Origin of the sequence: Anaerotruncus sp. AF02-27 (assembly GCF_003465835.1) — a bacterium.
In the GTDB taxonomy this organism is placed as follows: Bacteria; Bacillota; Clostridia; order Oscillospirales; family Ruminococcaceae; genus Anaerotruncus; species Anaerotruncus rubiinfantis.
In genome coordinates this window covers 119,867-161,928 of sequence record NZ_QSBX01000006.1, presented here as the reverse complement: position 1 = coordinate 161,928, position 42,062 = coordinate 119,867, and the positions used below count along the sequence as shown (strand labels likewise).

The 42,062-nt window shown below is 54.3% G+C and carries 37 protein-coding genes; 10 read left to right on the top strand and 27 right to left on the bottom strand.

Features of this window, described 5'->3' with window-relative positions; genetic code table 11:
• Positions 1–213: 213 nt before the first annotated feature.
• From hydF to DWV16_RS07360, 4 genes are all read left to right on the top strand, one after another.
• Entirely contained in the window at positions 214–1,407 is a 1,194-nt protein-coding gene (hydF, locus tag DWV16_RS07375) for a [FeFe] hydrogenase H-cluster maturation GTPase HydF (RefSeq protein ID WP_066459705.1), read from the top strand.
• A gap of 463 nt (positions 1,408–1,870) precedes the next feature.
• Positions 1,871–2,770 (top strand): transporter substrate-binding domain-containing protein, encoded by a 900-nt coding sequence (locus tag DWV16_RS07370; protein WP_066460498.1) that lies wholly within the window; start codon positions 1,871–1,873, stop codon positions 2,768–2,770.
• A gap of 28 nt (positions 2,771–2,798) precedes the next feature.
• Positions 2,799–3,554: an amino acid ABC transporter permease gene (locus tag DWV16_RS07365; RefSeq protein ID WP_066459707.1), complete on the top strand. Its 756-nt coding sequence runs from the start codon at positions 2,799–2,801 to the stop codon at positions 3,552–3,554.
• A 12-nt stretch (positions 3,555–3,566) separates the two neighbouring features.
• Positions 3,567–4,304, top strand: a complete 738-nt coding sequence (locus tag DWV16_RS07360; RefSeq protein ID WP_066459709.1) for an amino acid ABC transporter ATP-binding protein — start codon at positions 3,567–3,569, stop codon at positions 4,302–4,304.
• A gap of 41 nt (positions 4,305–4,345) precedes the next feature.
• Here the strand turns inward: DWV16_RS07360 and uidA are convergent, their stop codons facing one another.
• Both uidA and DWV16_RS07350 read right to left on the bottom strand, forming a co-directional pair.
• Entirely contained in the window at positions 4,346–6,160 is a 1,815-nt protein-coding gene (uidA, locus tag DWV16_RS07355; protein ID WP_118478497.1) for a beta-glucuronidase, read from the bottom strand.
• Positions 6,161–6,172: 12 nt separating this feature from the next.
• On the bottom strand, positions 6,173–7,546 hold the full coding sequence (locus DWV16_RS07350; RefSeq protein WP_066459712.1) for an MFS transporter: 1,374 nt from the start codon (positions 7,544–7,546) through the stop codon (positions 6,173–6,175).
• A 244-nt stretch (positions 7,547–7,790) separates the two neighbouring features.
• On the opposite strand from DWV16_RS07350, the gene DWV16_RS07345 reads away from it, so the two are divergent.
• Positions 7,791–8,171: a cell division protein SepF gene (locus DWV16_RS07345; protein ID WP_066459714.1), complete on the top strand. Its 381-nt coding sequence runs from the start codon at positions 7,791–7,793 to the stop codon at positions 8,169–8,171.
• A 127-nt stretch (positions 8,172–8,298) separates the two neighbouring features.
• Positions 8,299–8,658 (top strand): molecular chaperone Hsp90, encoded by a 360-nt coding sequence (locus DWV16_RS07340; RefSeq protein ID WP_066459716.1) that lies wholly within the window; start codon positions 8,299–8,301, stop codon positions 8,656–8,658.
• A gap of 139 nt (positions 8,659–8,797) precedes the next feature.
• On the opposite strand, the gene DWV16_RS07335 is transcribed toward DWV16_RS07340, so the two are convergent.
• From DWV16_RS07335 to DWV16_RS07285, 11 genes are all read right to left on the bottom strand, one after another.
• Entirely contained in the window at positions 8,798–9,574 is a 777-nt protein-coding gene (locus tag DWV16_RS07335) for an IclR family transcriptional regulator (protein WP_066459718.1), read from the bottom strand.
• A gap of 150 nt (positions 9,575–9,724) precedes the next feature.
• A complete protein-coding gene (gene hydA, locus DWV16_RS07330; RefSeq protein WP_118478495.1) occupies positions 9,725–11,158 on the bottom strand; it encodes a dihydropyrimidinase in 1,434 nt (477 codons plus the stop codon).
• 69 nt (positions 11,159–11,227) lie between these two features.
• Complete coding sequence (locus DWV16_RS07325; RefSeq protein ID WP_158572812.1) at positions 11,228–12,559, bottom strand: NCS1 family transporter; 1,332 nt, start codon at positions 12,557–12,559, stop codon at positions 11,228–11,230.
• An 80-nt stretch (positions 12,560–12,639) separates the two neighbouring features.
• Positions 12,640–13,833 carry a M20 family metallopeptidase gene (locus tag DWV16_RS07320; protein WP_118478491.1) on the bottom strand — a complete coding sequence of 398 codons (1,194 nt, stop codon included), beginning with the start codon at positions 13,831–13,833 and terminating at the stop codon, positions 12,640–12,642.
• Positions 13,834–13,882: 49 nt separating this feature from the next.
• Complete coding sequence (locus DWV16_RS07315) at positions 13,883–14,941, bottom strand: Glu/Leu/Phe/Val dehydrogenase dimerization domain-containing protein (protein ID WP_118478489.1); 1,059 nt, start codon at positions 14,939–14,941, stop codon at positions 13,883–13,885.
• A gap of 37 nt (positions 14,942–14,978) precedes the next feature.
• Entirely contained in the window at positions 14,979–17,090 is a 2,112-nt protein-coding gene (locus DWV16_RS07310) for an acetate--CoA ligase family protein (protein ID WP_118478487.1), read from the bottom strand.
• 12 nt (positions 17,091–17,102) lie between these two features.
• Positions 17,103–17,981, bottom strand: coding sequence for a thiamine pyrophosphate-dependent enzyme (locus DWV16_RS07305; RefSeq protein WP_066459728.1), 879 nt, complete (start codon positions 17,979–17,981; stop codon positions 17,103–17,105).
• Positions 17,981–19,195, bottom strand: coding sequence for a transketolase C-terminal domain-containing protein (locus tag DWV16_RS07300; protein WP_118478485.1), 1,215 nt, complete (start codon positions 19,193–19,195; stop codon positions 17,981–17,983). The genes DWV16_RS07305 and DWV16_RS07300 overlap by 1 nt, the downstream gene beginning before the upstream one ends.
• Before the next feature lie 2 nt (positions 19,196–19,197).
• Positions 19,198–19,503, bottom strand: coding sequence for a 4Fe-4S binding protein (locus DWV16_RS07295; protein ID WP_066459731.1), 306 nt, complete (start codon positions 19,501–19,503; stop codon positions 19,198–19,200).
• The gene (locus tag DWV16_RS07290; RefSeq protein WP_118478483.1) at positions 19,457–19,999 is read right to left on the bottom strand and encodes a 2-oxoacid:acceptor oxidoreductase family protein; all 543 of its coding nucleotides are present in this window, start codon (positions 19,997–19,999) and stop codon (positions 19,457–19,459) included. The genes DWV16_RS07295 and DWV16_RS07290 overlap by 47 nt, the downstream gene beginning before the upstream one ends.
• A 252-nt stretch (positions 20,000–20,251) precedes the next feature.
• On the bottom strand, positions 20,252–20,815 hold the full coding sequence (locus DWV16_RS07285; protein WP_158572811.1) for a TetR/AcrR family transcriptional regulator: 564 nt from the start codon (positions 20,813–20,815) through the stop codon (positions 20,252–20,254).
• A 227-nt stretch (positions 20,816–21,042) separates the two neighbouring features.
• Here DWV16_RS07285 and DWV16_RS07280 point away from each other — a divergent pair, with 227 nt between their 5' ends.
• Genes DWV16_RS07280 through DWV16_RS07270 form a run of 3 tightly spaced genes read left to right on the top strand, consistent with a single transcriptional unit; the run spans position 21,043 to position 24,585 of the window.
• On the top strand, positions 21,043–21,753 hold the full coding sequence (locus DWV16_RS07280) for an aspartate/glutamate racemase family protein (protein WP_118478481.1): 711 nt from the start codon (positions 21,043–21,045) through the stop codon (positions 21,751–21,753).
• 23 nt (positions 21,754–21,776) lie between these two features.
• Positions 21,777–23,153: a dihydropyrimidinase gene (gene hydA, locus DWV16_RS07275; RefSeq protein ID WP_079988306.1), complete on the top strand. Its 1,377-nt coding sequence runs from the start codon at positions 21,777–21,779 to the stop codon at positions 23,151–23,153.
• 46 nt (positions 23,154–23,199) lie between these two features.
• A complete protein-coding gene (locus DWV16_RS07270) occupies positions 23,200–24,585 on the top strand; it encodes a cytosine permease (RefSeq protein WP_079988307.1) in 1,386 nt (461 codons plus the stop codon).
• Positions 24,586–24,660: 75 nt separating this feature from the next.
• Here DWV16_RS07270 and DWV16_RS07265 read toward each other — a convergent pair whose 3' ends face one another.
• From DWV16_RS07265 to DWV16_RS07250, 4 genes are all read right to left on the bottom strand, one after another.
• Positions 24,661–25,254: a UbiX family flavin prenyltransferase gene (locus DWV16_RS07265; protein ID WP_118478479.1), complete on the bottom strand. Its 594-nt coding sequence runs from the start codon at positions 25,252–25,254 to the stop codon at positions 24,661–24,663.
• Between the two features lie 17 nt (positions 25,255–25,271).
• Positions 25,272–26,762: a UbiD family decarboxylase gene (locus tag DWV16_RS07260; RefSeq protein ID WP_066459741.1), complete on the bottom strand. Its 1,491-nt coding sequence runs from the start codon at positions 26,760–26,762 to the stop codon at positions 25,272–25,274.
• A 59-nt stretch (positions 26,763–26,821) separates the two neighbouring features.
• Entirely contained in the window at positions 26,822–27,661 is an 840-nt protein-coding gene (locus DWV16_RS07255) for a MerR family transcriptional regulator (protein WP_118478477.1), read from the bottom strand.
• 179 nt (positions 27,662–27,840) lie between these two features.
• Positions 27,841–28,389, bottom strand: a complete 549-nt coding sequence (locus DWV16_RS07250; RefSeq protein WP_066459745.1) for an NADH peroxidase — start codon at positions 28,387–28,389, stop codon at positions 27,841–27,843.
• 209 nt (positions 28,390–28,598) lie between these two features.
• Between DWV16_RS07250 and DWV16_RS07245 the strand changes: the two genes are divergently transcribed.
• On the top strand, positions 28,599–28,793 hold the full coding sequence (locus DWV16_RS07245; protein ID WP_066459746.1) for a hypothetical protein: 195 nt from the start codon (positions 28,599–28,601) through the stop codon (positions 28,791–28,793).
• Positions 28,794–28,867: 74 nt separating this feature from the next.
• Here the strand turns inward: DWV16_RS07245 and DWV16_RS07240 are convergent, their stop codons facing one another.
• From DWV16_RS07240 to DWV16_RS07195, 10 genes are all read right to left on the bottom strand, one after another.
• Positions 28,868–29,740, bottom strand: coding sequence for a YitT family protein (locus DWV16_RS07240; RefSeq protein ID WP_066459748.1), 873 nt, complete (start codon positions 29,738–29,740; stop codon positions 28,868–28,870).
• Between the two features lie 24 nt (positions 29,741–29,764).
• Positions 29,765–30,163: a Mini-ribonuclease 3 gene (locus DWV16_RS07235; protein ID WP_118478473.1), complete on the bottom strand. Its 399-nt coding sequence runs from the start codon at positions 30,161–30,163 to the stop codon at positions 29,765–29,767.
• An 11-nt stretch (positions 30,164–30,174) separates the two neighbouring features.
• Positions 30,175–31,446: a GTPase ObgE gene (gene obgE, locus DWV16_RS07230; protein WP_118478471.1), complete on the bottom strand. Its 1,272-nt coding sequence runs from the start codon at positions 31,444–31,446 to the stop codon at positions 30,175–30,177.
• 113 nt (positions 31,447–31,559) lie between these two features.
• On the bottom strand, positions 31,560–31,817 hold the full coding sequence (gene rpmA / locus DWV16_RS07225) for a 50S ribosomal protein L27 (protein ID WP_066459753.1): 258 nt from the start codon (positions 31,815–31,817) through the stop codon (positions 31,560–31,562).
• Between the two features lie 30 nt (positions 31,818–31,847).
• A complete protein-coding gene (gene rplU / locus DWV16_RS07220) occupies positions 31,848–32,144 on the bottom strand; it encodes a 50S ribosomal protein L21 (RefSeq protein WP_066459755.1) in 297 nt (98 codons plus the stop codon).
• A 149-nt stretch (positions 32,145–32,293) separates the two neighbouring features.
• Positions 32,294–33,136: a bifunctional methylenetetrahydrofolate dehydrogenase/methenyltetrahydrofolate cyclohydrolase FolD gene (gene folD, locus DWV16_RS07215; RefSeq protein ID WP_066459757.1), complete on the bottom strand. Its 843-nt coding sequence runs from the start codon at positions 33,134–33,136 to the stop codon at positions 32,294–32,296.
• Positions 33,117–34,196, bottom strand: coding sequence for a prolipoprotein diacylglyceryl transferase (lgt, locus tag DWV16_RS07210; RefSeq protein ID WP_066459759.1), 1,080 nt, complete (start codon positions 34,194–34,196; stop codon positions 33,117–33,119). Before lgt ends, folD begins: the two co-directional genes overlap by 20 nt.
• A gap of 40 nt (positions 34,197–34,236) precedes the next feature.
• Positions 34,237–35,523, bottom strand: coding sequence for an EF-P 5-aminopentanol modification-associated protein YfmH (gene yfmH / locus DWV16_RS07205; RefSeq protein ID WP_118478469.1), 1,287 nt, complete (start codon positions 35,521–35,523; stop codon positions 34,237–34,239).
• A 2-nt stretch (positions 35,524–35,525) separates the two neighbouring features.
• On the bottom strand, positions 35,526–36,809 hold the full coding sequence (gene yfmF / locus DWV16_RS07200; RefSeq protein ID WP_118478467.1) for an EF-P 5-aminopentanol modification-associated protein YfmF: 1,284 nt from the start codon (positions 36,807–36,809) through the stop codon (positions 35,526–35,528).
• Between the two features lie 94 nt (positions 36,810–36,903).
• The coding region (locus tag DWV16_RS07195; protein ID WP_305000070.1) for a GH36-type glycosyl hydrolase domain-containing protein at positions 36,904–42,062 on the bottom strand (5,159 nt) is incomplete at its 5' end.

Below are 42,062 nucleotides of genomic sequence, written 5' to 3'. Positions count from 1 at the left end.
ACATTTTCTTTCGTCAAGCCCGCTTTGGAGCTTGACTTTTTATTTGCAGGCTTTATTAAATGATGCTGTTATTATATCCGCAACCACTTTTTTTTGCAAGCCGGGCAGGTTTTTCTAAAACTTTTTATATTGCGAAATACAAGCGGATATGCTATAGTTAATGCTTGCAAAACGTGATTTTGCGTTTTGCATGACATGAAGGATGTGATCTGTTTGAGCTTAACCAATACGCCCAGTGCGAACCGGCTTCATATCGGCATCTACGGCAAACGAAACAGCGGGAAGTCCTCGCTGATCAATGCGATCACCAATCAGCACACCGCGGTCATCTCGGATATTCCCGGCACCACCACCGACCCGGTCTACAAAGCGATGGAAATCAATGGGATCGGCCCCTGCATGCTGATCGACACCGCCGGCTTTGACGACGAGGGCGAGCTTGGCCGGCTGCGCGTCGAGCGCACCCAGGACGCGGTCAAAAAGACCGACGTTGCGATCGTCGTCTTCTGCGACACCGACATTGAACAGGAATCCGCCTGGATTTCGATGCTGCGGGAACACGGGATTCCCGTTATCGCGGTCGTCAACAAGTCGGACATCCTGACCAACGTTTCGGAGATTGCAAAGACGATACACGAGCATTTTTCTCTCTTCCCGGTTGTCGTTTCTGCCAAGGAGCACAGCGGGATCAAAAACGTTGTCGAAGCCGTCATCCGTCAGCTTCCGGAGGATTACGAACGCAAAAGCATCACCGGCGGGCTGGTCGGGCCGGGCGACCTTGTGCTGCTCGTGATGCCGCAGGACATTCAAGCGCCGAAAGGGCGCCTCATCCTGCCGCAGGTGCAGACCATCCGCGATCTGCTCGACAACCACTGCCTCATCATGAGCGTCGCCACCAGCGAGCTCGACGCGGGCCTCGCGGCGCTCGCAAAACCGCCAAAGCTGATTATCACCGACTCCCAGGCTTTTCAGACCGTGTACGAAAAAAAGCCCCCCGAAAGCCTGCTGACCTCCTTCTCGGTTCTGATGGCCGCGGTCAAAGGGGACATCCACGCCTTTGTGGACGGTTCGGCCGCGATCGATTCGCTCACGCCGGACTCCCGCGTGCTGATTGCAGAGGCCTGCACCCACGCGCCGCTCGCCGAAGATATCGGCCGGGTGAAAATTCCGCGGATGCTGCGCAAAAAAGTTGGCGAACAGCTGGGAGTCGACGTGGTGAGCGGCCCGGACTTTCCGGAGGACCTGTCCTGTTACAGTTTGATCATCCATTGCGGCGCCTGCATGTTCAACCGACGTTATGTCCTCTCGCGCATAGAAAAAGCCCGCGCTCAGGGCGTTCCGATCACCAATTACGGCGTGGCGCTCGCAAAGCTCACCGGTATCCTCGACAACATCTCCTATTTTTAATCATCCTGGCAGGCCGTTTGCAGCAAGCGGCCTGCTTTTATGCATTTTCAATAAAAAAGCCGCTTGCAGACGAAGTTCTTTTTCTGCGGACTGTTTTTCTGCGGCGGACAACCCAGCAGGAGAATTCTCCCGCGGCGTCCATCTTTCCAAATCGGTGCAAAGCCCCCAAAAACAGGGCATAAACAGCGCGGCCCTTTCCCGATACGCGGACAGCCTATTCCGCGCTGCACAGGCATTTTGAGCGTGTCACAGGATGCGGGAATGCAGGCATTCCTGCATGTTGAATTTTCGTATAAATTCACATAGAAATTATAAAGATTCCGTATAGAAACCGGGAAAAGCCCTTGACTTTACCGCTTCGACAACATAAACTGTAACACATAGACAAAGATGGAGTATTGTGCAGATTTTTCCGCTTTGTCCGAATTTGAAACTGAAAATTGTATTTGGGAGAGAATGTAAAATGAAAAAAGTCATTGCACTCACACTCGCTTTGATGATGACCCTGGCGCTTGCCGCCTGCGGTTCCTCCGACTCCGGCTCCAGCGCGCCCGCGCCGGCGGCCTCCGCCGCCCCGTCCGGCACAGCTTCTGAACCGGCGGATGCGGACGGCACTTTCACCACCGTTACTGAAGGCAAATTCACAGTCGGTATGGAGTGCGCCTACGCGCCTTTCAACTGGACCCAGCTTGAACAGACTGAAACTGCGGTCGACATCGGCAGCGCCTCCTTCGCGGATGGCTACGACGTTGTTGTCGGCAAATATATCGCGGACAAGCTCGGACTTGAACTGGTCGTCAAACCGATCGCGTGGGAAGGTCTTGAGCCGGCTGTCAACAATGGCGAAATCGACGCGATCATCGCCGGTATGACCGCCACTCCCGAACGGGCTGAAAACGTCGACTTCACCACCCCGTATTATGAGAGCAAGATGGTCATCATCGTGCGCGGGGACAGTGATCTTGTGAATGTCACCGACATTCAGGAGCTCTCCGGCAAAAAGGTGCAGGGCCAGACCAATACCCTCTATGACACGGTCATCGATCAGATTGAAGGCGTCGACCATGTCACTTCCCTGGCCACCTACCCGCTGATGGTCGCCGCGCTGCAGAACAAAGAAGTGGACGCGCTGACTGCGGAGCTTCCGGTCGCCGTGGGCGTTGTAACCAGCAACCCGGATCTCAAATATGTCGAATTTGAACCCGACAAGGGCTTCCAGGCTGACACTTCCGTTTCGATTGCCGTGAAGAAAGGCAATTCCGCACTGCTTGAAGCAGTCCAGGGCGCGCTTGATTCTGCCGACGAGGAAACCCGCCAGCAGTGGATGATCGACGCCACCAACCGTCAGCCTTCCCAGGAATAAGAACATAAAAAGATAGGATTGTTGTGATATGATCGCCTCGGCAATTAAAATCGCAGAAAAGTACTGGCCGATGTTCTGGGCCGGCATCGAAACGACCCTGCTCATCTCTCTGACCGGTACCATCATCGGTTTGGTGATCGGCCTGTTTGTTGGAAGCATCCGCTCGATCTCCGCAAAGATCGAACCGCGCGATACCTTTATGACACGCCTTTCCAAGCGGGTTATCTTTCTCATCACCAGCATCTATGTGGAATTTTTCCGCGGCACGCCGATGATGGTACAGGCTGTTTTCCTCTATTACGGCCTTAAACCGGTCTTCAACTGGAACCCCATCACCGCCGGTATCTGCATCATTTCGATCAACACCGGCGCATACATGGCGGAAATCCTGCGTGCCGGCATCCAGGCCGTCGATGTGGGACAGATCGAAGCCGCTCGCAGTATCGGCATGACCTCGGGACAGACGATGTTCCACGTGGTTTTGCCCCAGGCGATTAAAAACGCTTTCCCCGCCATCGGCAATGAATTCGTTGTCAACATCAAGGATTCGTCGGTACTTAACGCGATCTCGGTAACCGAGTTGTTTTTCCAGTCAAACAAGATCGCGGGCAGTATTTTCAAATATACCGACACATTCCTTGTCACCGCTCTGATCTATCTGGTGCTCACCTTTACCACCACCCGGATTCTACGCCTGATCGAAATCCGTATGAACCGTCCACCGGCCAGCTACCCCACCTCACAGACGGTTCCGGAAGCACGAATCAAGCATAAGCACGCTTAAGGAGGCGCCACGATGTCAGAACATTTGATGGAAATCAAAAACCTGAAAAAGCATTTCGGAAAGCTGGAAGTTTTAAATGACATCCAGTTTTGCATCGATAAGGGCGACGTCATCTGCCTGATCGGCGCGTCGGGCAGCGGGAAATCCACCCTGCTGCGCTGCATCAATGTGCTCGAAACGCCGGATGGCGGTCAGATCCTGCTGCATGGCAGGGATATCCTTACCGGTGAGATCGACGTCAATAAGCACCGCGTCAAAGTCGGTATGGTTTTTCAGTCGTTCAATCTCTTTAATAATATGAGCGTTCTGAAAAACTGCATGATCGGCCAGATGACCGTGCTCAAACGCTCCAAGGAAGAAAGCCAGAAGAAAGCGGAATTCTACCTCAATAAGGTTGGAATGAGCGATTTTGCCGGCGCTTCCCCAGCGCAGCTTTCAGGAGGACAGCGCCAGCGCGTCGCGATTGCGCGCGCACTCTGTATGGACCCTGAAATTCTGCTGTTCGACGAGCCGACTTCGGCGCTCGATCCGGAGATGGTCGGCGACGTGCTGGACGTCATGAAACAGCTTGCGCGTGAAGGGCTGACGATGATCGTCGTCACGCACGAGATGGGCTTTGCCAAGGATGTCGCTTCCCGCGTGGTCTTTATGGACAAAGGCGTAATCGTAGAGGAAGGCCCTCCCGAGCAGGTCTTCAAAAATCCGAAAAATGAACGTACCAGGGAGTTTCTTTCCCGGTACCTTTCGTAAAATTGAAAAAAGGCCCGCATCCATCGGGATGCGGGCCTTTTTTATGCTTTGTAGTTTCTGCTGTCGATCTTTTTCCAGCGCTCGCGCAGGAGATACGCCGCCGCCTTTGGCTGACGATCACGTGTAAAGGCGCCTTTCTTGTTTCCGTCAACCCGCATGATCCCCTCGGATGTCTGGAAATCGGCGAAGTTCCACATCTGCTCGCCAACCACGCTGTCGCATCTGTCGAATACCTCATGCTGCATTTTGAGGTATTCCTCCTGATACTCCTCCGACCACATAACGCTTGGAAGCTTATGGAGTCCAGGCATCGTGTCCGCGCCATATTCGGTGAGGATGATCGGTTTGCCGGTGGAGGACCACTGTTCGAGCTCCTTTTCAAAGTTTTCCCGGGCAATGTCAATGTCCGGGCCGCCATTCACATACCAGCCGTAATACCGATTGAGGCAGATCACATCAGAAAGGTGACTGACTTTACAGCTTCCATATGGTGCCACCATGATATTGGTAAAGGTCATCGGGCGCTTCTGTACGTCGAGCGTACGCGCATAGGAAAAAATCTTCTCAAAGTAATCCTCCGCCTGCGCAAGCGAGGAGTCCGGCTCATTCGCAAGGCACCACATCACCACGCTGGGATGGTTCTTATCCCGCAGAACAAGTTCCCGGATCGCATCTTTATGGTTTTCGATTGTCTCAGTGTGAACAATCTCCCGCTCGAAGAAACGGGATTGTTTGCCGGTGCCCGCGCCAAGAAAGTTCATCAGCTGGTCGAAAAGCCCCACAGCGGGCGTCTCATCGATAACGACCAGCCCTTCCCGGTCGCACAGGCGCATAAACTCCTCCGAATAGGGATAATGTGCTGTGCGGACCGAATTGGCATGAATCCACCGCAGCAACTCGAAATCGCGCAGCATGACCACCGGGTCATATCCCCGACCGTGCATCGCGCAGTCCTCATGCTTGCCGAATCCTTTAAAGTAGAATGGCTTTTTGTTGATAAAGAAACGGTTACCTTTTACTTCGACCGAACGGATACCAACCGGCAGGACATATTCGTCAAGCAGCTCCTCCCCTTCGGCCAGCGTGACCTTAAAATCGTAAAGATAAGCGTTGCCGGGTTCCCAGAGACGCACGTCCTTGATCGCGACTTCACCAGTTTTCCCATGTGCGCTGGCAACCTGATTTCCGGCTTCGTCGAACACTTCAACATTTACGCTGTGTTCGCCTGCAGCTGTGATATCATAACGGATCTTCCCTTCACCATCTGCAAAGTCGGTACTCACCGTGATATCATGGATATGCTCCTTCGGCAGCGCCAGCAGTTTGACCGGACGGTGCAGGCCCGCGTAATTGAAAAAATCAAAGAACGGGGACTGCACTTTTCGCCCGTTCGGCAGGGTTTTCTGCACACCAGTCGGGATGGTGGTGTAGCTCAATTCGTTGTTGACCACAACGACGATCCTGCATCTTTCTCCAAAAGTCACAACTTCATTGAGACGCGCCGAAAATGGCATATAGCCGCCCTGATGCTGCGCGACCTGCACGCCGTTCACCCAAACCACTGCGCTGTGAGTGGCTGAACCAAACCGTAGGACCACTTCGCGGTCCTTCCATTCTTTGGGGATGTAGGTTTCGGTCTGATACCAGACGTCTCCGACATGCTCCCGCAGCTCCTTCTGGGTGAAGATGTCGTTGTAGCTCGACGGCACCGCCATCGGGATGGTCCCGGCAAGCCCGTCCTTCCAGCCAGCCGCACGGCCCTCGTTATGCTTGTCAAGTTTGAATTTCCACAGACCGCAAAGGTCCTTTACCTGCCGCGTTTTGCTCTCAATTGGATATAAAAATGAATTTGTCATCGTTGAAACTCCTTATTCTTCATTGATTTTTTTCAAAATCTCATCCTGTTTTTCTGGTGTAAGATTCCAGATAAACTGATATGCCACAAATGCGATCAGCATACCGATCGCGGGAAATCCCAGCGTCAGGAATTTGATGCCCAGCAGCGTCCCAAAGGTCTGCTCCAGCAGCTTTGCATTGTAACCGACCAGTTCCAGCCCCACCCCCGCCAGAAAGCCCGCAAGTGCCTGACCCATCTTGCGCACAAAGCTGTAAGAACCGTATATCACACCCTCCTGCCGGTTGCCTGTCAGGTACTGGTTATAATCGATGCAGTCCGACACCATCCCCCAGACAAGAGAATTCGGTACATTCATAAAGATTGCCGACAGGAATGAAAGCACAATATAGATCCAGATATTGTCCGGCAGCAGAAACATTGCGCCGAATACGATCCCGGCAATCAAACTTCCCACCGAAGCGGTCTTCTGCAAGCCGAATTTACGCACCAGTTTTGAAAGGAACGGGGCGATGAGCAGCGAAGGCACCATGCTGATAATGGTGGTCACACCCATCAGTTCGAATGCGTTGAGGTTATTTTTGAAGTAAAAAATCAACATCGAGCCGTTGATCATGATGCCGAAGATCATTGAAATCGAAGCAACTGAAACCGCGATAAATGGTCGGTTATGCATAAGCACCTTCAGGTAGGCGAGCAAGTGGATGCCGTCCTCCTCCGGACGGTGCGCCGGAACAGCGGATTTGATGTTTTCGTCGACTGAAAAGTAAGCGATCAGATAGGATACGATCCCAATCGCGCCCATCACAACCATCGAAACCAGATAACCGCGCGCTTCGTCCGCGAAGGCGCTCAGGATGAGCGGCACAAGCATACGCGGCACCAGGTTTCCGACTGTGCCGCCGATCCCGCGCGCCACTGAAAGCGAGGCGCGTTCGGCAGTATCCTGGGTCATGACGGCCGCAAGCGAACCGTATGGGATGTTGACGAAGGTGTACGCCATTCCCCAGACAATATAGGTCGCATACGCCCATACGAGCCGCTGAACCGTAGAAAAACCGGACGGCATGAAAAACATCAGGATTGCCGCCGCCACGACAATCCAGGATCCATGCAGCAGGAACGGTTTAAATTTATCCACCTGTTTTCCTTTGTTTCTGCGCAGCCGGCGTGCAAACAGCTTGTCGGTAATCGCGCCCATGACCGGGTCATTTACCGCGTCCCAAAACCGCGCCACCAGAAAAAGCGTGCCGGCCGCTGCCGCGGAAATCCCCGCCACATCAGTGTAAAAGGACAGCAGGAAGGTCGCTGACATTGCAAATGTCATATTGTTGGCCACATCGCCAAGCATATAGCCAAGTTTATTGCGAAATGTTATTTTTTTCATAGTCCCAATCCTTTATTCGTTTTCAGCAGGATGGTACTATTATTGCGTAATCGGACGCGTTCTATTACAGGAGGATGTAAATTGCTTTCCATCCGCATACAGGTCTTTGGGGGGAAATCTTCCGTTTTAGGAACTTTTTGGATGGTCAATTTTGGTAAAACGCCGCTGTCACTTGAAATAGAGCGTATCTTGCGCTATAATATAGAAAGATTTTTGTACGCTGTTTTGATTGATGGAGGTTATTATGGGCCTTGCAAAAAAATGGAAATCATGGATCGGTTATCCGGAAGACGATTTTTATGAGGATGTTCCCAGCGAGCCAGCCGCGGAATCCGCATGCAAAACCACGGCAAGCGCGGATCCCTTTCAAACTGTCCTTATGAGGCCAACGACCTATCAGGAATCCCTCAAGGCCGCTGATCATCTGGGCGCCAACCGCGCGGTTGTCCTCAACCTTACGGACATGCCTGCGGAGGACACCCGACGCCTGCTCGATTTCCTCGCCGGAGCAGCATACGCGAAAAATGCAAAATTGGAGCGGATCGCCCGCACCACTTATCTGCTCCTCCCTTATTATGCAGATTTCCAGTGCAGTTTTACACAGGACCCCGAGTTTTTCTTTTGACCTTTTCTGAAACAAAGCGGCAAGGACCGGACACGGCCCTTGCCTTTTCTGTTCCAAACAAAATTTGCGAAAACGGAATAAATATGGTACTATATAGACAAATTCCAGGGAAAGAAGGAGCAGCAATATGGATAAAAGCGCATTGGATTTTGTGATTGAAAAGACGCACGAACTCATAAACGCCCCCACATGCAGCAGAGAAACCAAAGCTGCGGCGCAGGACTGGCTGGATGCCGTTGGAACCGAAAAGGAAGCGGCGGAAACGAAAAAATATATCGATGAGCTGGAAGCAGATATTATGCCCATTGACAATTTGATCGGTTTTGCAGAATCCGATGCCGGCTCCCGGTATTTTGGCGCGGACGCCGCAAAAAACATTGCCGCCCATGCAAAGGACATCAAGGCCGCCGGTGCAAATTTCTGCGATTGTCCGGCGTGTATCGCTGTGGCTGCGATTCTCGAAAAAAAGGAGCTCCTTCTCAAATAATTGCGGGAAGGAAAAAGGAATATCCAACTGAAGCAGTTCGTCTGCAAGGCAGTATTACAACTGCTAAAGAACCAAACCGCGGCTGGCAAAATGCCAGCCGCGGTTTCACTTTTAATAAAGGATCGGCGTCCTTTTATCTTCAGGGCTGCCGGTAGCCCAACTTCTGAGAGATTTCTGCCGCTGCCGCACGGATCTCCTCCAAGTAAACGCTCCAGTTGCGCTCCATGCGGGAAGACGCTCCCGAAATACTGATTGAACCCGCTGGGTTCCCATTGAAGTTGAAGATGGGAACCGCGAGGCACCGCAGTCCCTCCTCCGTTTCCTCAAGGTCCTCCGCATACCCGTTTATGCGGGCGTTCGCAATCGCTTCCCTGACCTGTTCCGGACGGGTCAGGGAATGCAGGGTATATTGTTCGAGTTTTACATGGAGCAGATAGTCCTCAATCTCCTCGTCGCTCTTATAGCTGAGCAGGACCTTTCCGCTCGCGGTCCCGTGCGCCGGGATCGTCACCCCGATAGAGGAACCCATATTGGCAATGCTGGTACCTTTCACCTTATCGGCAAACATGGCATTATATCCATTTAGCACCACAAGGTGTACGGTTTCCCCAATCTTGCCGGACAGCTTTACAAGGTACGGGTGCGCATCCCGGATAATGTTCATACGATTCATCACCAGTCTGCTCAGCTGCAGCAGCGCAGTCCCAAGGTAATATTTGGAATTCTCCGGATTTTGTTCCAAAAATCCCGCATACATCAAGGTGGAAACCAGCCGGAAAGCGGTCGACTTTCCAATTTGCATGCGTTTGCTGATCTCACTGATCCCCAGCTCCGGTTCGCTGTCGCTGTAAAGCTTCAATATATCGAGCGCATTTGCAACCGACTGCAAGACCGGTTTTTTTTCATGATCGATCATACTGCACATCCGATCTGCCCTGCGGGCGCAAATTCATTTTGCCGTGTCTTATTTTATCATATTTTCTGAAAAAAAGAAATGGGCGTGCGCGTACCACGTATGACGCGCACGCCCATTGGGCAGTATGTTGATGAAATGTGACGTGGGATATCAGTCTTTGTACCAGGAAGAAGTCTTGAGCACTTCCGGCTCGATCCTGCGTTTGACGAACTCGCCGTCGCCTTTGTCGCCGACCCACTCGTCATCCTTGACGATAATCTTGCCACGCAGGATGGTCATCTCCGGCCAGCCCTGGAAATGCAGGCCTTTGTACGGGGTGTGGTCGCAGTGCATATGCAGCACTTCCGGACCGGTGATGGTCTTTTCCTTGTTCGGGTCAACGATGACGATGTCCGCGTCCGCGCCCGGGGTAAGCTCGCCCTTTTTACCCATCATGCCGAAAATCTTTGCCGCGCCGTAGCTGTTTGCAAAGACCAGCTGCTCCCAGGTAATCTTCCCTTCGCTAACGCCGTTTATCAGGGTCGGCAGCTTGAGCTCGATGCCGGGCGCGCCGTTGCAAACCTTGGTAAAGTCATGGATAAACTTTCCATCAGGGCCTTTTTCAAGCCGCATAGATTTTTCCGCGATGGTAAAAGGCGCATGGTCGGAACCAGTACAGTAAATCGCCTTTTTGCTGAGCGCTTCCCACAGCTTGTTCTGGTCCTCTTTTTTGCGCAGCGGCGGGCTGAGCAGGTTGAGATATCCGTCGTCGCCCGTGAAGATCTCGTCTGTCAGGCGCAGATAATGCGCGCAGGTCTCAGCATAGACCGGGCGTCCCTCCGCCTGCGCGTCCATCAGCATCTGGGCGCCTTCCTTGGTGGACATGTGATAGATATACATTGCGGTGTCACAGCTGCGCGCCAGTGTGATTGCGCGCTGGATTGCCTCATATTCCACAAGATTCGGTTTTGTTGTGGCGTGCGCCATCCAGTCGACATCGCCCCGCTCGATCGCTTTTGCAACGTTATAGTCCGCGATCGCACAGTTTTCGGCATGGACGCCCACAAGGCCGCCATATTTTGTAGCTTCCTTGATGAGGTCGAGAAGCATACCGTCGTCCATCATCATCTTCTCTTTCGCGTAAACCATGTACACCTTAAACGACGCAAGGCCCAGATCGATCACATCTTTGACCTGCTCGAGGATCGCATCGCTCATCTCTTTGAGGCAGCAGTGGAAGCTGAAATCGATGACGATGCCGCGGTCAAGCGCTTTTTTGATGCGGCCCTGTGCAAACTCGTACGGCAGGCTGCCCGGGTCAGTGATCGAGAAGTCCATCATGGTAGTGGTTCCACCGCAAGCGGCCGCAATCGAACCGGTGTAGAAATCATCGCCGCCGCAGCAGCCCTGGAACGGATTTTCATGATGGGTGTGCGTGTCGATGCCGCCGGGAATCACAAATTTTCCCTTCGCGTCGATCTCCTTGTCGCCCTTCATATCGCCCAGATAACCGACCGCGAAAATTTTTCCGTCTTTAACGGCGACATCTGCAATCTGCCTGCCTTTGTGGGATACGACCGTGCCGTTTCTGATAATGAGATCCATGATTCATCCTCCCTTGTCCTTATTAATTAATGTGATGTCATCTTCCGATGGCAGCGCTACGAACCGAACTTACGCCTTAACCTTCGCGTCATGGCTTTTATAGATGATCGGATACAGGATCATGTAAACGACCAGACCGATCGGCATGGCAACCAGCCAGGAAAGGCTGTTAAAGATAATGCCGAAGATTCCGCCAATACCGACCGCGATAAGCGCCGCGAGATTCCAGCCGTTTGTAAAGCGGTATTTGGTGTTATTTTCTTTATAGAGCTCGTCGATATCGAGGGTCTGTTTACGGATGAAGAAATAATCCGCCAGCATGACGCCAAGCACCGGACCAAGGAATGCGGAATATGCGTTGATGAGCCCGAAGAACCCCTGGCTGTTGAAGAGCAGCCACGGACAGGTGACGACGCCAAGCACGCCGACGATCACACAGGAGGTTTTCCATCCGATCTTCGGGACAAAATCCATCAGCGTGAGCGCTGGAGGCAGAACATTCATCGTCAGGTTTGTGGTAATCTGCGCGAGCGCGATAAAGATCAGAATCAGCATCGCGGTAGCGGTATTCGGGGCGATCTTGACCAGGGCTTTGACCGGGTCCCACTCGCCAACCGCCGCGCCGGACATGATGCCCAAGCCAACGAGGAAAGCGTTTGAAATCGGAATACCTGCGAGATGGCCGATCCAGTTGACCTTCTGGCTGTTTTTGAGATAACGGGTCAGATCCGAGTTGTTTACCGAACTGGTGAACACCGCGCCGACCAGCGCGACAACCGAAGTGATGAACGGCATGCCCCAGCTTCCTGCCGAGGTCCAATTTGCGGTGAGCTGATCGCCGAAATTCTGGGAAATGCTGATCATCATATAGCCCATGATCAGAACGATGATAATCGCCATTGAGCTTTCGAACCATTTGATCGACTGAATACCGGAGGCCGCCAGAATTACCTGGAGAATCTGGAAAATAAAGAAGTAAACCATGGTGTTTCCAAATCCGAACATTGTCTGGGTGACCATTGCGATCGCATCCGCCCCAATCCAGGTGGCGATGCCGAACCAGAACAGAGCTGGAACTCCGCGCAGGAGGGTCGCGATCTTGCTCCCTTTGACGCCAAAGGATGAACGGGAATGGATCGCAAAGGGAATGCCGTATTTGAGCCCAGCCGAACCGTTCAGCGAGAAGAAAATTGCCAGGGTAAGGCTTGCGACAACCATCGCGGTCAGCGCCTGAAAGATATTCAGCCCGCCCACCGGCGGAAGCATGCTCTGTCCGAGCATGAATCCCTGGATGACAATGACCGACGACCACCACATCAGCATATAGCTGACGGTTCCAAATAACCGCCTGTCATCGGGGACTCTGGTTAGGTCTACCTTGTGTTCCGCCTGTTTGCTCATTCCAATGCCTCCTCTACATTTGTCAGTGCCTCTTTTCTGTTTGTCCGATCTGTTTTCCGGCATACGGCGCCGGGGTTGGGTCACTCCTTATATCCGAGCAGGCGCATCGCCAGCACAGCATAGATTTTTGCGCACTCAACCACTTCCCTGACATCAATGTTTTCATCCGGAGTGTGCCCCACCGAAGCGACGCCTGGGCCGATGAGTACAGTGGGAATGCCACGCACGGAAAAATACCGTCCGTCGCTCGACTGCTTATAGCCGACCGGCTGATCATTTCTACCGAATTCCGAGACCACCGCGAGTGATTTTTTCACCAGCTCCTCATCCGGGCTTGTGCGCAGGGACGGCGAATAGTTTACGCATTCAAAAGTGATGTCCGCTTCCGGGTCCTCCGCTTTGTATTCATCCAGCAATTTTTGCAGTTCATTCTCCACAAATTCCAGGCTCTCTTCCGCAAGCATCCTGCGGTCGAGCATCACTGTGCAGATGTCAGAAACGACGTTCACCTTGGGGCCGCCTTCAATCGTACCAATATTATAGGTGGCTGGCGGGGTCAGCGGATCGATATGCCGGGGGAGTTCTTCCTTATAATATTGTTCCACTTTATGGAGGAACCCCACCATTTTGCTGATGGCGTTCACGCCGTCCCAAGGGGTGCTGGCATGCGCGGTTTTGCCTTTCGAAGTGATCTTGAACCAAACCAGTCCCTTGTGTACGATCGCAACCTCGTTGGTTGTGATTTCCCCGACAACCACCATATCCGGCTTGAGATAGCCGTTTTCGAGCAGATACTTCGCGCCGTTCTCCCCGCCGGTCTCCTCGTCCGCCACCGGGTTCACGGTCATCCGCCCCTTCAGATCGATACCGCAGCGCCTAAGCGCGCACATCGCCATGACCATTGCAGCCACGCCGCCCTTGTCGTCCGCGCAGCCGCGGCCATACATGATGTTCCCATGCAGCGGCTCGTTGAAGGGGTCAGTCGTCCATTTTTGCAGGTCTCCAACCGGCACCGTGTCAATGTGCGCATTGAACAGCAGGTTCTGTTTGCCTTCACCGATGGTCGCAAGGAGACTTTTATGCACTTCGTTCGAAACGATCTCCTGACAGGGAATCCGGTACTCGCCCAGCTTATCAAGAATCACCTGCGCCGCGCCGCGGGTGTCTCCCGGCGGATTGACGCTCTCCTTTGAGACAAGGTCCTGCAGAAGCCGGATGATATCGTCCCGTTTTTCCTCCAGATAATCGCACACCTGTTTTTCTTTGCCGTTCATCTTGTCACCCCATTCTCAGATTCGATCCGCCGGTTACGGCTGCAGCCTTTTATTTCGCGGCTTTTTTGGCTGCCTTTGCCGCGCGGATGCGGCCCCAGGACATTTCGAGCGCCGCTTCGTTGGTTGTGATTCCCCTGGTGCGGGCGATCTGGTCGACCTCGTGGACATTGCTGGTAACGATCTCGATTTTTTTGAACGCCTCATCATAGGTCAGATGGAACATTTCCGCTGTTCCCATCGTAACGCCGCCACAGGAGACGATAAAGTCCGGGATGAAATAGATATCCCGTTTCGCAAGCAGCACCGCGTCGGAGTCCTTGAGCAGCTGGTTGTTGGCCGGGCCGACCACAAGCTTCGCCGTCAGGCGGGGGATGGTATTTTCATTGATCGAACCGCCGAAGGCCGCAGGCGTAAAGATGTCACAGTCGACGTCGTAGATGTCGTCCGGCGCAACCGCCTTGACGCCGTATTCCTTCACCGCGTTTTCAACACGGGCGGTGTTTACGTCGGTAACGGTGACATCCGCGCCCGCCTTGGTCAGAAGCCCGCACAGCTGGGTGCCGACGTTCCCAACGCCCTGTAGCGCAACCTTCACGCCAGAGAGGTCGGTAATGCCCATTTTGATCTCCGCGCCGGCCTTGATTCCCAAGAAAGCGCCGTAGGCGGTCGGCAGAGACGGGTCGCCGAGGCCATAGGGGTTTTCGGTCCCGCCCATGGCATATTTGGTGTGCCGGCAGATGAGGTTGAGGTCGTCTACCGACATGCCCACATCCTCCGCAGTCCAGTAGATGCCGCCGAGCGATTCGATTGCCTCCGCAAAAGCGATCAGCAGTTCCGGGGTTTTCTCCGTGAAGGGGTCGGCGATGATCACGCTTTTTCCGCCGCCCACACCGAGGTTCGCCGCCGCATTTTTCAGGCTCATGCCGCGGGACAGACGCATCACATCGAACAGTGCCTCCTCGTCGGTTGCGTATTTGCGCATCCGGCAGCCTCCTACCGCAGGACCCAGCGCGGTGCTGTGGACACCGATGATTGCACGCAGATTGACATCGGGCTCGTAGCAATACACAATTTTTTCATGGCCGTATTCGGCAATGGTATCAAACATAATTTCTTCCTCCGACTATATAAAAGTATTCTTTTTATCATCCGATGATGATGCGCGCATCCAATATATTGATCCCCTGCTCCTGCGCTTTGACCGGATTGAGATCGATCTCCTGGATCATCGGGTTCTCCGCGGCAAGCCGGCCGAGGCTCACCAGCAGGTTTACCATTGCGCCGATATCCTTCGGGCTATCCCCGCGCATACCGCAAAGCATCTTGTAGGCTTTGGTCTCGCGGATCATATCCTCCGCGTCCTGCTCCCGCAGCGGCGCGATGCGGAAGCTCACGTCCTTGAGCAGTTCAACCAGGATGCCGCCGCTGCCAAACATGATCGACGGGCCGAACTGCGGGTCCTTCACCATGCCCGCGATCACCTCCACGCCGCCATTCACCATTGGCGCAAGGATGACCCCTTTCATTTCAGCGTCCGGCTTAAGCGAGAGCACATGGGCAATCAGTTTATCGTATTCCTCCTCGACCTGCGTGCGGTTTTGCAGGTTGAGCTTCACCGCGCCGTAATCGCTCTTATGGATGATCTGTGGAGAAACAATCTTCATGACGAGCGGATATCCAATTTCATCGGCCAGTTTTCCAGCCTCCGCACGGCTCTTCGCCCATCCAAACTTTCCGACCGGAATCCCGTAATCCCGAAGCAGATTCATCGCTTCCGGCTCAAGCAGGTTGCGGCCCTCTTCATGCGCCTGTTTTACCAGCGGATGCGGATTTTCCGCTTCGCTGCCGCGGGTAAAACGCACCTCACCCAGATTTCGGGAAGCACGGATCAGGTCGCCCATCGCCTGTGCCGCCTGATTCGGCGTGTCAAACGTCGGAATGCCGTTCTCCTCCAGGTAAGCGCGGGCCTCAGCCATCGCTTCTCCCTTGAACAGGCAGAGGAACACTGGTTTTTGATACGCTTTGATGACTGGGACAAGCCCCTTGACCACTTCGAGGGCGGGCAGGAAGGTCGGCGGGAGCGAAATCATGATCACGCCGTCAGTCTGATCGTCCTCGAGCACGGCGCGCAGCGCCTCCTCGTGCTCCTTTTCCATCGCGGCGGCCGACATGTCGACATAGCCGTTGGGTTTGCAGACCATCGCCATCTCCGGCAGACACTCCACCAGCCGGTCGCGGGTCGCCTCGGACATCGGGGCCAGTTCGGCCACGCCGCCCGCAACCAGCGCGTCCATACAGATGATTCCCGGTCCCCCCGCTTCGGTCAGGACCGCCACACGGTTGCCCTTCATCTTCTTGCAGAAAGAGATCGCTTTCATCGCATTGGTAAGCTCCTCCACATCCTGCACACGCACGATACCGCACTGTTTAAAGGCGCTTTCGTAGATGGCATCCGACCCTGCCAGGCTGCCAGTATGCGACTGTGCCGCGCGAGAGCCGAGTTCGGTGCGGCCCACCTTGAGAACCAGGACCGGCTTTTTACAAGTGATCTGGGCGGCGGTTTCCATGAGCTCACGCCCATCCCGCACACTCTCCATATAACCTGCAATCGCATCGATCGCGTCGTCTGATCCGAAATACCGCAGCACTTCGATGTTGGTCACGTCGGACATATTGCCCATATGAGCCCATTTGTTAAAGCCCATCGGGACCGGCTGCTCGCCCGCAAAGACGACCAGCGTTCCGCCCAGCGCGCCCGACTGGGAAAAATAGGCGGCATTCCCAAGCCGCATTTTCACGCCTGGCGCAAACGAGGTGTTGATCCCGTTTTCCGCGTTCATAATGCCATTGCAGTTCGGCCCGAACAGACGAATGCCCTTCTCCCTGCAAATTTCCGCGATCTCCTTTTGCCATGCGACCCGTTCAGGGATCGCAGTTTCGGCAAAGCCGGCGGAAATGATAATCGCGCCTTTGATATCGTCCCGCTCCCGGGCCTGATAGAACACTTCGCGTACAAATTTAGCCCCAATGCCGATGACCAGAAGGTCGACCTTCTCGTGAATATCCTTCAGCGCCGGATAACATTTGAGGCCCTGAACTTCGCTCTCCTTGGGGTTTATCGGATAAATTCTGCCTTTGTACCCGTCTTTCAGCATGTTATGTATTACATGGTAGGACGCTTTGCTCGGATGGTTGGACGCGCCGACCACCGCGACTGAATCCGGGTAAAAGAGGCAATCCAAATCATGCGCTCTCATCCAATCCTCCTCTTACTGATAGAGTTTTTCCAGACGTTCCAGCTCGTCGCAATTTTTTGCGACCTGCTCTCCGAGATAACGGATGTCGTCATCCGACATGCCCCTGAACCTCTTTTGGATCTTCAGGTATTCCTCGATCGGCTTGCGGTTTGCGACATTCTTTGTGATATGAACCTTTCCGTCCTCAATTTCATAAAGGGCCCATGCGCCGGTATCAACTGCGAGCTTCGCGATCTTGACGGTATCCTCGGGTTTATAGCCCCATCCGGTCGGGCAGGGAGCGCAGACATGCAGATAAGCCATTCCTTTGACGTTCTTGGCCTTCTTCACCTTTCGTTTCAGGTCGTCCAGATAGCCGACCGACGCACTTGCCGCATATGGGATCTTATGCGCTTTCGCAATCATCATCATATCCTTGGGCATTCCTTTTTTACCCGCTGGGGTCGTGGTAGTCCATGCGTGATAGGAAGTGGACCCCGATCCCTGGATACCGGTATTCATGTACGCCTCGTTGTCATAACAGACATAGATAATATTTTCATTGCGTTCCATCGCGCCGGAAAGTGCCTGCAGCCCGATATCGACCGTGGCGCCGTCACCCGCGAAACCAAGCACATGGACATCCTCGATCCCCTGCACGCGCAAGCCGCGGCTGATGCCCGCCGCATAGGCCGCTGTGTTTTCCAGATTTCCCTGGAAACCTGGAATTTTGAGGGCCGTTTCATAGGAACATCCGGAAAAAACGGCGGAACATCCCGGCGGGATTACGATAATGGTGCGCGGGCCAAGCTCTTCAACCACCGTGCGGATAACAAATTCAAGGCCGCATCCATGACAGGTGCTGACGCCATGCGCTACCAGGCCCTTCGATACTGTCTCTATTTGATACATCAGTCATTTCCTCCAATCTTGCGGCGCAGCTCGTTGTAATCCGCCCGTACGTCGACCCATACCTGCTCATCCGCATCGGCTCTGCCTTCATGGACCGCATAAAGATGATCAAACGCCTTTTTGATCGTCGCGACCGAAATATCGCGGCCTCCGAGACCGCCAACCAGCGAAGTGATGCTTCCACCGCAATCCCCGGCCGCAGCCTTCACTTCCACATAGACCGGCGCGCCCTGCGCACCGAGACCCGCGCTCCTGTCGAGAACACCGATGGTGGGAACATTTTTCAACGCCTCCCGCACCATCTCATGCGGGAACGGTCGGAAAAATACCAACCGCAGCACGCCGACTTTTTTGCCTTCTTCGCGCAGCATATCAACCGTATGTTTAGCTGTTCCAGACATTGAGCCGATGGTCACCAGCGCCACATCCGCGTCATCGCAGCGGTAAGCTTCCACTATATGAAGCTTGCGGCCGAACGCCTGCTCAAATTCCTCCATGATCGCGGGAGCCACCGCCTTGGCCGCATCAAATCCATCCTTCTGCTGACGGCGCATCTCCCCGAACTCCGAGGAGGGAGTCAGATTGTTGATGAACATGGGATTGTTCACATCGAGATAGGTATTTTTGCTGATATAGGCGGGCAGGAAGGAATCCACCGTTTCCTGATCCGGGATCATTGCGATTTCCGCTGTATGCGAGAGGAAAAATCCGTCCTGGCATACCATTGCGGGAAGCAGGACATCCTCGTGTTCCGCAAGCTTGTAGGCGTAGATCATGTAATCGAAAACTTCCTGGACACTTTCCGCATAAATCTGAATCCAGCCCGAATCGCGTTCTGCCATCGCGTCCTGATGATCGCACCAGAGGCTCCACGGGGCGACCAGCGCACGATTGATGATACCCATGACAATCGGTACGCGGCAGCCCGCCGCAATGCCGAGGACTTCGTGCATCAGCGCCAGGCCGACCGATGAAGTCGCGGTGCATGCGCGCACACCGGTCAGCTGTGCGCCGATTGCGCAGGAAAGGGCCGTATGTTCCGATTCCACGCGGATGTATTCCGCTTTGAGGGAATCATCCGCGACATATTCGCTCAATTTTTCCGCGACCGGGCTCTGCGGCGTGATCGGATAGGCAGAAATCACACCGACCCTGGCGCGTTTCATGGCTTCCACCATCGCCATATTTCCATCGAGTAATTTACGTGCACCCATCCTTATTCCCCCCCTTTGCCAATCTCTGTCATTGCGATGCAGTCCTTCGGGCAGACCTGAGAACAGATCCCGCAGCCCTTGCAGAACCGCAGATCCACTGTGAACGGCGTTTCCCGGTCGACCTGGATGATCGCCAGAGGACAATGTTTCTGGCAGATGCCGCAGCGGATACATTTTTCATCATCTGCCACCGGTGTCAGGATTCTCCATGCCCCAGTGTCCACATCTGTGACATGGGTGGCAACCGGTCCAAAATAAATCTTACGCTTCACGGACTGCGTCGTGGCATTCTCTTGCTGCTTTAACATTTCTGCCGTCCTCCCCTTCCTTGAAGAATTCCTGAATGGATTTTTCCACAGCGCCGATCTCCACGATCCCCAGCGCGGCAAAGGCACCCGCCATCGCAGTATTGGGAATGTCACGCCCAATATTGCGAAGCGCGGCGTGTTCAGCGTCCACGATATAGGTTTTATTCGGGCGACCTTTCATGTAATCCGGGATCTCAGGCGCGTTAAAGACAAAGACGGTATCGTCGTCCACGCCCTCAAACAGATCCACATGCCGTTCCGGCAGCGAAACGTCGAACACCATGACATAGTCCGGATCATATACAAACGACTTTGTGGGGATTGCTTCATCGCTGAGGATCAAGCTGGTGTTCACCGGGGCGCCTCTGCGTTCATGTCCGTATGCGGGGATGGTCTGCGCGAACTTTCCCTGGTTGATCGCATAGGCATACGCCATGATCTTTCCGCAGGTCACAACACCCTGTCCTCCCAATCCATAAATTTTTACCTGAATCAATTTGCTTCCTCCTTTTGTTCTTTTATACGGAACATCATTCTTTTATATGGCATTTTGTGCTTTCATGTTATTCTTTCAGGCTGGCAAAGTCAATAGATTTTTTTTATTTTGCTAATTTTTTCCGTTATGACAGGTTTATTTTTGATAAATTTGTGCAATGCTACAAAAAGCGGCCCTGGCAGGAATTTTCCTGCCAGGGCCGCTTATATTCTGTTTTGTATGGCAAAAAGAGAAGGCTTCCGCCTTCCCCATTCACTCTGGCGCCGCAATGCTTTCCCAGAACATCGACCAGGCCATCTCCACCTTCTGCCGGTATTCGGTGACCGTATAGAACAGGCTTTTTGCCATCAGCCCGTCCAGTACATAGAAAAACATGTCTATGATGTTTTCCACCGGATAGCCGCGCAGCTCCCCATTCTGCTGCGCTTCCAGGATCGTCGCAGAAAGCATCTTTTTGACGTCGTTTTCAAAATCAAAAAAGATCGGCAGCGTTTCGCTCTTGAGCTCGCTTGGTGGAAACATCGTCGCCCGGAAGAAACCCAGCGACTCGCTTCTGCAGATGCACTTGAATATCTTTTTCATCTTCTCCGAGCATTTCAGCCGGTCGTCTTCGTAAGTCTCCCGAATCTGCGCGAGTGTGCGGTCATGCGTCTGTTGGTAGATCATTAAAAACAATTCCGCCTTACTCGCAAAATGCGCATAGACGGAAGCTTTGCGGATTCCGGTTTCCTCCGCAATCTGGGAAAGCGAAGTATAATCATAGCCATATTTTGCGAAAAGCTTCTCAGCCACCGCAATCAGTTTATCTCTTGTCATGAAAAATTTCCAAACCTTTTTGATCGAATAAACCATCTTGATTGTTTTTATTCTAAGCTTTCCCACTTCTTATGTCAAGCTTTTTAAATTTCACACCGGAAAATTATTTGTATATTTTTAATAATTTATATTGACATTGTTGAATTCTGATGATATCTTTAAGCTACCGACCGGTAGGTAGTTTACTCAAAACAACAATTTCCAGGAAAAATTGGAGGTTGTAACACATGAAAATTTTGGTTATCAACCCAAACACCTCAGAGGATATGACCAGGGACATCGGCGCTTCCGCCAGGGCTTCCGCCCGTCCGGACACCGAGATCGTCTGCACCAATCCGCTGCATGGGCCCGCGTGCGCCGAAGGCGCGCTCGACGAAGTGATGGTCTCCTACAACCTGGTAGAAGTGGTTCGCCAAGCGGAGGCCGAAGGCGGTTACGATGCCTATGTGGTTGCCTGTTTCGGGGATCCTGCGGTTGACGCGCTGCGTGAGATCACCGATAAGCCTGTTGTCGGCGTTGCGGAAGCCGCATTCCATCTCGCAACCTTCCTCTGTGGGAAGTTTGCAATCGTCAGCACCCTTCCGCGGGTACGCAAAAACATGGAGGACCGGTTGCGCCACCATGGTGTGATCGACCGTGTCGCCACCATCCGCACTCCGGATCTGCCGGTTCTCGCCTTCCACGATGATCTCGAAAACGCGCGGCGGACTCTGATCGAAGCGGCGCGCGAAGCTGTCGAGCAGGATCTTGCGGAGCTCATCATCCTCGGATGCGCCGGGATGAGCGGTTTTGCAGATATCGTCTCGAAGGAGATTGGCGTACCGGTTCTGGATACCGTGATGTGCGCGGTCAAGGTTGCTGAAAGCCTTGTTGATCTCGGTCTTAAGACAAGCAAATCTAACACCTATCAAACGCCAACCGAAAAGGTCTACAACTAAAAGTTCCGGGGGGAGGATTTCCTGTGCTTGACCTCATTATCAGCGGCGGTCACATTGTAAATGCAGACGGGTCGGTTGATGCGGATATCGGCATCAAAGACGGAAAAATCGCCTGCATCGGCAGAAAATCGGATTTCGGCCAGGCAGTTAAAACCATTGACGCCTCCGGAAAGCTTGTGATGCCGGGACTGATCGATTCCCATGTCCATATTGACGATGCGCAGGGAGAATTTTTCACCAAGGACCAGGTGGAAACCGGCACGATTGCCGCCGCCTATGGCGGAACCACTACAATGGTGCAGTTCGCCATACCCGTGGGGGATGAACGCCCGATACAGGCGCTTGAAAAACGGATGCATGCGGCAAAGGATGTGTCGGTCATCGATTATTCCTTCCATGGCGCGATCACACATCTGAATGATCAGTCGCTGGCGGATGTCCGGGACATCCTGACGGGTGGATTTCCCTCCATCAAGATGTTTACCGTCTACCGCGGGGAGGTCATGCTCGAACAGCTCGGCATCTATAAAGTTCTTCAGCTGATCGGAAAACATTGCGGCGTTGCTAAAATCCATGCGGAAAACGCTGATATGATCGAGGCAAACGTTGCGGAATATGTACGCCGCGGGCTTACCACCCCCTACTATCATCCGCTCACCCGCCCTCCGGTCACCGAAGTTACCGCAGTTGCGAACCTGCTTCCAATGATCGAAGAAACGGACGCGGCAACGGTGTTCGTACATATGACCACCTCGCAGGTCTGTGATTACATCCGCTGGGCAAAAAAACGAATGCCGGTATTCACCGAATTCTGCCCGCATTATCTGACGCTGACCGAGCAGGTCTACAGTCGTCCAGACGCGCAGAACTATATGTGCAATCCGCCGATGCGCGCCCAGGCAGATCAGGACGGCCTGTGGAAAATGGTTTCGGAAGGTCTCTGCGACGTCATCAACAGCGATCACAGCTGTTTTGATCTCGCGCAAAAAGCAAGCCACAAGGACGATTTCACCAAAGAACCGAACGGTCTGCCCGGTATTGAAACCCGCGCCGCGATCATCTTTTCAGAAGGTGTCGCAAAGGGACGCATCACCGAAAACGATTTTGTCCGGATGCTTTCGACAAACGACGCAAAGCTGATGGGCATGTTCCCGCAAAAAGGAATTCTGGCAGCCGGCTCGGATGCGGACATTGTTCTCTGGGACCCGAACGCCTCCTATGTCCTGCATGCCGGGGATCTGCATATGGGAACCGACTATACGCCATTCGAGGATTTCCATATCACCGGAAAGCTCACTCACACTTTGATTCGCGGCAATATCATCGTGGAGGATGGAAAATTTGTGGGCGACCGGTTCAAAGGCCGGATGGTGCGCCGCGGTGTGCCAATTCTCGGCTGAACAGAAATCATCCACCTCATAACTGTGTGTGAAAAGGAGGAGCATCATGAGCGACCAAATGGAGAAAAGCACCGCCGTGCAGGAGCTTGACAGCTCTACCACCCATGAAGACCTTATGCCAACCCCGCCTGAAAAACGGACCATCACTTCGGTAACCTTCTTCGTAATGTGCGTCGGCATGTACGTACAGCTGCTTTCATTTATCAACGGCGCACAGCTTTATCCCGGACTTTCTCCGAAAATGATCATCTTCGCCTGCCTTGCAGGAAACGGCCTCGTCTGGCTGCTGCTAACCCTCACCGGCGATATCGGTATCAAGCATGGCCTGCCTTACGCCATTTATCTGCGCGCCCCGTTCGGTTATAAAGGCTCCCAGGCGCCCGGGCTTGTGCGCGCTATCCCCGCGATGTTCTGGTTTGGGTTCCAGACCTATCTGGGGTCGATGGCAATCCACGAGATCGTCAAGCTCATTTTCGGAAAATCAAATCTCTGGATTATCGTTTTCCTGTTCGCTGCGGCACAAGTTGTCAACTGTGCGATGGGTGTCAACGCAATGGCAAAATTTGACTGGGTTGCCACTCCTATTCTGCTCGTTGTCGGTATCTATATCGAATACTTCCTGATCAAAAACTACAACATCACCTGGGATGTGATCAATGCGCCGGGAGACGGCAGCATGAGCGTGTTGATGGGCATTGCAATCATGGCTGGCCCGCAGACGACCATGGCGGTCAGCGTATGCGACCTGACCCGGTTTATCAAACGCAAGGAATCCGGCGGGTTTTTTGAACAGAATAAAGGCGCTATGTGCGCGCAGTTCTTCGGCATGGTTCCGGTCATCACCATGTTCGTGCTGATCGGCATGACCAGCGGAATCGCCACGGGCGAATATAATCCGATCACGGTTATGACCGTCGTATTTGCGGATAATCCCGTCATCCTCGTTCTTGCACTTTCGGCGTTCGTCGTCTTTGCACAGATCGCCACAAATACCGCTCAGAACCTGATGCCTCCGGGATACGTCCTCTCTAACCTCTTCCCGGGCAAACTGAAATACTCAACCGCCGTTGTGATCTGCGGATGTGTCGGCATGGCGATGATGCCCTGGCGGTTTGAAGCACATGTCAACATCATCCTGCTGGTCGTTGGCTGTCTGCTTGGACCGGTCGTCGGCATCATGATCGCAGACTATCACATGCTGCGTCACCGTCAGCTCAATATCAAAGCGCTCTATGACACCTCCGGCCAGTATAACTACGTCAACGGCTTTAACCCGGCGGCGTTCATCGTCTGGATTCCGGGCGCCCTCAGCGGCTTCCTCATTCCGGATTACGCATTCTTTGTCGGAATCATCGTCGGCGGAATCTGTTATTACCTGATGATGAAATTCTGGATTCTCAAAAAATATCCACAGTCTGAAATTACAGACTAACCACTTTAACTCCTCTTAAGAAAGAACAGGCTCTGCGAAAGCAGGGCCTGTTCTCTTCTGCGCTTTTTTATTATCTCAAGAGGTTCCGGGACGGTCCGTCCGTATGCCCCACCGGCTGTAAAAAGGTGCATCAATCCCAAACTGATCCAGAATCTTTCCCACGATCTGAAGGGTCATTCCGTCAAGGCTCTGGGGATTGTGGTAATAGGTCAGCACCGGTGGAAGCACCACCGCACCCGCCTCGGTCACGGTCAACATATTGCGCAGGTGAATTGCCGAAAGCGGCGTTTCGCGTGCGACGAGCACCAATTTGCGCCGTTCTTTGAGAGCTACATCTGCTGCGCGCAGCAAAAGGTTCTCCGAATAGCCGTTCGCGATGCCGGCGACCGTTTTCATGCTGCACGGCACAACCACCATGCCCGCGGTGCGAAAAGAACCGCTCGCAATCGGCGCGCCAAGCTCCGACGGGTCGTAAACCCGGTCCGCAAGCTCCTTTACCTGTGCCGCGGTCATACCGGTTTCCGCCTCGATCGTCAGTTCGCCTCCCCGCGTGATCACCAAATGTGTGCACCAGCTAGGACAGTCCCGCAGCGTCTGCAAAAGCGCGGCGGCGAGCGGAGCGCCGCTCGCGCCGCTCACGCCGATCACCAGATTCTTCCTTCCTTTCATCTTCGGCCTCCTTCGGTTCAATCCTCCGGGAAAAGCTCCGGAACAAAACGTTTGGGATCAAGCTCCATAAATTTAGCGCGTTGGAAGCGCTCCTTCTGCGCATAGGGAACCGTGCAGTCAAAGATCACCTTGCAGGAGATGCCGTTATCCCGGATTGACGGGCTGAAGTCCGGATTTTGGGAAGGGTCGAGCGGATGACAGCGCACACCGGGCAGGAAGACGGTATCAACGTCTCCCTGGTACCGGGTGTTGAGCGCCCAGAGAACGTCATTCGAATCGAACGGGTCAACATCCTCATCCACCAGAAAAACATGTTTGAGCTCTGAAAAGGCAGAAAAAGCCAGCAAAGCCGCCTGCCGCTGCCTGCCCTCGTCACTCGGCATCAGCTTTTTAAATTGGAGCACCGCCATATATTTGCCGCCGCCCGAAGAGTGGCAGTAAACATTTTGCAGCCTGCCCGGCATAGCGCGATCGACCATCTGTATGATGCTCGCTTCTGTCGGGATCCCCGCCATGTTCACATGCTCTTCGCTCGGACCGATGCAGGTCTGCATAATCGGATTTTTTCGGTGGGTAACCGCCTTTACCTTAATAAGGGGAATCGATGGGTTTGCAGGGCCAGTATAGCCCGGAAATTCCGGCATAGCCTTTCCCGTGTGGGAATTCTGATCCTCCGCTACCCGCACACCTGGTAGCAGTTCGCCTTCAATCACATATTCCGCGTTGGCGATCGCCTTTTCCGCAATCGTCACACATGGCGCAAGTTCCACCGCTCTGCCGCGGATGCCGCCTGCCACCGAAAGCTCGTTGAAGCCGAGCGGGGTCGTTGGAGGCTCGAAGCAGGCTGCAATCTCAATCGCAGGGTCCACGCCGATGCTGATCGAAATGGGCAGCGGCTTGCCTGCATCCTCCGCCTTTTTGCGAAAAACATCCAGATGCCGGGCACCCGGCACAAAATACATCGAAATTTCGTCCTTCCCCTGCAGGCAGAGGCGGTGGATCGTCACGTCTCCCTCCCCAGTCTCCGGATCGGTGGCGTAACACATCCCCATCGTGATATATGGCCCCGCATCCTCCTCGGTATTGGTCGGCGCGGGAACCAGCCTGCGCACATCAAAATCCGGATCCGACGCGTAATGCACCACTTCACGGCAGGACGCTTTTTCCGCGGATATTACAACCGGGTCAACCGGGTGATTCACCGCGCGGTTGAGCAGATAGCCAAGCTTTTCGGGCGCTTCGCCAAGCAAGAGTCCAACCCGTCTGCGGCTGGCCAGCACACCAATGGCAACACGCGCGTCCGGATGTCCTTTTACCCGATTAAAAATCATTGCCGGACCGATTTTTGTCGGACGCTTCACTGTTCCGCCAGCGCCGACATAACGATATACCCCGCATAGTTCCGCAAGCGGCTCCACCGGCTCGTCACATTCGGTGAGCTGGCCGGGAACGGTTTTCAGCAAATTCAGCGCACTGCGCAAATCGTTGACTTCATAAGCGCAAGACATAAAATACCTCCTGAGACATTTTTTGTGTCTTTATTCTAAGGTATATAGCGGCTATACAGTCAAGTGCTTCCTTTGGTTTTTTTGACCGGAATCTGAAGCTGGCAGAAATCAACATCCCGCTCCGCTTTATAAAATGTGGTATCCAAAAGGCAGGCGTCGACCGCATCCCCCACCGGTTCGTAACCGTTTTCTGAAATCCAGCAAAGCAAGCTGGTGAGGCCTTGTGTATCATAGGGCATGCCGTATTTGTTCATACAGGCATAATCCCCTGCCGCAAGCAGCCGGGTTTGTCCGGGCGCGTCAAATCCGGCAGGAATTTCCAGATAGCAACCCGCGCCCACAAGCGGATCAAGCGACCTGAACCCGTCTTTTTTCAGAATCGATCCGAACCGCTGGGATGGCGGGATATCATACGCCGCCAACACCCCCCACAGCTTCATCACCGAAAGATGCAGCGTCTTTCGGTCCGCCGAATTGTCAGGCCAGGGCATAAACACGATCCGCCGCTCCTCCAAATGCCGGATTGCCGGTATAAAGCGCTCGTCTGCTGCGCTGCAGACACTTTTATACTGGGCGATCCGTTCGCGGATCAAAACCCGCGTGCGGGACAGCGCCTCGATTTCCCGGGTAAGCGCCTTCTCCTGCCCTTCGAGGAGAGCGATCTCATCCGCCGGGTCACGATTTTTCATATGCCGTTTAATCTCCGCGAGCTTTACCCCGATCGATTTGAGAAAGCAGATTTCCCTCAGAAACGGGATCTGAGAAGCACTGTAGCAGCGGTACCCGTTTTCCCCGGTGCAGGCCGGTGAAAACAGACCGATGCGGTCGTAGTAGATCAGTGTCTGGCGCGAAATCTGATGCAGCGAAGCCATTTCCGTAATTGACAGATACTCCTTCATAAAGCGCTCCTTATTGCTGATATGCCCTTATCCGGCCAGTTTTGGCCGCCAGCCGCGGGGGAAAAGTTATGATTTTATTATACTATAAATCTCCCGTATCTTTAAGTCCATAAGGATGAAAAAGCACGAAACAGAAAGATTTCTGTTTCGTGCTAAAATAGGCAATTCAGATTTCAGTTTTATTTACCGAAATAACGGTTCAGCAACCCCTGGAACGCACAGCCATGGCGGGCCTCGTCTTTGCACATCTCGTGAACGGTATCATGGATTGCATCAAGCCCCAATTCTTTGGCTCGGGTCGCGATCTGCTTTTTACCCGCGGTCGCGCCGTTCTCTGCCGCAACACGCAGCTCGAGATTTTTCTTGGTGTCCGCAAAGACAACCTCGCCAAGCAGCTCGGCAAATTTCGCGGCATGCTCCGCCTCTTCATAAGCAGCCTTTTCGTAATAGAGGCCGATCTCCGGATAACCTTCACGATGTGCCTGACGCGCCATTGCAAGATACATACCCACTTCGGTGCACTCACCGGTGAAGTTCATGCGCAGTCCTTCGACGATCTCCGCATCGACACCAGCTGCAACACCGATTCTGTGCTCATCCGCCCAGGTCAGCCCACTGGAAGCCTGCTCTTCAAATTTGGAAGCAGGCGCTTTGCACTGCGGGCAAAACTCCGGCGGGGTATCTCCTTCATGAACATATCCACAAATTGTGCAAACAAACTTTTTCATCAGAATAGTCCTCCTTAAAATGTTTAATCACAAGCTGTCTCACTTGTTTACTACGGTTATAACTATACAACATTTGTATAGTTTAGTCAAGCCCTTTTTTCTAAAATTTACATCTTTTCTTTCAGTTTCAGAGGAAAAAGATACGAATATTTTTTGAACATGGTCAAATACTAGGATCACCGCTATATTTGAAAAGAGGTGAAACGGTAATGTCCAGAGAAACCAACAAAGCACAGAACCGCAAGAACCAGAACAGCCTGACCAACGAACAGAATTCCAACAATTTCAGCAGCCAGAATTCCAACAGCTTCAGCAATTCGGCTTCCAACAATGCCACCGATTGCCACAAGCAGAAGAATACCCAGGCAAAGAAGCAGAATAACGCGACCGACTGCGGCCGATAAATAATCGTTAACCCTGATCACGGACATCCGCGATCGAAAAAGAACCGCCGGCTCTGTCCGGCGGTTCTTTCTGCTTATTTTTCATTTAACTGCTTGAATCCGTGACCTATCACTTCGGTCGAATCGGTCACAATGATAAACGCGGCGGGATCGATCCGCTGTACAATCTTTTTCAGCTGGAAATACTGCTGGCGGCGCACCGCCACCAGGATGACCTGCGAATCGCTCTGGGTGAACGCGCCGGTTGATTTGAGCAGCGTGCAGCCCCGCTGCAGGTCCAGCATCACCCTGCCGGAGATCTCCCCTGCCTTTTTCGACATGATGTAAACCAGTTTCCCAGTATCACGGCCGTACAGTACCCCATCGATCACCCGCGAAGAGGTAAATACGGCTACCATTCCATAGAGCGCCGTTTCTATTCGCCCAAAAACTGCCGCCGAGATCAGGATTACCACAACATCGAGCCCCAGCAGCAGGCGCCCCAGCTGGATGTGCGGCATCTTCAGCTGCAGAAGCCGCGAGACAATGTCGCTTCCGCCGGTGGTTGCGCCGCGCATAAAGACAAGCGCCAACCCGAACCCCACGAGCGCACCGCCGAACAGTGCCGCGAGCAGCGCGTCCCCCTCATACTTTGGCACCAGTACCGCCACATAATCAAGCAGGAAAGAGGAGATCAGTACCGCGGCCAAAGTTTTGGCAGTGAAGGCGCGGCCGAGAAATTTCCAGCCAAGCAGGAGCAGCGGGATGTTCATGAGGAGCGAAAGTGCGCCGATCGGCGCTCCGCTCAGATAGTTGAACAGGATCGAAAGGCCGCTCACCCCGCCTAAAGCAATGTGGTTCGGCGCGATAAATGCCTGAATGCCTGACGCTACTGACGCGCAGCCCAGCGTCACAAATAAAAGGTCCAGCAATGTATCAAAAAACTGATCCGGCATCTTTGCAGCCATCCACACCCCTTCTTTCATCCCGATTTACCGCATCGTCTCCATGATCATCCGGAACAGCTCCTCAATCCGCTCCTGTTCCTCTTTCAGATAAAGATAGCCAAACAGCGCTTCCACTCCGGTTGCGCGCCGGTACTGTGCAATATCCGCATGTTTCGGCGTGCTTGACGCGCTCGCATTGCGTCCACGTTTAAAGATCGCAAGCTCCTCCTCGGTGAGCATCTTTTCAATCCGGCCGAAGGCATCCGACTGCGCGGCGGCATTTACAAGTGAAACCGCCTTCTGATGCAGCTGTCCTACCGGCATATTCGCCGCTTCCACGACCAGCCTGCGCACCAGCAGCTCGTACACCGCATCACCAAGAAAGGCCAGCGTGAGCGGGCTCAACAACTTCGGATTGCTTTGTGTCTCGATCGAAAGATCCATGCAATCCCTCCTTATCGGATGTATTCAAATTCAAAGTTCAGGATGCTGACCGTATCCCCCTCCTGAATTCCCATCTCATCGAGCCTGTCGATGATGCCGCTCTGCCGCAGGACGCGCTGAAAGTACTGCAGGCTTTCATAGTCATCCATATCGACCATGCCCAATGTAGGCATCAGCCAGTCGGCCTCCACAATATAGACGCCATCCTCCACCCGGATGTCGAAGACATTGCGCGCAAACCGCTCAGTTTCCGCGAGCGGGACATGTTCAATCTCATATTGCTTGATCGGCGGCAGCGTGTCGAGCCTTCGGGATACGGCATAGATCAGCTCCTTTGTCCCCTGCGCGATCGGCGCACAGATTTCATACATCTCGTAGCCCTGCGCCTCTACAAAAGCGCGGAAGCCCGCGAGCTGCTCCTCTGTCGCCATGTCACATTTGTTCGCCGCGACAATCTGCGGGCGGGATGCCAGATCCGCATTGAAATTTGCGAGTTCCTCGTTGATCTTTTTGAAGTCATCAATGGGATCGCGTCCTTCCGAGCCGGAGACGTCGACCACATGCACGATCAGGCGGCAGCGCTCAACGTGACGCAGGAACTCGTGCCCCAACCCGACGCCTTCGCTCGCGCCTTCGATGAGGCCTGGGATATCGGCCATGACAAAGGATTTCCCCTCCTCCACCGACACGACCCCCAATACCGGCGTCAGTGTGGTGAAATGGTAGTTCGCAATCTCCGGCTTTGCCGCGCTTACAACTGAAATCAGCGTGGATTTTCCCACGTTCGGGTAACCGACCAGTCCCACGTCAGCCAGCAGTTTCAATTCCAGCACAACCTCATACTCCTCGCCCGGAAGGCCGGGCTTCGAGAAGCGCGGAACCTGCCGGGTCGCGGTGGCAAAATGCATATTGCCCCAGCCGCCTTTGCCGCCCCGCGCAACCACAACCGGCTCATCGGTCGAAAGGTCTGCCATGACGCGGCCGCTTTCCGCGTGCCGCACAACCGTCCCCTTCGGCACTTTGATCACCAGGTCTGACGCGCTTTTTCCGCTGCTGCGCTTGTTGCTGCCCGGCTGGCCATTCTGTGCAAAATAACGTTTCTTATATTTAAAATCCACCAGCGTGGAAAGGTTGGTGTCTGCCACGAATACCACGTCTCCACCGCGGCCGCCGTCGCCGCCGTCCGGGCCGCCCGCCGCCACATATTTTTCCCGGTGGAAGCTGACCGCGCCGTTGCCGCCGTCGCCGGCTTTGATGCGGATTTTTACCTTGTCAACAAACATGCTGCTCTCCTTTATCATACGGGTTAAAAATAGTGTTCCTTCCCGTTTGGGCAATATGCCCGTAACGAACAAAAATCCCGAGTGGATACCACTCGGGATTTTACCTTTATGGGTTACTGAACCGGAACGATCGAGACCTTTTTGCGGTCGCGTCCCATGCGCTCAAAACGGACTTTGCCGTCAGCCAGCGCGAAGAGAGTATCGTCGGAACCAATACCAACATTGGTGCCCGGATGGATGTGTGTACCTCTCTGCCGGACGAGAATGTTGCCGGCGAGGACAAACTGGCCGTCCGCACGCTTCACGCCAAGGCGTTTCGCTTCGGAATCGCGGCCGTTCTTAGTGGAACCTACACCTTTCTTATGTGCCATGAATAAACACCTCTGCTTTCTTCGTTTGGATTAAGCCTGAATCGACTGGATTTCAACTTTTGTATAGGGCTGTCTGTGGCCCAGCTTGCGGGCGGAACCCTTTTTCGGGCGGTAGGTGAAAACGGTGACCTTTTTGCCCTTTCCGGTTTTGATCACCTTTCCGGTGACGGTGGCGGCACCGCCGATCTCAAATCCGTCGTCCTTGCCGACCGCAAGAACGTCAAAGTTGACGGTCGCGTCAGCTTCAGCATCGAGCTTCTCGACGTAGATGACGTCGCCTTCCGATACGCGGTACTGTTTTCCGCCGGTGCGAATGATTGCGTACATACTGTTTCCTCATTTCATCAGACTCGCTGTCAACAGGCGGCACCGACTGGGCGCACTTTTAGCCTGGAACATGCGGCATGAATTATTTTATCACAACGCAGAGGGCCTGTCAATATCTTCCCAAGACTTTTGTGTTTTTAGAGGCGGGTTTACCGCTTCGCGGCATTGATGGTGTTTTTCATCAGCATGGTGATGGTCATCGGGCCGACGCCGCCCGGCACCGGCGTGATCGCGCCAGCGACCTCACAGACCGAATCGAAGTCCACGTCGCCGCAGAGCTTGCCGTTCTCGTCACGGTTCATGCCCACGTCGATCACCGTCGCGCCTTCCTTCACCATGTCGGCTGTGACAAATTTCGCCTTGCCGATCGCCGCGACCAGAATATCCGCACGGCGGCAGACTTCCGCGAGATTCTTTGTACGGCTGTGACAGATGGTCACGGTGCCGTTTTCGTGCATCAGCAGCATTGCCATCGGTTTGCCCACGATGTTGCTGCGCCCGATCACAACACACTCCTTGCCTTCCACCACGATACCCGCGGAATGAATGAGCTCCATCACGCCCGCCGGTGTGCAGGGCAGGAACTTGTAGTCCCCGATCATGATTTTGCCGACGTTCGCCGCGTGGAACGCGTCCACATCCTTGTCCGGCGAAATCGCCGCAATCACCTGCTTTTCGTCCAAATGCTTCGGCAGCGGGAGCTGCACCAGAATACCGTCGATATCCGGTTTTTTATTGAGCTTGTCCACCAATGCGAGCAGCTCCTCCTGGGTTGTCTCCTCCTGCAGCGCGTATTCCTCCGAATACATCCCAAGTTCCTCGCAGGCCTTCTTTTTGTTTCGGACATAGACCTTTGACGCGGGATCCTCTCCCACGATCACCACCGCAAGTCCCGGCGTGATCCCGTCCTCCGCAAGAGCTGCCACTTCTGCCTTCAAATTCTCACGCAGCGCGGCGCTCACCGCCTTGCCGTCAATCAGTTTTGCTTTCATCCTTTGGTTCCTCCTCATCGGCCGTATCGGTGCCTTCCGCTATTTCGTTTTCCGGGCTCTGTGCTTTCTCCGCCTCAGAGACCGTCTCTCCTTCAAAGATGGTGCTCTCCTTCGGGCCGTCCTCATCCGGATGACGTTTGCGGTAAAACTGCCCGCTCAGAACAGCTTGTCCTTCTTCGGTGTGGACATAAAGTTTCAGATATTCCGGATCGTTCACAGTTTTAATCTTATTGCGAACGTATAGCAGCACGAGCAGTGACGCCAGCGTAAGGACAGCGGCCAGCGCCTGAGAGACGCGCACATTCCCAAGCATCAGGCTGTCGGTGCGCAGCCCCTCAATAAATGCGCGCCCAAGGCCGTACCACGCGCCATAGATGAGCACCAGCTCGCCGTCGAAGCGGCGGTGCTTGGTATAGAGCGCGAGGATGAGAAACCCGATCAGGCACCAGACCGACTCATAGAAAAAGGTGGGATGCACCGGCATCGACGGATCGACCGTCACGCCGACGGCGGCAAGAGCCGCCTGATGGTTGGTGAGGTAAGCGGTGATCGACGGACTCGCCATGCCCCATGGCATCGCTGTATTCGAACCGAACGCTTCCACATTGATAAAGTTGCCCCAGCGCCCGATCGCCTGTGCAAGGATGAGGCCGGTCATCGCAACGTCAGCCATTGGCAGAAGCTTTACCCGCCGCCAGCGGCACATCAGGATTCCCACAAGGAATCCGCCGATCACGCCGCCGTAGATGGCGATGCCGCCTTCGCGGATGTCAAAGATTTTGAGCCAGTTGTCGGCGTACATCTCCCAGGAAAAGATTACATAGTAGAGCCGCGCGCCGATGATGCCGCCGATCACCGCGCCGATAATCACATCGAGCGCCCGGTCCGAGTCAAGCCCAAAATCGCGCACCCGCCAAAGGATATAGCAGATCGCGGCCAGGAAAGCCGCCGCAAAGATGATGCCGTACCAGTAAATGTTCATGCCGCCGATCGTAAAAGCCACCCGGTTGAGGGTGATCTCCCCGATACCAAGGCCGGGAAAAGAAACGACCTGTTCCATATTGTCAGCTCCTCACTATTGCCAGTTTTTCGGTCAATTATCAGCCTTCCTGCGGGTATACGATCGAAAGAGCGGATTTCTCCGGGTCGAACGCGACCGCCAGCCGTTCGTTCATCTGCTCGATGGTCGCGTTTGCCACGATGTCAAGGAACACATAGATGTTGTCCATCCCACCAAAATAAGAGGTGGTCATCAAGCCCGCGACCGATTCTGTACGGCTGTACATGCCAAGATAACGCCCATAGGTGGCGCGGCGGGTAAGCTCGAACAACCGCTCATCCACGCCGTCTTTTCGCATGCGGCGGATTTCCGCTTTGATCTCTTCGGCAACCTTATCGGGATCGTGACTTTCGCCCGCGAAGATGGTGTACATATAATCGCGGCCGGCAGTGGCTTCGGTCGCAAAGGTCGCATTGATGAGCCCCGCGTCGTAAAGCCGGCGATAAAGCGGACTCGCTTCCCCTGCGATCACATCGATCAGAATTTCATCGAGCACCTGGTTTTGGAGGTTGCCCGGCATCCCATAGTTTTTGCCTTTGAAACCGAGCTGAAAGAGCGGGATCGCAACCGCGAGCTTCTGTTCCACGCGCGGCTTATAAACCCCTTCCGGCTCAGCAAAGGTGCGGCGGGTGATCTCGATCGGCTTTTCATCGGGCTTCAGCACGCGGTCAGCCACTTCAAGCACCGTATCCACGTCAAAATTTCCGGCAATTGAAAGCACCATGTTATTCAGGTTATAGAAGGTGCGATAACAGCGATAGAGCAGTTCGTGATCAATCTTTGCAATCGATTCGACCGTACCCGCGATATCGATGCGCACTGGATGGTTTTGATAGAGCGCGCCGAGCAAGTTGAACATCACACGCCAGTCCGGATCGTCGTCATACATCCGGATCTCCTGTCCGATGATCCCCTGTTCCTTTTGGACCGACTCCTTGGTGAAGTAGGGACGGCGCACGAAGTCAAGCAGGATCTCAAGCGACTCCGCAAAGTTATCGGTGCAGGAGAAAAGATACGCGGTGCGGTCAAAAGAAGTATAAGCGTTGGCGGAGGCGCCGGTTTTTGCATATTTCAAAAAGGCGTCCCCATCTTCATTTTCAAACATTTTGTGTTCCAGAAAATGGGCGATTCCCTCCGGAACATCCACAAAGTCCACGTCGTCCTGCGTTTTAAACCCGGTGTCGACCGAGCCGACGTTGGCGGTAAAAGTCGCATAAGCGGTGGAATAGCCCTTCATTGGGCAGAGCAGCATGGTGAGGCCGGAACGATGCCTCAATCGGATCATCTGCTCGCCAAGCCGTTCCGAATGGATGGTTTCTCTTTCCATGGTCACGCATCCCCCTTTCCAGTCAGGAAGTAAACCGTGTCCAGCGTGACCTGGTTCGCGGCTTTTATAATCGCTTCGCGGGTAACCGTATCGATCAGGGCAATCTCATCCGCTGGGGAGCTGCTTCCGCCATCCATCACCTGAGTCAGGTACCACTCCTCGGTCGCGCCGAGCGAATCGGTCACCGAACGCAGGGCGTTTTGCAAAAGCAGTTTTGTCGCGGTGAGCTCGTCATCGGTAAATTCGCCGCGCTGCATCACTCCAAGCTGGTTTAGAATTTCGTCCTGCGCCTTTTGCTTGTTGACTTTTTCCACACCGCTGTCGACCATCATCAGGCCGGTCAGCCGGTCGAAGCGCGCCGCGCAGTAGTAACAGAGGCTCAGCTTCTCGCGCACATAGGTGAAAAGCCGTGAATTCGGCGTGCCGCCAAAAAGCGCCACCATCATGCGCATCGCGCCGAAAGTCTCCTGGTCGCGGATTGCCCCTGTTCGGAAACCCAGCACCAGCTTCGACTGAGCGACATCGAGCTCCTCTTTTGTCTCCTTCGGCTGGTCCGCCTGCGGACGGGTGACGTACTTTTCCATCCGGGCAGGGCTGCGCCTGACCTTTGCGAACGCGTCTGTGAAAATTTTCTTCGCGGTAGCGGGATTTCCGCAACCAACAAACGAAATCTCCACCTGCGCCGTTTCAATCGCCTTTTCATAAGCAGCCGCCGCGCTCTCCGGCGTAATCTTTTTCGCGTCGTCGATATAGCCGTACTTCTCAATAGCGAGCGGCTCCCCTTCACACATCAGCGCCTTGCATCTGCTGAGCGCGTAAACACGTTTGTCATTGATCTGGCCTTCAATCGTATCCATCAGCTGCTGACGTTCTGTTTCGACATCCGTTTCAGGGAAAAGGCCGTCCGCGCCGAAGTTCGGCGCGAGCAGGACATCGGTGAGCAGGCCCGCGCATTCAGCGGCCATCGTTTCTCCGCCGAGAGTGAAACGGTCGTCAATCCCATAAATGGAAAGCTCCAGCACCTGGTAAGCGCCAAACTTGCTCACATCGCAGGAAAGCGAAGCGCCATAGAGCTCACAAAGCTTCTGATTGAGCTTTGTAAAGTCCGGACAGCTTTTGCATCCCTTGCGCAGCAGGAACGGGAGCACCGCATTGACGGTGACGCTTTCACGGCAAAGCGGAAGGATCAGGTTTACCGTTATGCGGTTGTGTTTGAATTTGGGATCGGTAACCTGGTAAAAATGAACGCCGTCACCGATCTTCTCACGTAGGAACTGATTCTCCATGCAATGATCTCCTGTCTGAAAATTCAGTAGAATCTATTTTGGTTTTTTATAGAGTAATATTATAGCACATTTTGACCTGCCTGTACCATCTTTTTCAGAATGTTAACAGAACATTATGATTTTTCCCATCCAGCGGAATTTTTCCCGCTGGGGTGCCGTCCACAGTGATGCTTTCCACCCCGGTTTTCATGACTTCCAGCTCAATTTCATACCCGCTCCTGCGCACCTGCGCGGAAAAACGTGTCCAGCCTTCCGGCAGCCGCGGGAAAACCTCCAAATGATCCCCACAGAAACGGATCCCCAGAAGCGTTTCCACCACGGCGCGGTAGTACCATCCCGCTGCGCCGGTGTAGATGCTCCAGCCGCCATGTCCGTAGCAATTCCGATGGGTATAGATGTCCGCTGGCATATAATACGGTTCTGTTTTGAATGCCTGCGCCAGTCCCGCGTCGGTACAGCGCCCGGCGGGATTCAGATAACTGAGCAGGCGGTAACCTTCGTCTGTACGCCCGGCTTCCAGCATCGCCATCGCAAACCAGATGGCTCCATGAGTGTATTGACCGCCATTTTCCCGGATTCCGGTGGGGTACGCCTTGATATAGCCGGGATTATTCGTCGACTGGTCAAATGGCGGTGTGAACAGTTTTATGATTTGTCCCCGGTCATCCACAAGCCGCTTTCGCGCCGCATCAAGGGATTCCATTACGCGGGCATTGTCCGGCATTCCGCAGAATACCGAAAAACTCTGGGCAAGCAGATCGATTCTGCATTCGCTGTTCTCCCGGCTTCCGACCGGTGTCCCATCATCAAAAAAGGCGCGCAGATACCATCCGCCGTCCCAGCAGTTCTGATCGATGCTTCCGCGCAGATTCTCCGCGTTCCCGCGGAAAACACTCGCCCGGTAGCTGTCGCCGCGCGCCTCCAGAATTGGCGCAAACCGGTCAAAAACAATCGCAAGGAACATCCCGAGCCAGACGCTTTGACCCTTTCCCTGGGTCCCGATGTTCGAAAATCCGTCGTTCCAGTCTCCACAGCCGATCTTTGGGATCCCCTTGTCGCCCAAATTGCAGGCGTGCTCGATCGCACGTACGCAGTGAAAAAAAACCTCCTCCTTCATGGCGGACGCATGCACCCGCTGGTATCGTTCCTGTTCGCCCGGGCCGAGCGGCTCCCCTTCGCAATACGCAACCGGGATTGACAGGATGCTTTCATCCCCCGTGGCCTTCAGATAGTCACAGACCACAAGCGGCAGCCAGACAAGATCGTCCGAAAAGGTTGTGCGCACCCCCCTGACCCCGCCTGGCAGGTCGTGCCACCAATGCAGTACATCCCCTTCGGGGAACTGCGCCGCGCAGCAGCGCAGGATCTGCTCTTTTGTCAGTTCCGGATCGATCAGCAGGCAGGCCGCCGCATCCTGCAGCTGGTCACGAAAACCATACGCACCGGAACACTGATAGAACGCACACCGTCCGAACAATCTGCCCGCTACCACTTGATGCGGCAAAAATCCGTTTACAAAGTGATTGAGCGCAAGATCGGGCGTGGCGATCGAAATACCGGGGCGGACGCCGCCGGATGGCGGCAGCACCCCGGTTGCAAGTTTAACGGCGGCATCACGTTTTGCGGCAGCAGCGAGGATAAAGCGAATCTTTTCCCTGCGGCGCGGCGGCAGGCGTTTGCGCACAACCGTCCCGGCGATCGGATCATTGTTGGGGAGCAGTTCCCTGGCCGACCAGTCGCCTGACCAAAACGCAGTGCGGTCTACTGTATAACTGGGATGCTCGCCCGGTGTACAAACCGCCGCATATGCAGGCAGTTCCATTGTATAGGGATTATGCAGGGTAAGGCAGCCGTTCTCCTGTGTGAACTGGGTATATTTCGCTGTGAGTCTGCTCACACCAAGCACCGGCTCAATCACATAGGCACAGATAATCTCCACCTCCTCATCAGTATCATTTTGCAGCGTCACGTCCATTATTTTCAGGCTTTCCGTTTCCGCCACCTGCACCTGCAATTTGGTGCGGATTCCTCCTGCCATCCCGTCATACCAGGCGCCTGCCGGAGAAAAAGATGCGCGTGCCCCGCAGCAGAGATCATAAATTTCTTCCCCAATGCGCAGCAGCATCCGTTCTCCGTCATTTCCTGTTGCAATATCGTTCTGCCAAGGGGTCAGCCTGCACTCACGGGCATTCTGCCACCAGGTGTTTCCCAATCCGCAGTCATGCAGCAGTGTCCCGAAATTGCGGTTCGCAAGGATGTGTGAGAATGGAAGCGGCGTCACTCGTTCCACATAAAAACGGCCCTTTACATATGCGCCGCCGACCAGATCGAATCGGCCCTCCTCCTGTGGGATTGGAAGCGGACTCGTATGCAGGACGGCCATCGGCGAGAAACCTTTTATTGTTCCGGCGTTTCTTTCCGCTCCCGCCGTATGGCATGCCGCGGCGCGCAGAGCCGTGACCAGTTCCGGTTCATAAGCAGCCGGATCGATTTTTCGCACACCTTGCGGCAGTGCGAGCTCCGGTCTGCCGAGCACACAAAGATCAAAATCCAACCGGTGCAGTTTCATAGCCTGCCAGAATTCAGCGTAGGCCAAAAGGCACGCTTCATCCGGTTTCTTCTCCCAGTCGAACACCACAATCGGCAGGTCTCCCGAAATTCCAAGCGACCAGAGCGCATCCTGTCCACGGCTATTTTCCGCAAGTGCTTTCTGCTGCGTTTCGTCCGCTTCTGCACCAAAAAGCAGATCCGGCAAGACTTCCATCCCGATGCGCCCGGTGATCGAACGGTTGAGAAAAAGTGACTGTGCGGCCGTCCTGCCGCCGTCCCGGATGGTGAGCAGATTCCCGATGCTTTCCGCTTGGGTCGGTGCGCAGGAAAGCAGTAAACCAACCGTCTCCTCCCCATGTGCCGGCACCACCAGCGTGACACGCAAAGCACAGCAGCCGTCCGGCGTAGCAGTTTTCCCGGTAAGCGGCGCGGTATCGAAGCGCAGCAGATGCGCAAGCCCGTCTGGATAGGGTGTCACTTCTTCCCGCCGCAAGGAGAAGTTGTACTCCACCGTCTGCTCAAAACCCACTGAAAGATGCAGCCCATCGGTACAGTCGCGGTGGCGGCGCAGAAAGTGGATCGTATCGGTCGCGGCATCCCGCTCCCCCAGCACGAACAGCTTTGAAAAAGCCGGATGCGCGGCATATTCACTCTCCCGCGAAAGGACCGGTTCAAAATAGAAAAGCAACTCGGCCACCGCCTTGTTTCCTGTGTGGTTGCGTACGGTCGCGTCACACCGCGACACCGGTAAAATCCCATCGAGCGTAAAGCGCTGTTCGAGCTCCGCCGTCCCAGCCTTGGCCGAAAAGGAAACAAACTCCGGTCCGAAGGTGCAGTGCCTTTCCACACCGCTTTGATAAAACGGCGCTTCTGACGCGGCAACCGTTTCTCCGTTCATCCGCAGAACTGAAAGGATTCCCTGTCCATGTAGGAGCGCGTCCCGCGAACGTCGGGTAACGTCATTGTCTCCATACCGCAGAAAGCTCACTCCAGTACTCGAAAAGGCATGGGACATCACGCCGTTCGCAAGCAGCGCCGCCTTTGGCGAAAGTGCCGAAACCGGCGGGCTGATTGTTTCGTTTTCCTTTGGCGCGGATTTTGTCCGCTCATTGTTTTCCGGTTTCATCTGGTCATACACCACCGCATCCTTTGCAATTTTTTCCTGCAGAAAGTCCCGTGCCGCCGCCATTGCATGGTCACGCATGAAACGTTTCTGCATCACATTTCCGAGCAGCGCGTTCGCGCAGGCGATCATACTCATCCCAACATGATGCGCCATATAGGAACGCACGATTGCATACCGTTCTCCTTGCGGCACCCGCACCGGCGTAAAGTCAGCCGCCTCATAAAATCCATATTGCCCGGTGATCCCCATCCTTTCAAGCCGCTCGAGGTTTTGCATGCTCGCATCCGGGTCGAACGGCAGGGTCAGGAAGCTTGCATATGGTGCAACAACCAACTCGCGGTCGAGTCCCTGCTTCACTCCGAGCTTCTGAACGCCATGCGCTTTATACTGATAGTTGAGCGCCTCGTCAAAGGCAAAATATCCGCTTTCGCTGATGCCCCATGGGACGCCCGCCTGCCGGGCCCGCTTTTTCTGACAGTAGATCGCATACTGCATCGCCTCTCCGAGCAGCGAGCCCTCGTATACAGGCAGCAGCAGATGTGGCATGAAGTATTCAAACATGGTCCCGGTCCAGGAGACTGGCCCGGCGTAAACTCCGCTGCGGCTCATTGTACGGTTCAGCGCCCGCCAATGTTTGCGGGAGGCCTGCCGGGTTGCGATCGCATAATAACTAAGAGTCCGTGCTTCGCTCATCAGGAAATCGTAATGAGAACCCACCTGGTTCCCGTTTTGATCCACGCCGATCGAAAAAAGCCGCCGTCTGCGGTTATAGAAGATCGAAAGGTCGGTTCCCTGTAGGATCTTTTCGATCCGCTGCGCAATTTCACGCAGCAGCGGCTCCTGCGGCGCATATTCAAGGACGCCTTGTCTGAGCGCGACAAGCGCGCAGAGGTAGTTTCCGCTGTCCACCGCCGAAATAAACCCGTCCGGCAGTACCCGCAGGTCATCGGTCGCATACCAGTTATAGAGGTTTCCATGGAAGGTTTCGAGGGACTCAACCGTTTCAAAGGTACGGTCAAGTCGAAGATAAAGTTCCCTGCTGTCGAGCAGGTGAAAATCCCGCGCCGCCAGCAGAGACAGAAGCATCATTCCGATATTGGTCGGCGAGGTGCGCCGCGCCACTGTCTTTTTCGGAGAAAATTGGACATTGTCTGGCGGCAGGAAATGATTTTCTTCGTTTGCATAATCCTCGTAGAACCGGAACATCTGCGCGCACCAGGAAAGGATCCGTTCACGCTGAACAGGATCAGGCACTGGGTGCCGCTCCACTGTACGCCGCGCCGTCATGACGGCCAACGGCGCGTAGAGCAGGAATAGCCCGCCGCAGAGTTTGACGATCAGATGTGTTCTCGGCGCAAATATGAGCAGAAGAAGCCCCAATAGTTCAGAAATCCAGCTGCGCCGCGCCGCATCCGAAAATGAAACTTCCCTCAGTTCTCCCTGCGCGGCAGTTGTCCATTGCAGGAGGTTTTTCCGTGAGACAAGCATTCGCCAGAGGGTGCGAAAAACCGCGTCGAGCGTCACAACCGCCTGTTGGGCCGCCATTACGAAGGACAGCAGCGCCTGCCCGGCCAGCT

Excerpts from the sequence above, each read along its gene's own strand:
- DWV16_RS07310 (WP_118478487.1), bottom strand. The coding sequence starts at position 17,090 with ATGAGAGCGCATGATTTGGATTGCCTCTTTTACCCGGATTCAGTCGCG.
- DWV16_RS07260 (WP_066459741.1), bottom strand. The coding sequence starts at position 26,762 with ATGTCTTGCGCTTATGAAGTCAACGATTTGCGCAGTGCGCTGAATTTG.
- uidA (WP_118478497.1), bottom strand. The coding sequence starts at position 6,160 with ATGACAAATTCATTTTTATATCCAATTGAGAGCAAAACGCGGCAGGTA.
- DWV16_RS07305 (WP_066459728.1), bottom strand. The coding sequence starts at position 17,981 with ATGTATCAAATAGAGACAGTATCGAAGGGCCTGGTAGCGCATGGCGTC.
- rpmA (WP_066459753.1), bottom strand. The coding sequence starts at position 31,817 with ATGGCACATAAGAAAGGTGTAGGTTCCACTAAGAACGGCCGCGATTCC.
- obgE (WP_118478471.1), bottom strand. The coding sequence starts at position 31,446 with ATGTTTGTTGACAAGGTAAAAATCCGCATCAAAGCCGGCGACGGCGGC.
- DWV16_RS07270 (WP_079988307.1), top strand. The coding sequence starts at position 23,200 with ATGAGCGACCAAATGGAGAAAAGCACCGCCGTGCAGGAGCTTGACAGC.
- lgt (WP_066459759.1), bottom strand. The coding sequence starts at position 34,196 with ATGGAACAGGTCGTTTCTTTTCCCGGCCTTGGTATCGGGGAGATCACC.
- yfmF (WP_118478467.1), bottom strand. The coding sequence starts at position 36,809 with ATGGAGAATCAGTTCCTACGTGAGAAGATCGGTGACGGCGTTCATTTT.
- rplU (WP_066459755.1), bottom strand. The coding sequence starts at position 32,144 with ATGTACGCAATCATTCGCACCGGCGGAAAACAGTACCGCGTATCGGAA.
- DWV16_RS07350 (WP_066459712.1), bottom strand. The coding sequence starts at position 7,546 with ATGAAAAAAATAACATTTCGCAATAAACTTGGCTATATGCTTGGCGAT.
- DWV16_RS07245 (WP_066459746.1), top strand. The coding sequence starts at position 28,599 with ATGTCCAGAGAAACCAACAAAGCACAGAACCGCAAGAACCAGAACAGC.
- yfmH (WP_118478469.1), bottom strand. The coding sequence starts at position 35,523 with ATGGAAAGAGAAACCATCCATTCGGAACGGCTTGGCGAGCAGATGATC.
- DWV16_RS07255 (WP_118478477.1), bottom strand. The coding sequence starts at position 27,661 with ATGAAGGAGTATCTGTCAATTACGGAAATGGCTTCGCTGCATCAGATT.
- DWV16_RS07280 (WP_118478481.1), top strand. The coding sequence starts at position 21,043 with ATGAAAATTTTGGTTATCAACCCAAACACCTCAGAGGATATGACCAGG.
- DWV16_RS07315 (WP_118478489.1), bottom strand. The coding sequence starts at position 14,941 with ATGTTTGATACCATTGCCGAATACGGCCATGAAAAAATTGTGTATTGC.
- DWV16_RS07250 (WP_066459745.1), bottom strand. The coding sequence starts at position 28,389 with ATGAAAAAGTTTGTTTGCACAATTTGTGGATATGTTCATGAAGGAGAT.
- DWV16_RS07360 (WP_066459709.1), top strand. The coding sequence starts at position 3,567 with ATGTCAGAACATTTGATGGAAATCAAAAACCTGAAAAAGCATTTCGGA.
- DWV16_RS07240 (WP_066459748.1), bottom strand. The coding sequence starts at position 29,740 with ATGGCTGCAAAGATGCCGGATCAGTTTTTTGATACATTGCTGGACCTT.
- hydA (WP_118478495.1), bottom strand. The coding sequence starts at position 11,158 with ATGGATCTCATTATCAGAAACGGCACGGTCGTATCCCACAAAGGCAGG.
- DWV16_RS07365 (WP_066459707.1), top strand. The coding sequence starts at position 2,799 with ATGATCGCCTCGGCAATTAAAATCGCAGAAAAGTACTGGCCGATGTTC.
- DWV16_RS07295 (WP_066459731.1), bottom strand. The coding sequence starts at position 19,503 with ATGTTAAAGCAGCAAGAGAATGCCACGACGCAGTCCGTGAAGCGTAAG.
- DWV16_RS07235 (WP_118478473.1), bottom strand. The coding sequence starts at position 30,163 with ATGGATCTTTCGATCGAGACACAAAGCAATCCGAAGTTGTTGAGCCCG.
- DWV16_RS07265 (WP_118478479.1), bottom strand. The coding sequence starts at position 25,254 with ATGAAAGGAAGGAAGAATCTGGTGATCGGCGTGAGCGGCGCGAGCGGC.
- DWV16_RS07345 (WP_066459714.1), top strand. The coding sequence starts at position 7,791 with ATGGGCCTTGCAAAAAAATGGAAATCATGGATCGGTTATCCGGAAGAC.
- DWV16_RS07300 (WP_118478485.1), bottom strand. The coding sequence starts at position 19,195 with ATGGGTGCACGTAAATTACTCGATGGAAATATGGCGATGGTGGAAGCC.
- DWV16_RS07285 (WP_158572811.1), bottom strand. The coding sequence starts at position 20,815 with ATGACAAGAGATAAACTGATTGCGGTGGCTGAGAAGCTTTTCGCAAAA.
- DWV16_RS07320 (WP_118478491.1), bottom strand. The coding sequence starts at position 13,833 with ATGAACGGCAAAGAAAAACAGGTGTGCGATTATCTGGAGGAAAAACGG.
- DWV16_RS07325 (WP_158572812.1), bottom strand. The coding sequence starts at position 12,559 with ATGAGCAAACAGGCGGAACACAAGGTAGACCTAACCAGAGTCCCCGAT.
- folD (WP_066459757.1), bottom strand. The coding sequence starts at position 33,136 with ATGAAAGCAAAACTGATTGACGGCAAGGCGGTGAGCGCCGCGCTGCGT.
- DWV16_RS07370 (WP_066460498.1), top strand. The coding sequence starts at position 1,871 with ATGAAAAAAGTCATTGCACTCACACTCGCTTTGATGATGACCCTGGCG.
- DWV16_RS07340 (WP_066459716.1), top strand. The coding sequence starts at position 8,299 with ATGGATAAAAGCGCATTGGATTTTGTGATTGAAAAGACGCACGAACTC.
- DWV16_RS07335 (WP_066459718.1), bottom strand. The coding sequence starts at position 9,574 with ATGATCGATCATGAAAAAAAACCGGTCTTGCAGTCGGTTGCAAATGCG.